Origin of the sequence: Streptococcus sp. 5905 (assembly GCF_013276505.1) — a bacterium.
Taxonomy (GTDB): Bacteria; Bacillota; Bacilli; order Lactobacillales; family Streptococcaceae; genus Streptococcus.
Genome location: NZ_VMLC01000007.1, coordinates 1 through 57671 on the forward strand (window position 1 = coordinate 1; position 57671 = coordinate 57671).

A 57671-nucleotide genomic window follows, 5' to 3' on the forward strand; every position below is an offset into this window, starting at 1 on the left:
GCGCGGGTTTTGGTGCTGGTTTCGGTGCCGGCTTCGGCGCTGGTTTTGGTTCTGGTTTCGGCGCTGGTGTTTTTGGTTTCTCAGCAGGATTTTGCGCTGGTGTTTTCGATTTCTCAGCTTGATTTGGCGCCGAAGTTGTATTCTCTTTTACAACCTTACCATTTTTAGGTGCATCCTTTTCTTGAGCAGAAACATGCTGAGCCGAAAAAGGAAAGGCTTCAGTTGTATCCGCAAATGAAATAAGTCCCAGTGTTGCAGTTGCTAAGCTGGTTACTAAAATTTTTTTTGATTTTTTCATAAAAATCTCCATTATTTTAACGATTTATACCTATAGTATACCATATACTTTATTTTGCTTTCAAATCAAATATTAAATATTCAGAAATAAATCTAAAACTTAATTGAAAAATCCATAGTTATATCACTTTCAACTCATACAAACCTCTGACTGCATTACAGCCATAGATAGTTTCCGCTTGGTTCAAGTCTGCCAAAGTCAAGACTTTTTCCTCTATCTGTCCTGTTTCCAGTAAATACTGACGATAGATTCCTGGCAAGATGCCAAGATTGATAGGCGGTGTGTAGAACTTCCCAGCGATTTTCAGAATCAGATTTCCAATAGAGGTTTCCAGCAATTCTCCTGCTACATTATGGTAAATGATTTCCTGTTTCCCTAGACTTAAGTGTGGTCTGTGAGTTGTTTTAAAGTAGGTAAAGGGTCGCTGTAAATCCGCTTCCTGTAAACAGAGTTTAGCCTGACAGAAACTTGGACTAAGGGGTGTTAAGATTTGGCGACTGAGTTCTAGCTCTCCAGACTTGCTGAGGCTGATTCGCAAACGGTAGTCTTGATTAACATCACAAACTTGACACTCTTCCTCTATCTTTTGTCTAAAGTATTCTGAATCAAAAGGAAAGGCAAAATATCGACTCGCCTTTGTCATTCTTTCTAAATGTTGTTCTTCAAACAACAAGCTCTTCTGGCTGATTCTCCCAGTTGTAATCAATTGGAAACGAGCTTGTTTACGATAGAGTACAGCCGCTTTTTGATGAACCTCACGGTATTCAGATTCCCAGGTGCTATCCCAAGTAATCCCTCCGCCAACCCCATAGATAGCTTTCCTTTGATGCAGTTGGATAGTCCGAATGGCGACATTAAAAATTCGTCGCCCATTTGGAAGCAAGAGACCAATCGTTCCGCAGTAGACTCCACGCGGGTGTGACTCCAAGTCCTTGATGATTTCCATGGTCGCAATTTTGGGTGCACCCGTTATGGAACCACAAGGAAAGAGAGACCGAAAAACGGCAACCAAGTCCACATCCTCTCGCAACTGACTCTTGATGGTCGAAGTCATCTGCCAAACGGTTGAATACTGCTCCACTTGACAAAGACGTTCTACACGCTCACTGCCCACTTCAGAAATACGGTTCATGTCATTGCGCAAGAGATCCACAATCATCATATTTTCAGAGCGATTTTTAGGATCTTGCTCCAACCAAGCTGCCTCTTTCAAATCTTCATCGTCAGTCACTCCCCGCTGGGTTGTTCCCTTCATCGGGCGAGTCGTTAATTCTCGGTCATTTTGCTCAAAAAAGAGCTCTGGACTCATGGAAATCACTGCCATCTCATCGTGTTCAATATAGGCATTGTAGCCCGCCTCCTGTTCTACCACCATGCGATTGTAAATGTCAAAAGGATTGGCACTTAAGTCTTGCTTGAGTTGGACAGTGTAGTTGACCTGATAGGTGTCCCCCTGACGCAAATGATGGTGAATCTGGGCAATCGCCTTTTCATAGTCCTCTGCTGACGTTACTTCCTGCCACTTTGAAGGCAGGTCTACTTCCTCATAAGTCAGAGGAATAGGCGATGTTTCTACCCTATCATGAACTGTAAAGTAAAGCAAGTACTCGCCCAGTAAAGAAACCTTGTGAACTGCTAATTTCTCCTCAAAAGCAGGTGCAGCCTCATAGCTGACATAGCCCACCACATAATAGCCTTGTTCTTGGTAGCTCTCCACCTGTGCCAGCAAGTCTGCCACTTCTGATAAATCTCTCGTTTTTAACTCTTTGATAGGCTGGGTAAAGGTGTATCTCTCGCCCAAAGCTCTAAAATCAATCACTGTTTTTCTATGCATATCTTAAGTATAGCACAAAAAGGCAGATGCAGCTTAAGCTGATCCACCTTTTTAGTCATTTCGACTTTATAACGATGTTTTGGCGAATAAATCTCCAGAGAATCCATCTGATTTTTGAAGGAGCTGTTTGTAAACCTTCCATTTAAGATCTTCAGTATTTTTATAATGATTCTTTATATTTGGATTTTCCATGCTATCTAGGTCTTTTTGAACAGCTTCATCAAATAAGGACTTCAACTCAGCATAAGTAGAGATAGATCTGCCATTGATTTCGATTGTAGTGAAGCCGTTTTGAGCTTTGTCATAGACTTCTTTATACCAATGTTTCTTCCATGCTTCAAGAGTATCAAATTGGCCATTAGAGACTTTCTTGATAATGAAGTCATCACCCAACAACCCTTTGTTTTCCTTGTTGGCTTCCGCCTTATATTTGTTTGAAGCGTAACCAATAAATCCGTTAAGATAACCATAGTATCCCCACATACGGAAAGCATTATGTTTGAATGAAATCGAACCAACTGTACTCTTGCTAGTATTACCACCAAAGATACCCGACATCATATTTACGGTTTGGTAAGCACTGTCAAAACCTTCCGAACGATAACGTCCATTCCCTGGCATACCATGTTTTGTAACGAAGTTATGATCAACCAATTGATCGATGCTCGTAATCGTCAATTTCTTCTCATTATCCGTTAAATCACGTAATTTATCCCATTGATGTGGCTCGCCTTTCAGATTGTTTCGCTCAGCGTTCGTACGCCATTCTCGGTCCATCTTTTTGAACCACTTGCTGTTGTCGTTCAAGTGTTTTCCAATAACTGCATCTGCTTCTAGATGATCCAGCATCATCAGAGCCTCGTTATAGTTCTTCATATAGTGATCAATTTCTTCACGGTTCTTTAACTTGTTTGGATCATAATTGTAGATTTGAGTGCCATCATTCTGACGTTCATAAGCCATGTTCAAACCTAAGGCACCGTATTCACCATTTGGATTTGTCAACGATGGTGACTGGAGCATACCTTGCGCAAAGGACTCTAAGTCCGTCCCTTCACGATGATACCAACCGCCATAGTAAGCCATACGATCATTCACATGAGTCGTTTCATGCGTAAAGGCCGATGTACCAAAATCACTTATCAACTCTGTCATAACAAAGTAGACAGCATCTTGCTGATTTGGAGCGGCAAAGATATAAGCGTAAGCACCATATCCATACTGATAGCCATGATATTTATGAATCCGTCCAAAGAACTCTCGAATCGGAGCATAATCTGGTTTCCCATCCTTGTGACCATATCGGTTTGCCCAACCGATGCCCGGCGCATCATGATTGTCCCAAACAGGTGTTGGAACACTATTTTCACTCTTGAGGAGCTTATTACGTACATTATCAGCAGCTAATTTTGACCAGAAGTCTAAGTAGTTCACCTGCTCTTTTGCTCTCTTATTGATTTCGCTCTTGAAGGCTTCACGAGCCTCCTCAGTATTTTTACCATATTTTTCAAAAGCACTAAAAGAAATGGTATTATAGGTCGAAATCATGAAGAGATGCGAGTTCTTCAAGTTTAATAGAGGCAAAATCATCCGACCATGCACGCCATTATTAATCCCTTCATACAGACGATACTTCTTATGAGCAAAATCGGGGTTCAATGATGGCTGTTCTACCACATAAGCATTCTTTTCAATTGCCTTTTTAAACCAAACATTCATATCGGTTTCATTTGTAAACAATTTCATGTTATATGTTAGAAACTCATGAAGGCTTCCTTTACCTGTAGCACCTGCAATCACTCGACTATACACATCTTGGGATTGGTCGCCCTTAAGATTGTTCTCTTTTGAGCCGATAGTGATCAAGCGATCTAAGACATTCACGTTCTTACCATAAAAATCTGGTTTAAACATCATAATATCTTTGATCGACAATCCATCATATTTAATGCCATAGTATTGGTTCAAATAAGCAAGCCCCATCATAATGTTGGCCTTATTGTCTTCAACTTTCTTAATGAAAGCACGTTGAGCAGCTTCATCATCATTTAGTTGATGATCTTCATTTTCAACAATTTGTTTCACCAAGTTTCCAAGATTTTGTTTTACTTCATCAAAACTTTCTTCTAAGAATAAATCGCGAATGTAACCATTTTTTCGTTCATCCGTGTTTTCTTGCGGTTTGTTCCGCTTATCCATAAGAGCGCGCACTTCAGGAGAAATCAATTCTACACTGGAGAATGTTTCTTTTGCCTTTGCAATCAAACCAGCACGATCTTTCACTAGCATATTTGGCGTATAAACGATATTCTGGTTGGTCACTTCGTACTCTTTGACTTGTTTTACATCAGAGTCAGCTTTGGCAGTAACGGCCAATTCTTCTTTGGTACCATCAGCATAGTGAATCATGATCTGATCAATAGCTGACAAGTCTGTTACAAACTGCCCATTTTTCAAACCAGTAACAGAAAGGACTTCTTTGGTCACCAAGTTTGAGCTAGCATCTAGTTTATTAGCCTGATTGACAATCCACTCCTTATTATAGAATGGTTGTAATTTTTCAATATTGCGATAGGCAAGTTCGCGGTCAGCTCTGTAGTCTTGAATGGCCTTGTACTCGTCTTCACGGTGTGTCAAACGGTTTAATTTATCTACAACAGGCTCATTGATTTCATACTCATGCGCTGTGATTCCCAGAGCAGCAATTTTCTTGTCCGCTTCTTCTTGCGAAATAGGCTTAATACGATGCTGTTGTCTAGAATATCTATATGAAGATTTTCCTTCACTCACACCAGTAACAACAAAGTTTCGATTTAAACGGTCACCTGTCCAATAAGGATCATCATCAATATCAGATGAGCCATAGAAAATCTCACCGTTCTTAACTTTCATCATTGAAACAGTGTCTTCAACGGAGCCCAAGGCATTTGTACTGCCTACAACACCACCCGCGCTAATCGGTTCTCTCACATCGATAGTACCTTTGGCTACAGATTTTTTAATGGTTCCGTCCCGATAAACTGCATGGTTGTCCCCACCATTTTGTGACCAATAGGCGATACCAGCAACTTTCGCTTTATTACCCGTTATTTGTGCATCAACATAGGCCTTCTCAACAGAACCTTTCCAGTTTTCTCCAACAATTCCAGCAAGAAAGGCGCCTTGATTCCCACCAGCATGAAGCTTACCAATGAATGCCACATTTGTTAATCTGCCGTTATTATCAATTTTATTGATCAAACCTGATACGTCATTATTTCCAACAACTGTACCCGTTACTTTCACATTATTGATCGTTGTGTTTTTTACAACAGCAGCCAAGGGAGCAACTCTATTTACCCATGGCATATGGATGTTTACCTTACCAAGGTTAAGGTCATGGATGTAGGCGCCTTCAGTATCGCCTAATAGTGGACGTTCCAAGTTATGAATCGTGTATCGTTGACCGTCTACACTTGATAGCTTGCCTCGGAACTTCGTCGTTACATATGATTTACCAGCTGCAGGAACATTAACCGCATTCAAGTCCGCACCAATTTTAAATTCACCAGATGGATTGGCCTGCATAGCTTTTACAAGTTCATTGAAATCGTAGTAGACATTCTCTTCATGAGTTTTTGGTTTGGAAAAATAATGGACGTATTCTTCACTGAGCTGGTTACCATCTGTATGCTGAACGAGGTCAGGCGCTTTAGCAGTGACCTTATAAAGCATTTTCCCATCGACTGTCACTTCTTCAATTTTGTCAATCGCAAGACGCGTCACCTTATTATCACGTGTAGCAATTTTTAGATAGTAAGGTCTTACATCACTTGGAACAGAGGTTAAGAAGCTACTATCCGTTTCCACGCCATTGTCGTCAACACTTATGAGGCTTGTTTCTTTTATATTTTTAACTTCAACCTTTTTAAAATCAATTCTCAGTGGTTCTTCTTTGAGAATTTCTTCCTCGTTTCCTTCGCCACGATCATAAACCATTTTTGTTTCGAGTTTATAATCCTTGTAATACTGCAAATCTGTTAGAGTTGCAGTCAAGTTATCCGGTGAAACCGTCATGGTTTTGACGACTTCGTCGCCTTTTTTCAGGGTTAAAGTGATCGATTTAATCGCTGCCTTACTTGGATTTTCCAGATTATAGTGAATCTGAGATGAGCGTTTCAAATCCTGAATATCAACCCTTGAAAAAGTCAACACTGGCTTTTCGAAGTTTTTGGTACCTAGTTTAACAATACGGTCTTGGGCTAACTCGATGACCTGTTCAAGAATTTCAGGCGCTTCCTGCGTCTTGATTCCTTTGATGGTCTTGTAGGTTCTGATAACCTTTTTCTGACCGTCTTTTCCTTCTTGGACCGTAACTTTATCGCTCTTTTTCAATTGCGCGTCTTCTTCGACTATCTCTTTAAACGGAATTTTTTCAAGACTTTCTTCTACAAGAGTTCCTTCTATTGGTTTCGTACCACGACTTATTTTTTTAGTGACTGGTTTTTTGATGACAGTGGTTGTTGTATTTAAAACTTGGTCAGTCTCAACACCTTCGACAGTTTTATAAGTCGTTTTGGTAACTTGGATCCCTTTTTCACCGTTTTGAACCACTGTTTCTTCGTCAGTGTATTTTGTAGGATCATCAATGATTTCCGTCTGGTAGTCAATCTCTGCGATTGTGTCTTTAGTAATTGTTCCTTCAGTTACTGTATATTCTGGAAGGTCCTCTTGAACAAGGGGGTGACCTTCCTTACCAGTTTCCTGAGTGCCTTTACTTTCAAGCTTTTCAGTATACGCTGGTAAACTATCTTGGACAAGGGACTCGCCTTCCTTGCCGGGTTCTTGTGTACCTTTGCTCTCAAGTTTCTCAGTATACGCTGGCAAACTATCTTGAATTAGAGATTGACCTTCTTTACCGGGTTCCTGAGTGCCTTTGCTTGCAAGTTTTCCAGTATACGCTGGCAAACTATCTTGAACAAGGGAGTCACCTTCTTGACCAGACTCTTGAGTGCCTTTTACCTCAACCTTTCCAGTATATTCTGCCCGAGGCTCTTGAACTAAGGATTCACCCTCTTTTCCAGCTTCCTGAGTACCTTTGCTCTCAAGTTTTCCAGTATACGTTGGGGAATTGCCTTGAACGAGGGATTCGCCTTCTTGACCGGATTCCTGAGTACCTTTGCTTTCAAGCTTGCCAGTATACGCTGGGGAATTGCCTTGAACGAGGGATTCGCCTTCTTGACCGGATTCCTGAGTACCTTTGCTTTCAAGCTTGCCAGTATACGCTGGGGAATTGTCTTGAACGAGGGATTCGCCTTCTTTACCTACTTCTTGAGTGCCTTTGCTTTCAAGTTTTCCAGTATAGGCTGGCAAACTATCTTGAACAAGGGAGTCACCCTCTTTGCCGGATTCCTGAGTACCCTTACTTTCAAGCTTTTCAGTATACGCTGGCAAACTATCTTGAACGAGGGATTCGCCTTCTTTACCAGACTCCTGAGTACCCTTGCTTTCAAGTTTTCCAGTATACGCTGGCAAACTATCTTGAACAAAGGATTCGCCTTCTTTACCTACTTCTTGAGTGCCTTTGCTCTCAAGTTTCTCAGTATACGCTGGCAAACTATCTTGGACAAGGGATTCGCCTTCTTTACCTACTTCTTGAGTGCCTTTGCTCTCAAGTTTCTCAGTATACGCTGGCAAACTATCTTGGACAAGGGATTGACCCTCTTTGCCTTCTTCTTGAGTACCTTTGCTCTCAAGTTTTTCAGTATAGGCTGGCAAACTATCTTGAACGAGGGATTCGCCTTCTTTACCAGACTCCTGAGTACCCTTGCTTTCAAGTTTTCCAGTATACGCTGGCAAACTATCTTGGACAAGGGACTCGCCTTCTTGGCCTCGTTCCTGGGTACCCTTACTTTCAAGTTTCCCAGTATAGGCTGGCAAACTATCTTGAATTAGGGATTCGCCTTCTTTTCCAGATTCCTGAGTACCTTTGTTTTCGAGTTTTTCAGTATAGGCTGGCAAACTATCTTGAACGAGGGATTCGCCTTCTTTACCAGACTCCTGAGTGCCCTTGCTCTCAAGCTTTTCAGTATACGCTGGCAAACTATCTTGATCGAGGGGCTTCTCTTTTTTAGAAAAACTAGCTACTTTTATGTCAGTTCCTTTAAAATAACCAATATACTCATATCCTTCAATATCGATCACACCTTTCGCTAATTCTTCATTTGAAGAGGCCGAGATCGTTTGATTGTAAGAAAGCAACTCTTTATTCTCAAAGGCAAAAGTAGCAAAAGGAATGAAGTTGCTGACACCAAGAGAACCAATCAAAAGCACTCCAAGAACTTTCCGACGCTGTTTTTTAGACACCAAAAAAACAGCTAAAGATGCTGTTGCAAGACCAAGACCTGCTAAAGCAAATTCTTTACTTCCTGTATAGGGAAGTTGTTGACTGTTAGTTGCCTTCTTGCGATAAACGACATAAATAATATCTTCATCATGAAATTCTGCAGGAACTTCATGATGAATCAAGGCTTTTTCAGATTCGGTTAATTCTTGCTCTGCCAAATATCGATAATGGACTGAATTCACTTCAGCTAATTCATTTGCTTGGACTCTACCAGCTGATAACAAGCTGGCACCAACAAGAAAGGCCCCGATTGCTACAGGACCAACTCCAACAGTCAATTTACGAATAGAATACTTTAGGTTTTTTTGAAACTGTTCTTTTCTTTTTTTCATTCTCATATCTTTCTAATAGAATCTTCTGGATACTGTGCACGCGCACCACCGATGAGTTTTGGACGACTAGCTAGAGCCGTTACATGGGCATGACCAATCTCACGCAAAACTGGTCGAATCGGAACCTGCACATGCTTGACATGCATACCAATTGCGGTATCTCCAATATCCAATCCCGCATGAGCCTTGATAAATTCAACCTCCACTGGATCCTGCATAAACTTGAAGGCCGCCAACTGACCCGAACCTCCTGCATGAAGAGTCGGAAGGACACTGACGATTTCCAGACCAAACTGCTCTGCCACCTGACGTTCAACGACGAGGGCACGATTGACGTGTTCACAGCCTTGAACAGCTAGGTGAATCCCTCTTTCCTCCAGGATATCCAGAATCGTCTTCACAATAATTTCGCCAATTTCTTGGCTGGAATCCTTGCCGATTTGCCCACCTAAAACCTCACTAGACGAGAGTCCAAGGACAAAGAGAGCCCCCTCACGCAATCCAGCCTTATCCAAAACATCCTCAAGCACCTGCTGTGTCTCTGTTCCAATTCTATTTTTATCCATCACTCTTGACCTCATTTTTCTCCTACTATCATATCTTTTTTTACTGATTTTATCAAGGCGAACTAATCACTCAGAGTTGACAATGCAAAAACTTTAAAAATGAATTTCCCTTTAGCAACAAAGTAAAGAGTCTGGGACCAGGATGCTTTTCAAAAAGATAACAACTAAAATGACCTGTCCCCCAAAAAAAGTTAAACAGAAGATTTAGCTTTTTTAGCGGAGCAGGACAAATCTCCAGCGATGCTTATTTTATCTGAGTTTGAACATAGTGGGTAATGACATCTGATGTGTACTGAGCTGTTCCATGTCCAAATTTGTCAATATTTTCCTTAAACTCTGGGTTGTAGACATAGCCTTTACCGATATGGCCGAATACCTCAATAGAGCAATCAAATCCATAAGTACGAATAGCTTGCAAGAGTTTGGCTGCTTCTTCTTGGTTTTCGGCTGCTGTTGCAGCTAGTCCATTTTTAAGGTTTTTAGCTAAAGCTTGAAAAACTTGGTTAAAGGCGGCCGTAGACTCGTCTTCGCGACCTTTTTGACGCTCGAGAGCCTGGTCCATGACTTCTTGTCCATACTTCTCTACCGCTTCTTGGTGGTATTTTTGATTGTCTTGATAGCTAAATCCAGTGAATTTTTCCTCAATCGTCATTTTTCTTTCTCCTTTTTGTTCTTGAATGGTTTTTTGCAAGGTGGAAATCAGGGTATCCAGATGTTGCCTTTCTCGAGTTAGATAGTCCAACTGCCTGGTCAAATGGGGCAATAAATCTGTCCTTTCTTCCTTTAATAGCTCTGCTATTTTTTCTAAAGAAAAACCTAGATATTTGTAATACAGAATAACCTGAAGGCGTTCCAAATCCTCCTGACTGTAGGTTCGATAGCCGTTTTCCGACTTTAAGGGGACCAAGAGTCCTATCTTATCGTAGTGGTGCAGGGTCTTGACAGAGACACCAGAAAGCTGCGCAGCTTCTTTTATACGGTACATGATTTCCTCCTTACAAGAAATAGTATAACCCCTCCCCTTAGGTCAGAGTCAAGCGTTTTTGCGAACATTTTTTTACTTTTTGAGAACGGTGTGAAAACTTGAAAATGGTTTTCTTGACAGACATTAGAAAACATGATAGGATAGTCAAGTCTATCAATCAAACAGAAGGCTCATAGAGAGCAATTGAGAGAAGGCTATTTGACAACTCAAGTAGCCTTTTCTTATTAAAAAAAACGAGATTGGAGTTTCAACTATGTCAGAAAAATCGCAATGGGGCTCGAAACTAGGCTTTATTCTAGCATCTGCTGGTTCAGCCATCGGACTTGGAGCCGTTTGGAAGTTTCCCTACATGACTGCTGCTAATGGCGGTGGAGGCTTTTTACTAGTCTTTCTCATTTCTACCATGTTCATCGGTTTCCCACTCCTGCTTGCTGAGTTTGCCCTCGGCCGTAGTGCTGGCGTTTCCGCTATCAAAACCTTTGGAAAACTAGGCAAGAATAACAAGTACAACTTTATCGGTTGGATTGGTGCCTTTGCCCTCTTTATCCTCTTATCCTTTTACAGTGTTATCGGCGGATGGATTCTGGTTTATCTGGGTATTGAGTTTGGAAAGTTGTTCCAACTTGGTGGAACGGGTGATTATGCTCAGTTATTTACTTCAATCATTTCAAATCCAGCCATTGCCCTAGGAGCTCAAGCAGCCTTTATCTTATTGAATATCTTTATTGTATCACGTGGGGTTCAAAAAGGGATTGAAAGAGCCTCAAAAGTCATGATGCCCCTGCTCTTTGTCATCTTTGTCGTGATTATTGGACGCTCTCTCAGCTTGCCAAATGCCATTGAAGGCGTTCTCTACTTCCTCAAACCAGACTTTTCAAAACTGACAAGTGCTGGTCTCCTCTATGCCCTGGGACAATCTTTCTTTGCCCTCTCACTAGGGGTGACAGCCATGCTGACCTATGCATCCTACTTGGACAAGAAAACCAATCTGGTCCAGTCAGGGATTTCCATCGTAGCCATGAACATCTCGGTATCCATCATGGCGGGACTAGCCATTTTCCCAGCTATGTCAGCCTTCAATATCCAATCCGAAGGGGGACCAAGCCTGCTCTTTATCGTCTTGCCTCAACTCTTTGACAAGATGCCTTTTGGAACTATTTTCTACATCCTTTTCCTCTTGCTCTTCCTATTTGCGACGGTTACTTCCTCTGTCGTGATGCTGGAAATCAATGTGGGCAATATCACCAATCAGGACAACCGCAAGCGTGCTAAATGGAGTGCTATTTTAGGAATCTTGACCTTTGTCTTTGGAATTCCTTCAGCCCTTTCTTACGGTGTTATGGCGGATGTTCACATCTTTGGGAAGACCTTCTTTGATGCTATGGACTTCTTGGTTTCCAATCTCCTCATGCCATTTGGAGCTCTCTGTCTGTCACTTTTTACTGGCTATATCTTTAAAAAGGCCCTTGCCATGGAGGAACTTCATCTTGATGAAAGAGCATGGAAACAAGGACTTTTCCAAGTCTGGCTCTTCCTTCTTCGTTTTATCATTCCTATTATCATCATTGTGGTCTTTATCGCCCAATTTATGTAATCAAAAAGGACTTGAGTAATGAACTCAGGCCCTTTCTTTTTATGGATGACTAACAATCAATTCCAAACCTTGCCCTTCCAAGGTCCAAGCTTCAACATCACTTGGTAGGATAAAGTGGCTACCTTTTTGGATTGGATAATTTTTTCCTTCAACAATCAGTTGACCTTGGCCAGCTAAGATACTAAACAAACTGTAGTCAGCTGTCTTTTCAAAGTCAACTTTCCCAGTAATTTCCCACTTGTAAACTGCGAAGAAGTCATTAGACACAAGAAGAGTTGAACGCAAATCATCAGCTTTGATAGTTACAGGACGGCTATTGGCAGGCTCTCCAATGTTTAAAACATCGATAGATTTTTCAAGGTGAAGTTCACGCAAGTTGCCCTTGTCGTCCTTGCGGTCAAAGTCATAAACACGGTAGGTGGTATCGCTAGACTGCTGGGTTTCAAGAATCAAGATACCCGCCCCGATAGCGTGCATGGTACCACTTGGTACATAGAAGAAGTCTCCAGCCTTAACTGGAACTTTTGTCAGCAAGGCATCCCAGTTTTTATCTTCGATTTGCTGGCGGAGTTCTTCTTTTGATTTGGCATTATGGCCATAGATAATCTCTGAACCTTCGTCTGCTGCGATGATGTACCAGCACTCTGTTTTCCCTAACTCGCCTTCATGTTCTAATCCATAGGCATCGTCTGGGTGAACTTGGACACTGAGCCAATCGTTGGCATCGAGAATCTTGGTCAACAGTGGAAATACAGGTTCTGGACGATTACCAAACAACTCACGATGCTCTGCATATAAAGTAGCTAGGTCTGTTCCCTCAAAGCGCCCATTAGCGACCTTTGAAACCCCATTTGGGTGGGCTGAGATAGCCCAGTATTCGCCAATTTTTTCACTTGGGATGTCGTAGCCAAACTCATCACGTAGCTTGGTTCCACCCCAGATTTTTTCATGCATGACTGATTGTAAAAATAATGGTTCTGACATCTTATTCTCCTGTCTGTTTTTCTCACTTCATTATAGCAAAAAGCCAGGTCTAATTGAACTCTTTTTCACATCTTATAAAGTAGAGAGAAGATTTTATAAAAATAGTGAACAAATGTGCTCTACTTAATACTTGCACCATTGCTGGCAATGACATCCTTGTACCAGTAGAAGGATTTCTTCTTGCTCCGTTTGAGACTTCCTTGACCTGCATTATCACGATCCACATAGATAAAACCATAGCGCTTGTTCATTTCGCCTGTTCCAGCTGAAACCAGATCAATACAACCCCAAGTCGTATAACCAAGCAATTCAACGCCATCTTGGTAAATAGCATCTCGCATAGCCTTGATGTGAGCCTCTAAGTAAGCAATCCGATAGTCATCCGCTACATAGCCATTTTCATCTGGCGTATCCATAGCGCCGAGTCCATTTTCTACGATGAACATGGGTTTTTGATAACGATCCCAGATGGCATTGAGGGGTAATACGAAGTCCCAGTGGGTCTATCTGCCAACCCCATTCTGAGGATTTCAGATAGGGATTTTTGATAGAGGCAAAGACATTTCCAGCAGTCAGGTTTGTCACTTCTGGATCGCCTGAAGCCACTCGGCTCGCATAGTAAGAGAAAGAAACAAAATCAACAGTGTGATTCTTTAACAAGTCCAAATCTTCTGTCGTCATTTCAATTTCTATCCCCTCACGCTCCCACTGCTTCTTGGCATAGTTTGGGTATTCCCCGCGTGCTTGAACATCAATGAAAAAGTAACTCTTACGGTCGTCTTCCATGGCTGCCCAGTAGTCTCTCGGGTGGGCAGTGTTAGGATAGTATTGCCCTGCTGCCAACATACATCCCACCTTGTTTTCTGGATCAATTTCGTGAGCAATTTTAGTCGCCATAGCCGAGGCTACCAGCTCATGGTGGGCTGCTTGGTATTTAACCTGTTCTTGATTTTCTCCTTCTTCAAAACAAATCCCGGCTCCTAAAAAGGGGGCATGCAAAATCATATTGATTTCGTTGAAGGTGAGCCAGTACTTGACCAAGCCCTTGTAACGGGTAAAGAGGGTGCGACAGAGATTTGCGTAAAAGTCCAACATACGACGATTGCGCCAACCACCGTACTCCCTAATTAAGTGCATGGGGCAATCGAAATGCGTGATGGTCACCAGTGGCTCGATCCCATACTTGTGACATTCCTTAAATAAATCCTCATAAAAAGCTAGACCAGCTTCATTTGGCTCTGCTTCGTCACCTTGAGGAAAAATCCGAGTCCAAGCAATGGAAAGTCGATAGGTTTTAAATCCCATTTCTGCAAAAAGCGCAATATCTTCCTTGTAATGATGGTACATATCAATGGCTTCCTTTGCTGGGTAAAAGTAGCCCTCCTCAAACGAAAACATCTTTTTCTGACCTGTAATAATGGCCTCACGGTCTGGACCAATCGGTACCACATCCACATTAGCAAGACCACGACCGTCCTGATTATAAGCACCCTCACATTGATTAGCCGCCGTTGCACCACCCCAGAGAAATCCTTCTGGAAATTGTAGTATTTCTGTCATCACTTTACCTCGCTTGATTTATTACTTCTATTATACTAAAAAGAAGGCAAAAAGTTTTGAACTATCTGGATAATGATAGCACTAAACTTACTCTTATATATACGAAAAAAAGACTGAAACCAGTCTTCTTTTAAATCAAAGCTGTGATAGCCGTCATCAGGCCAAAAATAATACCTGGTGCATTCGCTGCCGCAAGGGGAATATCTCTTTCTTTCTTGAAAAGACCGTAGTAAACCCATAGACTACAGTTGATGGCTGCGACTAAGGGTTGGATGAAGTTTCCTTTTTGACCAGCCAAGTTGTTCATGATTTGTGGGAAGTAAGAGACATACATCATAACAGACATGAAGGTCGCTACCCAACCCAAAATTTTCATTTGTTTTTCAGACATTTTCAAAACCTCTTTCATTTTTATGAATCATATTTTATAATCTTTTTCAAAACAATCAAGACTTTGAAGCTTTTGTTATGAAGATGTAAACTATCACAATCTTGTGATAAGAAAAAGACCGGATTGCTCCGATCTTTTCAAGTTCCAGTCTTAGAATGTTTAAATCTTTAGTTAAAAAATTTGATAATAGAATTACCTACTTCATACGATAAAAATCAATCACTAGACCGGCAGGGCCTTTAACTAACATCGACTCCGTACCCCAATCAGTTACAGCCGGACCGTGTAAAATCTCGACACCAAGCTCTTTTAACCGTTGGTAGTTCTGGTCTACATCCTCAACCTCAATGTGAAGAATGATTCCTGACTGAAAGTTTTCAAAAGAAATCAAATGATTTTCTGACAACATGAGACAGTGACTGCCAATCGTGAACTGAGCAAAACTGTCATCAACATAATCGGACTTTTTATCCAAAATACGCTCCAAGTCAGCACAGACTTGAGGAACATCTGAAACGATGATATCTAATTGATTTAAATTCATTTACTATCCTCCAGAAAAAGACCGGATTACTCCGATCTTTTCAAGTTCGACTCTTGAAAATCAAAGAATAAAATCTACAAAGTTTACATTTGATTTTCGATGAGAGGAATTATTTGATTGCGCGTGATTGCAATCCTTCTTCTTCCAAGAAGAGGCGGAATGGTACGAGTTCTTCTGCTTCGTATTTTTCCTTGAAGGCTTTGATTGCTTCTTCTGAGTGTTGTTTTGGATCCAATTCAAGTACTTCTACTGGAAGTGGACGATGTTGAGAGATGCGAGCATCGATCACAACAGTTTTACCTTCTTTGTTCAATTTAACAGCTTCAGCAACAACTGCATCGATATCTTCGATACGATCAACTGTAAATCCTACAGCACCTTGTGCTTCAGCGATTTTCGCATAGTCAGCATTAGGGAAGTCACAACCAAACAAGTGTTTGTTTGTGTCTTCGTATTTGTCCTTGATGAAGGCATATTTACCATTTGAGAAGACAACGTTGATAACTGGAAGGTCGTATTGAACGTTTGTGATAACGTCTGGGTAGCACATGTTGAATGCACCGTCACCCATGATGTTCCATACTTGGCGATCTGGATTGTCTTTCTTAGCAGCGATACCACCAGGAAGGGCAATACCCATTGTCGCAAAGAGTGGAGATGTACGCCACATGTTCTTAGGTGTCATGTGAAGGTGACGAGTAGATGTTTGAGTAGTGTCACCTACGTCGATTGAGTAGATAGCGTCTTGGTCAGCATGTTTGTTGATTGCATTGTAAACTTGGTACAATTGCAATTCACCCTCAGTTTTACCTTCGAGTTTGTTCATGTAATCACGCCAGTTTTGGTTGTTCTTCACGTTTGCACGCCACCATGGAGTTGATTCAACTGGGTTCACTTTGTCAAGGATAGCTTTCGCTGCTTGACCTGCATCACCAAGGATAGAAGCGTCAAGGGCATGACGTTTACCAAGTTTGTAAGGGTCAATATCGACTTGAATGAATTTCTCAGTGTTCTTGAATGCTTCGTAAACTTCAGCAAATGGGAAGTTTGAACCAAGGAAAAGAACGGTATCTGCTTCAAAGACAACTTCGTTGGCTGGTTTCCAACCAACACGGTAAGCAGAACCTGTCAAACCTTCATAGTTCCATTCAAAGGCTTCAAAGTTTTTACCAGTTGTGATGATTGGTGCTTTGATTTTACGTGACAATTCAGTAATCACTTCACCAGCTTTAACACCACCGTAACCAGCGTAGATAACTGGGCGTTCAGCATTGTTCAAGATTTCAACAGCTTTGTCGATTTCAACTTCGTTCAAGGCAGGAGCGATGAATGAACGTTCGTATGAACCTGAACCGTAGTATGAGTTTTCGTCGATTTCTTGGAAACCGAAGTTTACTGGGATTTCAACAACAGCTGGACCTTTTTTAGAAACTGCAGCACGGCAAGCTTCGTCAATTACTTTTGGCAATTGCTCAGCGTAAGCGACACGTTTGTTGTAGACAGCGATACCGTTGTACATTGGGTTTTGGTTCAATTCTTGGAAGGCATCCATGTTGAGTTCGTTAACTGGGCGTGATCCAAGGATAGCAAGGAATGGAGTGTTATCCATAGCTGCATCGTAAACACCGTTAATCAAGTGAGTCGCACCTGGACCACCTGAACCAACCGCAACCCCGATTGAGCCGCCAAATTTAGCTTGCATAACCGCTGCAAGAGCACCTGTTTCTTCGTGGCGAACTTGCAAGAAGCGGATATCTTTGTCTTCAGCCAAAGCGTCCATCAATGAGCTGAGTGTTCCTGATGGGATACCGTAGATTGTGTCTACGCCCCATGTTTTCAATACGTTGAGCATTGCTGCAGATGCAGTAATTTTCCCTTGAGTCATAATAACTCTCCTTCAAAATAATTTCATACATTTACAAAAAGCGCTTTTATATGTTGTTTGAAAGCGATTCAGTAAATTTACAATCCTAATTTACCACATTTACTTTGAGTATCCTAAGAATGTGCTCAGAAGTTTGCATTCTCTATTACAGCACAGATTGAAAACGCTTCAGAGAACTGTTTTATAATAAAAAAAGCGGTAAGCACCGCTTTTAGTCTATTTTACTAAAGTTTAGCATGAGTGAACTGGTTAAAACAGATACAGAACTAAAGGCCATGGCTAGACCTGCCAATTCTGGATTGAGAACGAGACCAATTCCTGAAAAAACTCCCGCAGCAATCGGAATTCCGATAACATTGTAGATAAAGGCCCAGAAGAGATTGAGCAAGATACGATTGAAGGTTCTCTTACTCATATCAAAGGCTCGAACCACTCCTGTCAAATCATTGTGAGTAAGAACAATCCCTGCCGACTCAATAGCAATATCGGTTCCTGCGCCCATAGCAATCCCAACATCCGCTACACTGAGAGCGGGTGCATCATTGATACCATCTCCGACAAAGGCTACTTTACCAGCCTCTTGCAGTTGATGGATTTCATGAGCTTTTTCTTCTGGCAAGACACCAGCAATAACCTCTTCAATGCCAATCTGATCTGCAATGGCACGAGCCACGCCAGCATTATCCCCTGTCAGCATAACTGTTCGGAGACCACGTTTTTTCAGCTGATTGATAGCGAACTTGGCATTTTCCTTGGGAATATCTTGCAAGGCAAGCAAGCCTTTGATTTCATTATCAACAGCCAAGAACACAACTGTCTTAGCTTCTTTTTCTAGTTCTTCTAGTTTTTCTTGATAAGTGGTAGAAATATCCAAACCATCTAGCATTTTAGCATTTCCAAGCAAGACTTGTTTCCCATTGATTTGCCCTGAAACACCTTTTCCGTGTAGGGCTTGGAAATTTTCTACAGTATGAAGCTCAAGTCCTGCCTCACTCGCCCGCTTGACAATAGCTTGAGCCAATGGGTGTTGAGAGGCTTCTTCCAAAGAGGCAGCTAAGCCGAGCACTTCTGTCTCGTCGCCAATGATATTAGTAACAACTGGTTTTCCTTCCGTCAAAGTTCCTGTTTTATCAAAGACGAGAGTTTGGACTTTCTGGATTTCCTGTAAGACGGTTCCATTCTTGAGGAGAACCCCCATTTTGGCACTCCGTCCTGTCCCCACCATGAGAGCTGTTGGTGTTGCAAGTCCTAGGGCACAAGGGCAGGCGATAATCAAAACTGCCACCCCATAAAGGAGAGAGGTCACAAAACTAGCCTCTAGCAAGACAAACCAAATCCAAAAAGTTAAAATCGCTAAAATGACAACTGCTGGGACAAAAATCCCTGAAATCTTATCCGTCAAATCCTGAATCGGTGCACGGCTGGTCTGAGCTTTCTTCACAAAGTCTACAATCTGTGCCAAGACAGTCTCTGAGCCAACTTTTTCTGCTCTAAAAATAAGAGTGCCGCTGTTATTGATGGTAGAGCCAATGACGGTATCTCCAACCGTTTTGTCTACCGGCAGGCTCTCACCTGTCACCATGGATTCGTCAATACTGGACATACCTTCGACTACAACACCATCAACCGCAATCTTTTCTCCAGGTCGCACTCGAATCAGATCACCTACCTTGACTTGCTCCAAGGGAACTTGAACATAGCGATCATCACGCAAAACTTCTGCTGTTTTAGCTTGCAAATCCAGTAATTTCTCCACAGCTTGGGAAGTATTTTTTCGCATTTTCTCCTCAAAAACAGCTCCCAGAAGAACAAAGAAGAGGATAAATCCAGCACTTTCAAAGTAAACAGGGAGGCCAGCAAAGAGAGCAACTAGACTATAGAGATAGGCTACTAGGGTTCCCAGCGCCACCAAGGTATCCATGTTGGCATTGTGCTTTTTAAAGCTGGCCCAAGCGCTCTGGATATAAGGACCACCTGCCACTAGCATAATAGGCGTTGTGGCTAAAAAGGTGCCCCAATGCATGACTGGATGACTGATAGTCCCTGCCAACATCCCAATCATGAGGAAAACAAGAGGCAGGGTAAAGATGCTAGTAATCCAAAAACGTTGCAAAAGTGACAAAGATTTTCGCGTCTTCTCAACTACGGTATAGCTCCCCTTTTGCATCTTCATACCACATGAAAATTCATGTTGGCCCAATTCTTGAGGTGTAAAACGAATTGTCTTCTCTTCATCCACGCCGATTGGTTCCAAGATACCTTCTTCTTCAAAAAGAATTTCCTTGTAACAGTTTGAAGGTGTGGCACGATGAAAGGTGATCTCAGCTGGAATCCCTTTTTGAAGCTGAATGTGGGCTGGATGATAGCCTTTTTCAGCTCGGATATGGATTTTTTGAATGCCATTTTCTAGGCTTACTTTCACAATTTCAGTCATAGTCTCCTCCTACTCTACAATCATCTTGCCGTGCATCATGTTCATGCCACATGAAAAGCCAAACTCTCCAGCCTGCTCAGGTGTGATTTCCACTACATATTCTTCTCCCATTGGCAAGTCCGCATGCACTCCAAAGTCTGGAAAGACGATCTGATCCAGACAGGGTGAAGGATCTTTGCGATCAAAGATAATACGTGCTGGCACCGATTTCTTGAGAATAATCAACTCAGGCGTATAGCCCCCCATGACTTCCACTCGAATCTCTTGGTAGCCCTTTTTTTGCTGGGCCTTCTGTCCAGATTTTTCAGGCTTTTTGAAAAACCAAAACAAGATAAACGCGATAAGGGCAATACAAACAATGGTTACAATACTATTTAACATGACGTCTCCTTTACATACAATTACATCTGACTTCAGCAACTGCGCTAGCTTTTTTCTCAGAAATCACAGCTTCCAAGTCTTTCAAGTCAGCCAAAGTAAAATCACATTCGGCAATCAAATCAGCCAACAAGTTCTTAATCCTACGAGAACAAACCTTGTCTTTGATATCTTGGACAAGCAAGTTTCGACTTTGATCCAGAGTTAAAAGGGCTGAATAGATGAAGGACTTGCCTTCTTTTTTCCTAGTCAGGCACTCTTTCTCAACCAAACGAGCCAAAAGAGTTTGAATGGTCGACTTGGACCAGTCGAACCGCTCCGCCAGAACCCTGATCAAATCCGTACTGGTCTGCTCTCCTTGCATCCAAATAATCTTCATGACCTGCCATTCTGCATCTGAAATCTGCATAATCACACCTCCTAAATCTACATTTGTCAATTATGACTTTAAGTATACTCTCAAAATCTACATTTGTCAATTATAAATCTTCTTATTTCTTCGAAAAATAGAATTTTAATCATATTAAGGAGAGATTTGCAGTCAAATTTTACTATATAAACTATAAAAATATGCTATACTGAAGAAAAAAGAAAACAACCACTAGGGGTGCGTAAAGCTGAGATTAACGACTGTTAGATCCCTTTGACTCAATCTAGGTAATGCTAGCTGATGGAAGTGGAAATGATAATGTCGACTACCAGTCTTCTATTTCCTTCCTAAAACAGACTAGCTTGTTCTTAAGAATGCAAACTTCAGTTGGTTGGGAGGTTTCAGATGACTTATTTACCCGTTGCTCTAACCATTGCTGGAACTGACCCTAGTGGCGGTGCTGGCATTATGGCTGACTTAAAGTCGTTCCAAGCTAGAGATGTCTATGGAATGGCCGTTGTGACCAGTCTTGTCGCTCAAAATACCAGAGGCGTTCAATTAATCGAGCACGTCTCCAACCAAATGCTGGAAGCTCAATTGGAAAGTGTCTTTTCGGATATCAATCCTCAGGCTGTAAAAACTGGGATGTTGGCAACTACTGAAATCATGGAGATCATCCAACCCTATCTTAAAAAGCTGGACTGTCCCTACGTCCTTGACCCTGTTATGGTCGCAACAAGCGGTGATACCCTGATAGATACTAGTGCGAGAACCTATCTAAAAACAAACCTGCTTCCCCTTGCAACTATTATCACACCTAATCTTCCTGAGGCAGAAGAAATTGTTGGTTTCTCAATTCATAATCCAGAAGATATGCAACGTGCTGGCCGCCTGATTATAAAAGAATTTGGTCCTCAGTCTGTGGTAATCAAAGGTGGCCATCTAGAAGGCGGTGCCAAGGATTTCCTCTTTACTAAGGAGGAGCAATTTGTCTGGGAAAGTCCACGAATTCAAACCTGTCACACCCATGGTACTGGATGTACCTTTGCTGCAGTGATTACGGCTGAACTAGCCAAGGGGAAGACCCTTTATCAAGCAGTCGATAAGGCCAAGGCCTTTATCACAAAAGCTATTCAAGACGCCCCTCAACTCGGTCATGGTTCTGGCCCAGTCAACCATACAAGCTTTAAAGATTTTAAAAAAACTCTCTAGTTCCCGCAATAAGGAAATTAGAGAGTTTTTGATTAGGAAACAATGTCATCTAGCTTTGTTAAAAAGGCTTGCGTTTTTGCTTCAATATCTTCTGCCTGCATCAGATCGCGTACAATAGCTACTCCAGCTATACCCGTGTCGACAAGTTGGTCAATATTCTCTGACGTCAATCCTCCGATAGCAACTACTGGAATGGCGACTGTTTGGCAAATGGTTTTCAAGGTTGAAATCAGGGTGATGGGTGCATTTTCTTTGGTCGTAGTCGGAAAAATGGCTCCTGTTCCCAAGTAATCCGCACCCGATGTTTCTGCTTCGAGGGCTCTTTTAACTGTTTTAGCAGTGACACCGAGGATTTTTTTAGGACCCAAGACTTTGCGGGCAACCGAAACTGGTAGTTCATCGTCGCCTATATGCAACCCAGCAGCATCAACCGCGAGACAAACATCCAAACGATCATCGATAATCAAGGGTACTTGATAGGCATCTGTTATTTCCTTGACTTGTTTTGCCAGTTGATAGTATTGATTGGTAGTGAGATTTTTTTCTCGTAGTTGGATGATGGTAACACCTGAACGGCAGGCCGTCTCGACCTTTTTAAGAAAGCTTTCCAAGGAATCTTGGTAGCGATTGGTTACTAGATATAGTCTGAGTGCTTCTCTATTCATAAAAGTCTCCTTTGATAGCTTCTAGCCAGTTTTCGTCTCTTTTTAGAAGAGAGAGCTGATTGAGAGTTTGAAAGCGGAAATCTTCCAATCCCATTCCTTGGACAACTATTCTCTCAGCAGAAATATTAAGATAAGAAACCGCTAGACAAGAAGCTTCAAAGGTTGTCTTTCCTTGGCTTAGAAAAACGGCTGTCAAGGCTCCAACCAGATCTCCTGTCCCTGTTATCCAGTCCAATTCGTCACAACCATTTCCCAATATTGCAACCTGGTTCTCCGAAACGATGAGATCCTTGGGTCCAGTGACTAGGAACGACATACCAGGATAGGTCTGACACCAGTCTTTCAAGACTTGAAGCAAATCTTCAGTTTCTTGATCTTTAGCACTCGCATTGACCCCGACTCCGTGGTGTTTTAAACCAACAAGACTTCGAATTTCCGACATATTTCCTTTAAGGACTGTGGGCTTGTATTCTAAAAGATCTCTGACTAGTCCCTTACGAATGGGTGACGCTGATACACCAACCGCATCTACTACCATTGGGAGAGAAGCTTGGTTTGCATAAGTAGCTGCCATACGGATTGCTTTCTCCTTCTCTGCTGACAAATGCCCCAAATTGATGAAGAGAGCCTGGCTTTGCTTAGTAAAATCAAGAACCTCACGAGGGTCATCTGCCATGACTGGTTTGCATCCCAGAGCCAAAATGCCATTGGCCAGCATCTCGCAGGAAATCTCATTGGTAATACAGTGAATCAAGGAACTGGTTGCCAGAGGGAAAGGATTTGTCAATTTCTGCATCATTCTATCCTTTCTCCAAAGAAATATCCCTGCACTTTTTTAAAGAATTCCTGCTTGATCAAAAATCGAAAGGCAATAAAGGAAATCGCTGTACCGATCAAGGTTGCTCCGAAAAATCGAGGGGTGTAGATAAACCAGCTAAGCTTCGCCGCAGATCCTGTAAAGAGAACCATGACAGGATAGGAAACAATGGAACCGATAATACCTGTTCCCAAAATCTCTCCTAGAGCAGAATAGTGAAATTTCCGACCATACTTATAAAAGAGACCTGCAAGGAGGGCTCCGAAAGTAGCTCCTGTAAGAGCTAAAGGTGGAATCCCTTGAGTCGTCATACGGATAAAGGCTGTGACTGTAGCCATAGCTAAAGCATAAACAGGTCCCATCAAGATCCCTGCTAGGATATTGACTACACTGGACATAGGTGCCATCCCTTCAATTCGAAAGATGGGTGTAAGAACTACGTCAAGAGCAATCATCATGGATAAAATGGTCAATTTGTGAACTTGTAATTGGTGGTTTCTCATTTTCTATTTCTTCTCTTTTTCTAAGGACTGCAAATCACTCGTCCATGTTTGGTGTTGGTAAGCCATCTCCCAAAACTTGGCTTCCATGTGGACACTTCGGTGGAAGGCCTCTAGCATTTTTTGTTTGTCCGTCTCGTCGCTTTCGCGATAGAGCTGATTGACCAGGGCTTCTTCCTCTTTAATCTGCTGTTCTAACTCATCGGTGATATAGGTTTCAATCCACTGTTGATAAAGAGGATTCGGGGATGGTTTGCGATTAAGTGCCTTGCCCAAATCATGGTATAACCAAGGACAAGGGAGCAAACTAGCAAAAGCAATGCCCAAGTTTGGTTCTGAAAATTGCCGATAAATATGAGAAATGTAATGATAACAGGTTGGAGCAATCGGTTGCTCGTCCATTTCCTGGTCGCTGATTCCTAATTCCTTGAAAAATTGTTGGCGGATAAACAACTCACCCTCCACTAGACTCTGGGCATTTTGTTTCAAGAGTCTTTTCATTTCCTCGTTTGAAGTCTTATCAGCCAAGAGATGATAGGCTTCTGAGAAGGCCTTCAGATAGTAGGCATCCTGAATCAGGTAATAGCGAAAAATAGAAGGTTCTAACGTTCCCTCTTGTAACTGTAGAACAAAGGGATGCTGAAAGGAAGCCTGCCAAGCTTCCTTGGATAATTCCATCGCAATATCTGTAAATTCCATAATAACTCCTTTATAGAAATAGGCTGGTTTGAAGCAATAAAAAGTAAAGTAGGTAAATCAATGTTGTCCTTTGAGGAATATAAAAGGTTCGATAGCTATTCTCCACCTGTGCATGTTCGTCATATCCGTGCGCAGACAAAGCTCTCAGATAAAGATGGCGCCACCTAAAGACCGTCATCAGAACCTTGCTGTAAATCAAGGGCGACCAAACATACAATTTTTGACCACGTAATAAGCAAGCTTCCTTGAGGGACTTGATTTCTTGCTGAATGAGGGGAAAGGAATTGAATACCACAATCAAGGCATAGGCCCAAGAACGCGATAGCCCCTTTTGAGCCAAGTACAAGAAAAGCTCTTTTAAGGAAATACTGGAAACAAAGACAAGACCGATACAAACCGTCACAAAGGCCCTCGTTCCAAGTATGACTGCCTGCGAAGCATCCCCGTGTAACTGTACTGCCCAGTAATTGGCAAAAGAGGGTAAAATGGCGAGCACGAACATCCAAGCCAACAGTTTAAATCGACGGTAGTAGAGCATAAAGAGAATGCAAAATGCGACTACCGAGAGATTCAAAGCAATCGAAGGAATGAAAGATGTTTCCAAGGATAAAATCAGCAAGAAAAGACTGATAATCGGTGTTGGGGTTGCTACTTTGATCATACTACCTCACCTCCCCTGTAATATTCCTACTCAGAGAACCGAGTGGTTTGCTGATTGTCACGTCTTTAATATGACGGAGACCCTCACTAGTCATCTCAATCCAATAATCAACCACAGAGATTAAGGGATCTAAACGATGGCTAATGATCAAAAAACTTCTTCCTTGATTTCTGTCCTCCAGAATCCACTGACAGAAATAATGACAAGCTCTATCATCCAAACCTGCAAAAGGTTCATCTAGCAAAATCACAGAAGCCTTGCTGGTTAAGATGGTCAATAGCTGAAGAATCTTTTGCTGTCCACCACTTAATTGATAAGGACTCTTATCGAGTGCCTGCTCCAAACTAAAAAATTGTAATGCTTGGAGAATCCGCTGATTTCTTTTTGAGTCTGAGCTATCTAATTGCAGTTCCTCTCGCAGACTGACTCGGATAAACTGCTTCTCAGCTTCCTGAACAACACCCGTCAGATCACGATACAAACTCTTTTTCTTTTTGAGAACCGATCCCTTCCAACTAATGCGCCCCTTATACTTTTGAAATTGAAGAATGGAGCGAAAGAGGGTTGATTTCCCGACACCATTGTCACCCAGAATACAGGAAATCCCTTGGTAAAATGTGAAATCCGCAATCGAAAAGAGGGGGCGATTCCCCAGTTCACAAGTCACACGGTCCATATGGAATAGTTCTGGACTAGAAGCAACTTCCTTTGAAGCAACCTGTGTCATCTCAGAGGTTGGGATTTGAAACACTTCCCTTAGTTGTCCGTCTCTCAGCTCCACCATATGGTCAATGTAGGCTCCATAGTCCGTTAAATCATGGTCGCACAGGATGACTATCTTCCCATTAGAGGCCAACTCTTTTAGAATCTCTAGGATCTCCAGTCTACTTTTTCGGTCAATGGAAGCAAAGGGTTCATCCAAGAGATAAACCCTAGGATTCATGGCAAAGAGAACAGCCAAAGCAGCCTTTTGTTTTTCCCCACCTGATAAGTGATGGATGGGACGGTGTAAGATTGTCTCGCAACGACATTGCCGGACCACCTCTGCGATTTTAGCATCAATCTCTTGCACAGGATGCCCGATATTCTCCAAGGTAAAAATCAGCTCCTCAAACAAGTTCTCCATGGTAAATTGATGATTGGGATTTTGAAAGAGAATGCCAATCGTCTGGACACGTTCGACGATAGAAAGCTGACTGACTTGGCTCCCATCTATCAGGACTTGGCCACTATAGGGCAAGGAACTGACTTTAGCAATGATTTGAAAGAGACTGGATTTTCCTGAACCACTGCTCCCAACTAACAAGGTAAAAGCTTGCGCATGAAAAGTAAAATCAATCGGCTCCGAAAAGATTGGGGACTGAATCCCCCGTAGTTCCAGCCCCATCTATGCCTTTCCTCCAGCTGCAAACTGATGATAGAGTTTGACAATGGTACGAACCAAGATGGTACAGAAGAAAAAGACAGAAATAAAACGAACCACAAGCAAGGAAAGGACAAAAGGAAGAGAAAAGGCATAGTAACCTAACTTAATGTATTCATAGACAAAGCTAAAAAGCGTAATCCCAATACTATTGGCAGTTAGAGAGAGCCAACTTTCATAGCGATTCTTGGTTACGAGAAAACCAAATTCACTTCCCAAACCTTGAACCAAGCCAGACAAAAGGGCACCTAAACCGAATTGGCTACCATAAAGGACTTCAGCAAGCGCAGCAAGCACCTCTCCAATTGTTGCACTTCCGACTCTTGGAACAAAGATGGCAGCAATGGGCGCAGCCATGCACCAGAGACCAAAGAGGATTTCATTGGCAAAGGCCTGCAAACCAAGAGGAGCCAAGATCAGGGTGAGGATATCAAATAGATAGCCTAAACCCACAAAAACGCCACCAAAAAAGATAGACAAGAAAGCAAGCAAGATAACATCTTTTAACTGCCATTTTTTCAACATAAAAAACTCCTTTTTTAAAGAAAATTGGGGCATTCAAAGAGAGCTACCAAAAGGCTTGCCGTCAAGCCTATCCTCTTTTGATAAACAAAAAAACTCCAATTACAAACGAGAATTAGAGTTTACCTTACAAGATTAGACAGTTCTTTTCGACATACGAAAAAAACCTTTTCACATTTCCCTTCGCCAGTCTTAACTGTATCAGGTTCAATGGGTATCATCTCAGCCTAAAGCACCCCAAATGTCTTTATTATTTAATTACTGGACCAGTATAACAGAATTTGAAAGCCCTAGCAAGATATTTGACCGGAAAATATATTTATATAGTTTCTGATAACGATTTAATCTTTCTATACACGAAGAAAAACCTCCACGTCAGGTGGAGGCCATCTTCTTTATCAATACAATTTCAAATCACGAGGATCGACTGGGAAGGTCGGATTGTATGGGTTGTGACGGAGTTTGAAGTGTTTGACATCCTCAATAGTCTGAGTTCCAGATAACTGCATGACTGTCTTCAATTCTGCATTCAAGTGCTCAAAGACTTGACGCACACCAACACTACCACCAAGAGCCAAACCATAGATCACAGGGCGACCAATAGCTACCAAGTCTGCTCCTGAAGCCAAGGCTTTAAAGACGTGTTGACCGCGACGAACACCAGAGTCAAAGACAATTGGCACACGTTTATCAACTGCTTCAGCCACTTCTTGAAGTGAGTCAAAGGATGCTGGTCCACCGTCGATTTGGCGGCCACCGTGGTTGGTTACCCAGATACCAGAAGCACCTGCGGCAAGAGAGCGTTCAACGTCCTCACGACACTGTGGCCCTTTCACATAGACAGGAAGACCTGAGTATGTAGCGATAAATTCGACATCGCGTGGAGACAAGCGTTGTTTAGCTGATTTGTAAACAAAGTCCATGGATTTTCCAGCACCTTCTGGCAGGTATTCCTCAACAATCGGCATGCCAACTGGGAAGACAAAACCATTGCGCTTATCAACCTCACGATTCCCCCCTACAGTTGCATCCGCCGTCAAGACAATCGCTTTGTAGCCTTCAGCCTTCACACGGTCCATGATATGGCGGTTAATCCCGTCATCCTTACTAAAGTAAAATTGGAACCAATGAGGTGTCCCTTGAAGAGCTTCCGTAATTTCTGGAAGGTCAACGGTAGAGTAAGAGCTGGTTGTATAAAGAGAGCCAAACTCATGCACACCACGCGCAGTAGCTACTTCCCCCTGCTCATTTGCCAATTTATGAGCCGCAACAGGTGCCATAATAATTGGTGAAGATAATTTTTCACCTGCAAATTCAATCTCTGTACTTGGATTTTCAACATTGCAAAGCGTATGTGGAACGATGAGTTTGTGGTTAAAGGCACGGATGTTCTCGCGTAAAGTGAAAGTATCCTCTGCTCCACTAGCGATATAACCAAAGGCAGCTTTAGGAATGACTTGTTGCGCCATTGGCTCTAAATCATAAGTGTTAATAAAATCTACAGGTCCTTCTGCATTGCTTGTTTTATATGACATAAAGTGTCCTCCTTATTAAGTAAGCGTTTACTTTTTCTTGCATAAACTATCTTACCTCTTTTTCAGAATCCTTTCAAAAAATTTGTCTGGAAATTTCAAATCACAGACATGATAAATATTTTCTATCATTGTGATAAAAAATATTTATTATCCAAATAAGCTTTTTAGTGCTACAATAACTTTATTATTCCTAGATAGGAGGTTCTCTTTTGGATTGGTCCATTGTTGAACAATATCTACCACTATATCAAAAGGCATTCTTTCTGACCCTACACATCGCAGTTTGGGGAATTATGGGATCCTTTCTTGTTGGTCTAATCGTTAGTATCATCCGCCATTATCGCGTTCCTATCTTTTCACAGTTAGCAACAGCCTACATCGAATTGTCACGAAATACGCCCCTTTTGATTCAGCTCTTCTTTCTCTATTTCGGGCTTCCCCGAATAGGAATTGTTCTTTCTTCAGAAGTCTGTGCAACTCTTGGCCTCATCTTTTTAGGAGGCTCCTATATGGCGGAATCCTTCCGAAGCGGACTAGAAGCAGTTAGTCAAACCCAGCATGAGATTGGCTTAGCTATCGGTCTGACACCAGTTCAGGTTTTTCGCTACGTAGTCTTGCCACAAGCTACCGCAGTGGCTCTGCCGTCCTTCAGTGCCAACGTGATTTTCTTGATTAAGGAAACCTCAGTTTTCTCTGCAGTAGCCTTAGCCGATCTCATGTACGTCGCCAAGGACTTGATTGGACTCTATTATGAGACAGACATTGCACTGGCCATGTTGGTAGTTGCTTATCTGATCATGCTGCTACCCATCTCGCTAGTCTTTAGCTGGATAGAAAGGAGGCTCCGCCATGCAGGATTCGGGAATACAAGTACTCTTTCAGGGAAATAATCTCTTGCGGATTTTACAAGGATTGGGAGTCACGATTGGGATTTCCATCCTCTCTGTCCTCTTATCCATGATTTTCGGTACGGTTATGGGAATCATCATGACCTCCCATTCTAGAGTCGTTCATTTTTTAACACGTTTTTATCTAGAATTTATCCGTATCATGCCTCAACTGGTTCTGCTCTTCATTGTTTACTTTGGTTTGGCTCGAAATTTTAATATCAACATTTCTGGAGAGACTTCTGCCGTTATCGTTTTTACACTCTGGGGAACAGCTGAGATGGGGGACTTGGTACGTGGAGCCATCACTTCCCTCCCTAAACATCAGTTTGAAAGTGGACAGGCACTGGGCTTAACTAACTTGCAACTTTACTATCACATTATCATTCCACAGGTCTTGAGAAGACTGCTGCCACAAGCTATCAACCTCGTCACTCGGATGATCAAAACGACTTCCTTAGTTGTCTTGATTGGGGTTGTGGAAGTTACCAAGGTTGGACAACAAATCATCGATAGCAATCGCTTGACCATCCCAACCGCTTCCTTTTGGATTTATGGAACCATTCTGGTCTTGTATTTCGCAGTTTGCTTCCCCATTTCCAAACTATCTACTCACTTAGAAAAATACTGGAGGAACTAAATGTCTGATACTATATTAGAAATCAAGGATCTGAAAAAATCCTTCGGAGATAATCCCATCCTCCAAGGACTTTTCATGGATATCAAAAAGGGGGAAGTTGTCGTCATTCTAGGACCATCTGGTTGCGGGAAAAGTACCCTACTTCGCTGTCTCAATGGCTTAGAAACCATTCAGGGTGGAGATATTCTTCTGGATGGCCAGTCCATTATTGGAAACCAGAAAGACTTTCACTTGGTTCGTCAAAAGATTGGGATGGTCTTTCAAAGTTATGAACTCTTTCCCCATCTAGATGTCCTACAAAACCTCATCCTAGGTCCTATCAAGGCTCAGGGAAGGAACAAGAAAGAAGTAACGGAGGAAGCTTTACAACTACTGGAACGTGTGGGTTTGCTCGATAAAAAAGACAGTTTTGCTCGCCAATTATCTGGTGGACAGAAACAACGAGTGGCGATTGTCCGTGCCCTGCTCATGCATCCAGAAATTATCCTCTTTGACGAAGTGACGGCTTCACTGGATCCAGAAATGGTGCGTGAAGTTCTCGAACTCATCAATGATTTGGCTCAAGAAGGGCGCACTATGATTTTGGTGACCCACGAAATGCAGTTTGCCCAAGCCATTGCAGATCGGATAATCTTCCTAGACCAAGGGAAGATTGCTGAAGAAGGAACGGCTCAAGACTTCTTCACCAATCCAAAAACTAAACGTGCTCAGGAATTTTTAAACGTCTTTGACTTTAGCCAGTTTGGCTCATATCTATAAAGGAGATTTTTATGAAACTACTCAAACCAATTCTAACTGTTTTTGCTCTAGCATTTGCCCTTATCTTTGTCACAGCTTGTAGCTCAGGTGGAAGCTCTGATGCTTCATCAGGAAAAGCAACTGCCAAGGCCCGCACTATCGACGAAATCAAAAAAAGCGGTGAACTTCGAATCGCCGTATTTGGAGATAAAAAACCTTTTGGTTATGTAGACAATGACGGTTCTTACCAAGGTTACGATATCGAATTGGGGAACCAACTAGCTCAAGACCTAGGTGTTAAAGTCAAATACGTTTCCGTTGATGCTGCCAACCGTGCTGAATATTTGATTTCAAACAAGGTGGATATCACACTTGCCAACTTCACAGTTACCGACGAACGTAAGAAACAAGTTGATTTTGCCCTTCCTTACATGAAAGTTTCCCTCGGTGTTGTTTCACCTAAAGATAAGGTAATTAAGGATGTTAAAGAGCTGGAAGGTAAGACCTTGATTGTCACAAAAGGAACCACTGCTGAAACCTACTTTGAGAAAAATCACCCAGAAGTCAAACTTCAAAAATACGACCAATACAGTGATGCTTATCAGGCTCTTCTTGACGGACGTGGAGATGCCTTCTCTACTGACAATACTGAAGTCCTAGCTTGGGCTCTTGAAAATAAAGGGTACGAAGTAGGGATTACTTCTCTCGGTGACCCAGATACCATTGCACCAGCAGTTCAAAAAGGAAACCAAGAATTGCTTGATTTCATCAATAAAGACATTGAAAAATTGGGCAAGGAAAACTTCTTCCACAAGGCCTATGAAAAAACACTTCACCCAACCTACGGTAACGCTGCTAAGGCAGATGACCTTGTTGTTGAAGGCGGAAAAGTTGACTAATACTTTCCGAAAATAAAAAGAAATCAGGTAATCCTAGTGACTACCTGATTTTCTATGTTTTAGGCATTCTGCCAATTTTCTTGGTCTTCTTTGAATCGTTTTAAGAGATCCAATCCCTCTGGTGTGATGTAGCCTTCTTCCTGAGCTAGGTGGATGAGCTCGCTGTAGTTTGAGAGAGTCACCAGTTTCACGCCTGCATTTGCAAAGTTCTTATCTGCTTTTGCTAGTTGATAGCTAAAAATGGCTACTACACCGAGAACATCTGCTCCTTCACGCTTGGCAGCTGCTACCGCTTCGAGAACTGACCCACCCGTTGAAATGAGATCTTCAACAACAACCATCTTTTGCCCCTGGGCTACACGGCCTTCGATTTGGTTTCCGGCTCCATGGTCTTTTGGTTTACTACGAATATAAGCAAATGGTAGGTTCATCTTGTCCGCGATGATAGCTCCATGTGGAATCCCTGCTGTCGCTGTACCAGCAATGACTTCTACCTCTGGAAAGGCTGCTTTGATAGCATCCACAAAACCATTTTCAATCAAAGTTCTAGTTTCCGGGTAAGCTAGGGTCACACGATTATCCGTATAGATCGGTGACTTGATACCAGATGCCCAAGTGAAAGGCTCTTCTGGTTTGAGATAAACCGCTTGAATTTTCAATAGATGGCTAGCAATGTCTCTGGCAAGTGTCATGGTATACTCCTTCTTATCCTTAAATCTATAATCAAATACGCTTTAGACCCAGTCGCGTGTCCATTCTTCCTTGATAGCATGGTAGGCTGCTACAGGGTCTGCTGCCTGTGTGATAGGACGGCCTATTACAATGTAGTCACTACCAATTTGATAGGCTTGACCAGGGGTCACTACGCGTTTTTGATCCCCTGCTTCAGCACCTGCTGGTCGAATACCTGGTGTCAAGCAGATAAAGTCTTCGTTTGTAGCTTCTTTGATAAGTTGGGCTTCTTGGGCTGAGCAAACCACTCCATCCAATCCAGCTTCAGCTGTTTTCTTAGCATAGTGAATCACTGATTCCTGCAGACTAGTTTGGATATTTTGACAGTCTTGCATCTGTTCTTCAGATGTTGAGGTCAATTGGGTCACCGCGATAAGAATCCCTTGATCACCAAGGCCTTCACGCGCGGCCTGCATCATCTCAAGCCCACCTGCAGCCTGAACATTGGTCATATCGACACCCAAACTTGACAAGATTTTCATGGTTGACTTGACCGTATTTGGAATATCATGCAACTTGAGATCCAAAAAAACACTATGTCCCAATGATTTCAAATAACGCACAACTTCGGGACCTACTGCATAGTAGATTTCCATTCCTACCTTGACATAGAGTTTTTCCTCCGCTGGAAAAAGGGCTAAAAATTCTTTGGCTTCCTCGAAACTTGGAAAATCCAGAGCAATGACTGGGCGACTCTCACGCATTCTTTTCTCCTATTCTTTGCTGACAGTCCATTGCTCAAAAAAAGGAACCTGCTAGCAGCTAGGTTCCACGAAAAACGGGTAGTCTCCACCCTTTCACTGTCTAACCTTAGCTGCCTCTCTGGACTGCTTTAAAAGTTTTCTACTATTCTATTATTTATAATGACACTTGTCAAGTAAAAACTGAAGATTCTTATTCTTGTTTCTTTTCTTCAGCTTTTTTTTCTTCCTGTTTTTTCTTCTCTGCTTCTTTAGCTTCTTGTTTAGCCTTTTCCTCAGCTTCTTCCAAACGTTTATCAGCCAGGCTAGTGCTATAAATTCCTGCCTCCATATCGATGAAGCTTGGTTCTGCTAACTGTGGCTTGATTTTGCTGTAATAAGGCAATTTTTTACTCAATTCTGACAAGGGAACTACTATTTCATCTGTATCCAGCATAGTAATTTTTAGAAGATCTGCAGTTGCCTTACTTGGCGCTAATTCGATCTTCTGAATTTGACTCTTTATGTCCTCACTAATGCTAGAAAGACCCGTCATCAAATCCTTCACCTGCTGCTCATCGTTAAAGGTGACTGTTAGGTAAGTCTCAGGCAGGTTCAAAAGGTTGACAGGGCTTGAGTCAATTGTTCCACTAGATAGGATTGGATAGTGGTCTTCACCTGTCACATAGTAGCCAACAATCTCAAACTCTTTGACTTCAATCGTAAAGTTTGTCGGAAATTTGTAGTCAATCTTCGCTGATTCTATCCAATGGTTAGACTTGATCTGCTCAGCGTGCTTCTCCTTGTTCAACAACAAAGACAAGGTATAATCACTATCCTGAATGCCAGAAACCTGTTTAATGTCATCCGCTTGAGTCTGGACATTTCCCTTAACCTCGATATGCTTGATAGTCGAAAGAGGGGTCAAGAGATAGATAGAAAGGAGGAGAACCAGAACACTCGGCACCAAGATACTAACTGCCCGCCAAATATGAACAGGCGCAATTTTAGGCTTGGCAGGTTTTTCTGGTTTTTCTTTTTTCTTCCTCTCTTTTTCCTCTTTGACTTTATGATCATCCTTTTGAGATTGTTCTTCTTTTTCAGATGGTTCCTTGCTTGGGCTTATTGCTTCCTCGTCTGACTCACTCGATGATTTCTTGGCTTCCCCTAACATCTTAGAGTTTTCCTCCATTCGAGCTTGTTTTTCCTTTTCTTTCTCCTCAGCTAGGGCAGCTTCTTCCTCAGCCTTCTTTTTCAAGTATTCCTGGTTTCGTTTCTGCCATTCAGACAATTCTTTCTTGGGGTTTGATTCTTTGTTCTTATCCTTTGACATTGATATTCCTTATGCTAGGTCTTTTCTTAATAGATCGTAAAAATCCGCAAGAGATTTCAATTCAGTTGAAGCTTTCATGCTAGCTTGGTATTGGTCCTTGTGACTAAGCAGGTGGCTGAGTTTCTCCTCCAAGCTTTCCAAGGTCAAGTCACTTTCTTGAAGCTCTTCTGCATAGCCTTTCTTAACAAAGTAGGCTGCATTTTCAATCTGGTCTCCTCGACTTGCTTCACGACCCAATGGTACGATGAGATGAAGTTTCGCCATAGCCAAGAGCTCGAAAATCGTATTGGCACCACCACGCGTCACCACCACATCTGCCATCTCCATCAAAGGTTGATAGAGATCCGTCACATAGTCAATACGAAAGAGATTTTGACTCAACTCATTGAGGCTAGAATCTCCAGTGAGATTGATAATATTGTAGCGTTCGGTCAGTTCTTGCTTATGATCTGTCACCAATTGGTTAAAGACACGAGCTCCTGCAGAACCACCGACAAACAATACCGTTGGCAATTTAGGATCAAAGTGGGTTTGGATATCCACCAATTCATCTGGTTCAGGAGTTTTTTGGTCTGAAACCTTGGTGACTGCTCCCACATGCTCGACCTTAGACAAACTTGAAGCCTGCTCAAAGGTTGAATACATCTTAGTCGCAAATTTATAGGCGATTTTATTGGCCAAGCCCATAGACAGGTCCGATTCATGAATAAAGACAGGCACTCCTGACACACGCGCTGCTATAACCGGCGGTACAGAAACAAATCCTCCCTTAGAAAAAAGAGCCTGTGGACGCAGTCGTAACATGATAAAGAGGGATTGGATGATTCCCCAACCAACTTTAAACACGTCCAGCATGTTTTGCCAAGAGAAATAGCGACGCAACTTCCCAGTCGAAATGGAATGGAAGGTCACATTTAAGCCTGATTTGAGGATTTCTTGGTGTTCGATTCCATGCTTATCCCCGATATAGTGGACTTCCCAGCCGTCTTCGATGAACTTGGGCATTAACAAAAGGTTAAGGGTGACGTGTCCAACTGTTCCCCCACCTGTAAAAACTATTTTTTTCATATTATCCCTTTAACTCCGCTACTGTGTCGATAAAGAGGTCACCACGTACTTCAAAGTTAGCATACATATCCCAGCTAGCATTGGCAGGGCTGAGGAGAACAACATCTCCTTGAGTCGCGAGCTCATAAGCCTTGCGAGTCGCATCAGCAATATCTGTCGCATCTACATAAGCCACACCGGCCTTATCTGCTGCCCGTTTGACACGTTCTGCAGACTGACCGAGGATGACCATCTTCTTGAGCCCTGTAATATCTGGAACCAATTCGTCAAACTCATTGCCGCGGTCCAAACCACCTGCAATCAAGATAACCTTACTATTGTCAAATCCTGACAAGGCTTTTTGAGTAGCCAAGATATTGGTTGATTTGCTATCGTTATAGAATTTGACACCCTGAATTTCATCCACAAACTGGAGACGGTGTTTGACACCACCAAAGGCTGAAAGAGTTTCCTTGATGATTTGGTTGTCGATACCTCGGAGCTTGGCTACAGCAATAGTAGCAAGGGCATTTTCTACATTGTGGCTACCTGGAACACCGATTTCACTCGCTGCCATGACCACTTCCCCACGGAAGTAGAGTTGACCATCTTCCAGATAAGCTCCATCAACCTTTTCAAGTGTTGAAAATGGAACAACAGTGGCTTGTGTTCTAGTAGCCAATTCTTTTGCCAAATCTTGGTTAAAGTTCAAGACAAGGAAATCAGCTGCTGTCATCTTGTTCTGGATATTCCACTTAGCTGCCACATATTCCTCAAAAGAACCATGGTAGTCGATATGAGTGGGCATGAGGTTGGTAATAACCACAATCTCAGGATGAAATTCTTGGACACCCATCAGTTGGAAAGAAGAAAGTTCCATGACAAGCGTGTCTTTATCTGTTGCAGTTTGAGCCACTTGACTGGCAGGATAGCCAATATTGCCTGACAAAAGACCATGTTGGCCAGCAGCAGTCAAAACTTCCCCAATCATAGTCGTTGTGGTTGTTTTCCCATTTGAACCAGTAATACCGATAATTGGCGCATCTGAAATCAAATAAGCCAATTCCACCTCAGTCAAGACTGGAATCCCCTTGGCCAAAGCCTTTTCAATCATGGGATTGCTGTAAGGGATACCTGGATTTTTCACCATCAGAGCGAAATCCTCATCCAACAATTCCAAAGGATGCCCACCAGTGACAACCTTGATCCCCTCTTCTAACAAGCTTTGCGCAGCAGGATTCTCCTCGAAAGGCTTGCCGTCATTTACTGTCACAATGGCACCTAGCTTGTCCAGCAAACGGGCCGCAGACTCACCAGACTTGGCCAAACCTAAAACAAGGACTTTCTTATTTTTAAATTGATCGATTACTTTCATGTCTCAAACTCCATTTCTACTCCTACTATTTTACCATTTTTACGGAAATAAAAAAGCCACAAAGTGTATTTGTGACTCTTTCTTCTAACTTAATGTTCTCTTAACATCGATGAGATAAATCGGTAACTCGAATAACTTGGTCCACTTGTTCCCAGATAAGAGGATTGTGGGTCGCAATAATAATCGTTCGATTCGGATTTTTTAATGATTCTAGGATAGAAAGTAATTCCTCAGAGTTTTTGGGGTCTAGTGAAGCGGTTGGTTCATCTGCGAGGATCAAAACTAACCTGCACTCCAAAAGTTCGACAAAAAATATCTAGCCCTTAGAGTGCAGGTCAACTCTCAGTACTTTATATCCTTACCTGTCTTTCTTCTGACCGCTGGCCTGTGACAAACATGGTAAAGGTGGCTTTGCAGATATTTCTGCCTTCTTGATTGGTGATATCGACATCTACCACACAGGTTGTGCGTCCATGATGGACACATTCTCCTTTAATGGTCAGTACATCATCTAGCTTTCCTGCTTTGAGGTAGTTGATAGAGGACTGGAGCGTCACTCCATCAAGCCCCAGAGAGATAACCACTAGACCACTGATTTGATCACAAAGGGTGAAGAGATAGCCACCATGGGCATTGCCATAATAGTTGAGCGACGAGTCCACTACTTTTGTCGTCACCACAACCTGACCATCTCTCATTTGTTCAATCTCGTAATTTTCAAAGGCAGATATAGCATCAAAATGAAAATCTTTCATCGTTTCCTCCTGATAGTTCAAACGACACTATGATACTACTTTTTATAGGACTGTGCAAGGAGAAAGCTCCTAGTCTGGTAAAATTCCGACCTGTTCTACAAAGCACATAAAGGCTGCCTGTCCTTGTTCCGTCTGCTTGTAAACCCCCGCGTCCTCCAAAACACGTGTAAAGATAGCACCTACAGATTCCTTGACGATTTCAAGGGCTTTTTCTTTATCCGTTAGATCTGGATGTTGGGTTTTGAGTTGGTCGGCCCATTTCTGATGATAGTCGGCAACTGAGACTTCTTCTCCGACAAGGTAGGCTGCTACTTGTTCCACTTCCGCTTTCAATCGTGGCGGCAGGATAGCCAAGCCCATGACCTCAATCAAGCCGATATTTTCCTTTTTGATATGTTGGACATCCTTGTGGGGGTGGTAGATGCCATCAGGATGCTCTAGAGAAGTTTGATTGTCCCGCAAGACCAAGTCCAACTCAAACTGGCCATCGCGTTTACGAGCAATCGGTGTAATGGTATGGTGTGGTGTTCCATTACTTTCTGCCAAGACTTGCACACTTGGATCTGAATACTGGCGCCATTCCTGCAAAATCTTATCAGCCAAGTTGATCAAATCCTCTTTGGAATCCGAAGTCAAACGTAGGACTGACATAGGCCACTTGACAATCCCAGCCTTGACCTGCTCAAAACCAGCAAATCGGAAGGCCTTTTGCAGAGGAGCCAATTCCATAGGAAATACGTGACGGCCTCCTTGATAGTGGTCATGAGTTAGAATAGACCCTCCCACAATCGGCAAGTCGGCATTAGATCCAGCAAAATAGCCTGGAAACTGCTCTACGATAGCCAGCAGACGCTCAAAGCTCTGACGACTAATGGCCATGGGACGATGCTGACCGTCTAAGAAGATACAGTGCTCATTAAAGTAAGCATAGGGCGAATACTGGAAACCCCACTCCTGACCCGCCATTTCAAAACGGATAATTCGGTGATTGCTACGAGCTGGATGGTTAATTCGACCATGGTAGCCTTCGTTCTCTAGACAGAGTTGACACTGGGGGTAATTGCTAGCTTGGACCAACTTGGCTGCCGCAATCTCTTTCGGATCCTTTTCAGGCTTAGAGAGGTTGATAGTAATCTCAAGCTCTCCATAGTCAGACGGAACGCGATAAGCGATATTCTTAGAAATGGCCTTGAGTTTGATGTAGTCGTTTTTCTGGCTAAGTTGGTAGAAGTCCGCAATTGCCTGCTCAGGAGATTGGGCGTAAGTTGCCCAGAAGTCACGATTGACCTGACTTGGACAAGGGGTTACCAAGTCCATCAATTCAGCACCGAGGATTTCACGCGCAGTCTGACTGTCCTCAATCGTCTCTAATCGAACCGCCTCCTCAACCAGCTGGTCCTTGAGGTCAATCAACTCCTCCAGATTCGTCTCAACTTCCAAAACACCTTCGCCCACTCGAGCCAAAACACGATTGGTCAGGTAGATTCGATCCATTTCCTCAAATGAACTTTCTGCAATGACTTCCGTGATAAATGCATCTAGAACTCCCTGACTCATTGATTCTCCTTCTTACTTTCTAAATAGTCTCTGACAGCATCTAAATCCTGAAAAACTTGTTCTGTTTTATTTAAGAAAGACTGTGCTGGCATTTTTAAGTCTGGAATACAAATGACTGGTATCCCAGCTCTATACGCTGCTTCAATCCCTGCTTCACTATCCTCTAGTACTAAGCAATTCTCTGGTAAAACATTCAAATCACTACAGGCCTTTAAAAATATATCAGGGTAAGGTTTGCTTCGCTTTACATCTTTTGCAAAAACTAGATGGTCAAATAGGGACAGTATCCCATTACTATCCAAAATCATTCTAGCTCTAGATTCAACGCTTGAAGTTGCTAGAGCGATTGGAATACCTTCTCTTTGCAAAAAAGCAAGCAAATTTTTAGCACCTTTTTTTAAATTTACACCTTTGGCTAATATTCGAGCTTCCAGTTCATAAACTTTTTCCAAGGTTTGGTCAAAGTTCCAAGGTAAATCATAGGTATCCAAAAATCGTTGAACATTCTCCTCTTCCCTATGTCCACTGTATTCTCTAGAATATGTTTCTTCTGTGAAAGGAATTCCAAAATCTTCAAGCAATTCTTGATAAACTTTTAGAGAAATGATCTCAGTATCAGCTAATAAACCATCTAAATCAAATATTATAGCTTCCATTTACTTCTCTCCTAGTCTAAAACTCGAGTGCCCGATGCAACTTGAGCGATATAGAAACTTGGAGCATATCCAACGACTTCCTCGTAGCGTTTGCCTACAGCTTCTTTAAAGCCCTCAACAGCATCTTTTTGCACCAAGGCAATAGCACAGCCACCAAAACCTGCCCCTGTCATACGAGCACCCAGAACACCTTCTTGAGCCCAAGCTGTGTGAACGAGGATATCCAATTCCAAGCCAGTCACTTCATAATCATGCTCAAGAGAAACGTGAGATGCATTCATCAAGCGACCAAAGGTTTCCAAGTCACCCGCCTGAAGAGCTGCTTGTGCTTTGAGGGTACGTTGATTTTCAAGCACAGCATGGCGAGCACGTTTTAAACGATTTTCGTCTTTAATCAGGTAGCTGTATTGGTCGAAGACCCACTCGTCCAATTCACCCAAGGTCTGAATATCCAAGGCAACTTGCAATTCTTCCACAGATTTCTCACACTCAGCACGGCGTTCATTGTATTTAGAATCTGCCAATTCACGACGTTTGTTGGTGTTCATGATGACAACAACATTGTCCTTCAAATCAAGTGGCACCAAGTCATACTCCAAGGTATTGGTATCTAGGTAAATGGCACGTTGGTCAGCTCCCATACCGATAGCGAACTGGTCCATAATACCAGAATTCACTCCGATAAAGTTATTTTCTGTTTGTTTCCCGATTTTAACCAAATCCAGACGGTCTAGTTTTAAACCAAAGAGATGCTCTGCAACAACCCCTGTCAAGAGTTCCAAAGATGCTGATGATGACAAGCCAGCTCCATTTGGGATATTCCCATAAACATAAAAATCAAACCCTTTGTCAATCACATGTCCAGCTTCTTGCAAGAAATAAAGAACCCCTTTTGGATAGTTGGTCCAGCTATGCTCTTTTTCAAATTTGAGGTCAGCAAGAGGCACTTCGATGATACCCTTGTCCTCAAAGTTGGCTGAGTAGAAACGCAAGACTTGGTCGTCACGCTTGCGAGCTGCACCGTATGTCCCCAAGGAAATAGCAGCTGGAAAAACGTGCCCACCGTTGTAGTCTGTGTGTTCGCCAATCAGATTGATACGACCTGGTGAAAAGAAAGTTTGGTCTGCTTCTTGACCAAAAACGGCAAGAAAGTCTTTGCGAAGGGCTTCAGTAGTAAGATCTTGTGTCATATAAATTCTCCTTTGACTGTCGTTAAGTCATCTTAACGTGTAATCGTTTTCTTCTATTGTATCCAAGGCTTTTGCTAAGGTCAATCCTTTTTACTAAAGTTTTACTAAACAATCGGTAAAAAGAAGAAAAATATGATATACTAACCTAAAAGAAGGAGGATTTATGGCTACCTTAAAAGACATTGCACAGCTAGCCTCTGTCTCTATCGCGACCGTATCTCGTGTCCTCAATCGCGACCAGAGCCTATCTGTCACAGAAGAAACCCGACACCGTATTTTAACCGTCGCTGAAGAGCTGGGCTATACTAAGCACCTCAAGACAGGCGAATCCCACAAACCCAAGCAGAAGATTGCCATTATCCAATGGGTCAGTGAACAAGGGGAGTTGGACGACCTCTACTACTATCAGATTCGTCTCGGTATTGAAAAAAGAGCCCAAGAGTTGGACTATGATATCTTGCGCTATTTTAACGACCATCCTTTTACACTGAGCGAGGAAGTGATTGGCATTCTCTGCATCGGAAAATTTAGCCGAGCTCAGATCTCTGCCTTTGAAGAATACCAAAAGCCTTTAGTCTTTATAGACAGCGATACCCTCTCACTAGGTCACACCTGTATTATCACGGACTTTTACACTGCTGTAAAACAAGTTGTAGACCATTTCCTCAGTCAGGGGCTGGATCGGATTGGCATTCTGACAGGTCTTGAGGAAACAACCGACCAGGAAGAAATAATCCAGGATAAGCGGCTAGAAAATTTCAAAGACTATACCCAAGCAAATGGTATCTACCATGAAGAACTGGTCTTTCAGGGGAGTTTTACGGCCCAGTCTGGTTATGACTTGATGAAGGAGGGCATTCACAAGCTAGGTGATAAACTCCCACCAGCCTTTTTCGCAGCCAGCGATAGTTTAGCCATCGGTGCCCTTCGTGCTCTTCAAGAAGCTGGAATCAGCCTACCAGACCGCGTCAGCCTCATTTCTTTCAACGACACTAGCCTGACCAAGCAGGTCTATCCTCCTCTTTCTAGCATTACCGTCTATACCGAAGAAATGGGCCGAGCAGGTATGGATATTCTTAACAAGGAAGTCCTCCACGGTCGGAAAATTCCTAGCCTGACCATGCTAGGAACCAGACTGACTTTGAGAGAGAGTACGCTGCCATAACTCAACAAATATACCAACGCAAAAAATCCTAATAGAAATTCTCAAATCTCCATTAGTATTTTCTTTGTTAATCCATCACAATCATAGACTTAATGGTTTTGCGATCATCCATATCTTTATAGGCTTGGTCAATCTCTTCTAATTTATAACTTGAAGTAAAGACACGGCCTGGGTTGATATCGCCATCAAGGACTGCCTTCAGTAAGAACTGTTTGTTGTAAGTCGTTACAGAGGCTGCTCCGCCTGCTACCGTAATATTTTGAGCAAAAGTTGAACCAAGAGCTCGATTGCTATAGTGAGGAACTCCAACAAAGCCCAAACGACCACCATTGTGAAGGACACCAAGAGCCTGATCAACCGCTGCCTCAGTACCGACACACTCAAGAGCTGCATCTGCTCCTCCACCAAGAATTTCTCGAACCTTGGCAATTCCTTCTTCGCCACGTTCAGCCACAACAGCTGTCGCCCCTGACTCCAAAGCCATTTGTTGACGGTCTTCGTGACGACTCATGAGAACAATTTGAGATGTACCACGCATTTTAGCGGCGATAACAGCACATTGCCCAACAGCCCCGTCACCGATAACGACAACCTTATCCCCTTTTTGAACATTAGCAACACGCGCAGCATGATAGCCAGTTGGCATCACATCAGCCAGTGTCAAGAGGGATTTGAGCATGCCTTCTGTATAGTCTGACGGTTGTCCTGGAATTTTTACAAGCGCCCAGTTGGCATAATCGAAGCGCATATATTCTGCTTGCACCCCATCTGACCAGTTATTGCCAATATGACGATCACAGGTGCCATCATATCCTGCTCGACAGGCATCACATTCCCCGCATCCATGAGTAAATGGAGCAATAACAAAATCGCCAGGTTTAACGGTCGTCACTGCATCACCAATTGCCTCAACGATACCAATCGCTTCGTGCCCGCTATTCTGATGGCCTGTTTCAATATCTGGATTGCGATAGCTCCACAGATCAGAGCCACAAACACAGGTTCGAACAATCCGAATAATGGCATCATCTGCCTCAATGATTTGCGGATGCTCCACTTCAATAAGACCAACCTGACCAGCTTTTGTATAAACTGTTTTCTTCATAGAACCACTCCTTTTCTATTGGTTTCTTACTTTCATTATACACTTTTTGTCAAGCTTTCACTCGTATCAATCATTATTAACGGCGATAAGGCACTAGTTTAGTCTAATATAGTCTTTTCTTCTTGAGATTTAAGTTTTATAAGGAGAGATTTTTCGATTACGTTTTTAATAGTTTCCAGCCAATAGAAAAAGTGAATAAAGAAATATTCCTTTATCCACCTTTTTGTGGTTTAGTTGTTATTCGCTACGAAGCGATTCGACTGGGTCTTTCTTAGCAGCGATGCGTGAAGGGATTAGACCGGCTAACATGGTAAGGACAATCGAAATACCGATAAGGATTAGAGCTACTTCTATTGGTAATTGCGCTACATTTCCTACATTTGTCATTTTCGCAACAATCGCATTGATTGGGAATGTCGCAAGAAAGGTAATCGTGATACCGAGCACCCCAGAGATCAATCCTTCAATGGCTGTTTCAGCAGTGAAGATACGACGAATATCTTTCTTCGAAGCCCCCATTGCACGTAGGATTCCGATTTCTTTTGTACGTTCGAGAACTGAAATGTACGTGATAATCGAAATCATTATAGAAGATACAATGAGTGAGATGGCCACAAAGCCAACGAGTACTGTTGTCACTACGCCAACCAATGTCGTAATTGAAGACATGATAGTTTGGATATCATCTGAATAAGCGAGTACCTTATCGTCTTCTCCAGCTTCTTTTTTCGCTGTGTTATAGGCGTTTATGAACTCTTTTAAGTCTTGTTTTTGTTGGAACGAAGAGGTGTAGAGCTCAATGGCAGCTGGTTTGGATTTGTTGATGACGCCCATTTTTGCGAGGTTTTCCTCGTAAGTTGAAGCCGAATTGTCGTTATATTGTTGGACATACTGCGCTTGTTCTTCAGGCGTCATTTTGGCCAACTGAATTTTTTCTTCTTCGGTTAAATTCTCCGAACTGAATGGTTTAGGATCTTTGGCAAATTCTTTACCCGTAAATACATTTAGATTTTGATTGGCTTCCTGTTCCTTAACGATATCACTATTTTGAATGTATTCGGAAGTGTAATCAATAAGGGCGCTTGTGTAGGCGATTCCTCCTAAAGGAGCATTCACGCCTGAACTTGTGCCATCTTTTTGGCGAAGAACACCCACAATTTTAAGTTGGAGCCCATTCTCGATTTGAGTTTTCATATAAGAAGCATTATCAATCTTATTGAGCCATAAGTTATTTTCTTTCACAAAACGGTTTGTATTAACAACTGCTTTGAAAGTTTTCCCGATAAAATCACTATATTGATACGTTTGAGAAGAGAGTTCGTCGAGCTTCTTCGTATCGTTCAATTCACTGGGATCTTTGAAACGCAAACTATAGAGCAACAAATCGCTAATTTGATTGTTTTCATCTACGATAAGGACGAGCTCGGACTTATCTTGTGGGAAGCGTCCTTCCAACACGTCGTACTTGCTTTCTAGCATTGAAGAATCACTAGAAAGTTCACTCCAGTAGTTGAGGTTTTGTAAGTATCCCTTCATCGTTTGGTTCGCTGTTTCTACTTCATCAGCTAAGGTTGAAGGCAGAATACTTTTGGGTCCGTTGGAAGTATCACTTGCATAGATAAACGGTTGTAAATTGTATCGGTAACGAATGTCTTTTGTGAGAGATTCGACCTTCGAAGCGTGTTCCTCCAAGTAAGTCTTGAAGGAAGCTAGGTCGTTCTTTCCGATTTGTTTTTTCAATAAATTCGTTAAAACCGTATTGATACCGAGCTCATGATTATCCTTGTAAGGCTTCTCGCTCAAATCTGGAGAGGTCGCCAACAAGTTGCTCTGGTTCTGCTCGCTAATCGTCAGTGGAAGAGAGACGAGGGTATCTTCCTGCACCTTTTTAACGTAGTCACTCACACCATTGGAAAGGGCTAAGATAAGAGCAATCCCGATAATCCCGATGGAACCCGCAAAAGCTGTTAGTAAGGTACGACCTTTCTTTGTCAATAGGTTATTAAAGGAAAGTACAAGGGCGGTTATAAAGCTCATCTTCGTCTTCGTGAACTGGATGTCGACTTGCTTTGTCTCCTCTGTTGGTTCGCATGGGTTTGAGTCGCTCAAGATGTTTCCATCTAATACTTGTACGATACGTGTGGAGTACTTCTGCGCCAGCTCTGGGTTATGCGTCACCATGATAACCAAACGTTCCTTGGCAATGTCTTTTAATAAATCCATGATTTGAACAGAAGTCTCAGAATCGAGCGCTCCTGTCGGTTCGTCGGCTAAAACGACTTTTGGATCATTAACAAGAGCACGCGCAATCGCGATTCGTTGCATTTGTCCCCCAGACATTTGACTTGGTTTCTTATATAAATGGTCTTTTAGGCCTACGCGTTCGAGCACTTCGATAGCACGTTTCTTACGTTCTGCTTTTGAAACACCCGAAAGAGTCATTGCAATTTCTACGTTAGAGAGTGCAGTTTGGTGCCCAATGAGATTATAAGACTGAAAGACGAAACCGATGGTGTGGTTTCTGTAGCTATCCCAATCGCGGTCTTTAAATTGCTTTGTTGATTTTCCTTGGATGAGTAAATCACCAGATGTGTATTGGTCGAGTCCCCCGATGATATTTAATAGGGTGGTTTTCCCAGAACCCGATTGCCCGAGAATGGAGACAAACTCATTCTCACGGAAGCGAATCGATATATCCTTTAGCGCGTGGAACTCTTTATCGCCCGTATGATAGACTTTTGAAATGTGTTGTAGCTGTAACATCGCCTATCTCCTTTCAGTGATATATGTAGTCTATCACAATTTCATAATGGAGTAAATATGTTACATTTACAATTCATCAAAAATAATCAACAAATGGAAAATCGACTTCTTATGAATGATGATGTCCATGACTTTGACCTACTTCCAACTCCTCAATTTTTCGCTTATGGGTTTGGTGACTTGCTAGGTTTGCATCAACTTCAATGGTAACATTTTGAAAACCATAATCTTTGAGTAAATTACGAATGGATTCTTTACAATACTCCATATGTTCAATCTCTTCTAGGCAAACATGAACAATGGCGTCATTTTCCAGACCATCCATAGACCAAATACTGAGTTGATTAACACTTTTAACATTAGCTAGCGCTGCTAACTCTTTCTCTAGCTCGGCAGTCTCGACCCCTTCAGGCACAGCATCTAAGAAAATCTTAAGTGTTGACCAAAAGCGAGGAATGACTTTCCAGAGGATAAAACTAGAAATCAAGAGTGATAAGAGCGGATCAAGAAAGTACCAATCTGTCACATACAAAACACCAGCAACCAGAATGACCGCTAGCCAACCCAGAATATCTTCTAAAAAATGCAAGGTCAGGATAACTTCGTTCTTTGTCCGACCCTTACGAACGATTAGACTAGCCAAGAGATTGATAAGAATCGCAAGAATCCCCAACCACAGCATCCCTTGGTAGTTGACAGGCTGAGGGGATAGGAGACGAGGAATATTCTCCAAGAGCACCATGAAAGACCCTGTCAAAAGGATCAAAGCAGTCAGCATGGCGCCTAGCAGACTGAAGCGTTTATAACCAAGTGTATAACGTTTGTCTTCCTGACGATTGGAAATAGTTTCCAAGCAAGCTGATAAGCCTATGGCAAGAGCATCGCCCAAATCATGAACCGCATCCGCTAATACAGCACTTGAATTGAAGATGCCCCCAAAAATAAATTCGACAATAGAAAATGATAGATTCAAGAAAAAGGCTAGCCAGATAGATGTTTTAGAACTCATTTTTCTCCCTCCTTTGGTATAATAGGTATATATACTTCTTTCATTTGTATTATCTAATAAAATCCAAAGAAAGGATAGAAGCAAACTGTCAGCCTTATTCAGTTCTGAACAGTTTGTCTCAAGTGTCTATATGCAAAAAAGAGACCGTCGAGTCAGCAAGACGAAAAAAGCCATTTATCAAGCTTTTCTACAAGTTTTGAACGACAAGGGCTATGATGCTACTACTGTCCAAGATATCATTGACTTGGCAGATGTTGGGCGTTCCACTTTTTACTGTCACTACGAGAGTAAGGAACTGCTTTTAGATGAGCTCTGCCGCTACCTCTTTCATCATCTCTTTGAAAGGGAAGGACACTTTACTACCGAGGACTACCTCGCACATATTTTTTTGCATTTTCAAAAAAATCAAGACCATGTCACCAGTCTTCTTTTTTCCAAAAACGACTACTTTCTCCGCCAACTACACAAGGAACTCGAACACCATGTTTACCCCATGGTAGCGGAGGATTTGCAAGAGGCCTATCCAAACATTCCGGCCTCCTACCTTCAGCATTTTGTTGTGACGAACTTTATCGAAACACTGACCTGGTGGCTAAAAAAAGGAAAATCTTATACTGAAGACCAAGTAGTGAGATTTTACTTAGATGTGATTGAGATGACTTCTACAAAATCACTCGAAATTTAATCCTGTCACGAAGAAAGGAATCAACCATGTTAACTTCTATTATCCTAGGAATTCTGACGATTGTATTGGCTCTTATTTTCTCCCTCCTTCATCTCGCGGCAGCTTTCGCAGCCATGAAAGAAAAAAATTACTGTCAAGGGAACATGTGTATCTTGGTGGGAAGTTGTCTTACTTCACTAGCTCTTGCTATCTTTTTCTTTGTTCCGCTTGCAACTGTCGTCTTATGGATAGTGGGCTCTAGCATCATCTGCTACGGTGCTTACTGGAATGGGAGACAGCAAGAAAACCAACATATATCGCACCACATTATAAGGGGCACACTAGCGGCTTTGATTGCTCTCTTGTTTATCTTACTCTAACATTAAAAATCCCATCTCGTCTATAATTCGAGATGGGATTTTGTCTGCTGAAGAAAATTGCTAGTGGCTACCACTGGCTTTCCTCTCCATTTATTTCTTCAACAATCCTTGTTCTTGTAGAAATTCCTTGGCTACTTGTTCTGCAGACTTGCCTTCGACACCCACTTGATAGTTGAGCTGGCTCATCTGGCTTTCAGTAATTTTACCAGCCAATTTATTGAGAATAGATTCCAATTCTGGATGTTTCTTGAGAAGAGCTTCTTTCATGAGTGGCGCTCCTTGATAAGGTGGGAAAAGTTGCTTGTCATCTTCCAAGACCTGTAAATCATAACGCGCCAACTCTGCATCGGTCGAATAGGCATCTGTGATTTGAATATCGCCTGACTGAATTGCCTGATAGCGAAGGGCCGGCTCCATGGTTGCTACATTAAGATTGAGTCCATACATTGATTGCAAGCCCTTATTTCCATCCTCACGATCATTAAACTCGAGAGTAAAGCCTGCCTTCAACTGTCCTTCTACTTTTTTCAAGTCCGAAATGGTCTTCAAGCCATATTCTTGAGCAATCTTTTTCGGAACAGCTACAGCGTAGGTATTTTGATAAGACATAGGTTTGAGATAGGCCAGATGATCCTGTTTGGCAATGCCATCACGCGCCACTTGATAAACCTGATCTGGCTCGTGACTCACTTTCGGTGATGGCTGAAGCAAACTTTCAGTCACCGTACCAGTAAATTCAGGATAGATATCAATATCCCCTTTTTTCAGAGCTTCATAGAGGAAACTTGTTTTCCCAAAATTCGGTTTAACAGTCGCAGTCATACTGGTATTTGCTTCAATCAGCAACTTATACATATTGGCCAAAATTTCGGGTTCTGGTCCCAATTTCCCAGCAATAACCAAATTTTCTTTCTCTTTTTGAGCTAGTAAGGCTGGACTATAAGACAGACCGAGCAATATGGTCACCAAGGCAAAACCAGAGAAAATCGTTCTCAATTTTGCTTTTTCCATCACTTTTAGTAGGAAGTTAAAGGCAATGGCGAGCACTGCAGAAGAAAGTGCCCCAATCAAAATCAGACTGGTATTATTGCGGTCAATTCCCAAAAGGATAAAGGAACCCAGTCCCCCTGCACCAATCAAGGCAGCCAAGGTTGCCGTACCGATAATCAAAACCGCTGCCGTCCGAATACCAGACATTATGACAGGCATGGCAAGTGGAATTTCAAACTTCTTGAGACGCTCCCACCTGGTCATCCCAAAGGCAATCCCAGCCTCTTGCAGACTTGGATCAATTCCCTTTAGCCCCGTGATGGTATTTTGCAAAATCGGGAAAATCGCATAAATCACTAGTGCTGTCAAAGCAGGCAAAGTTCCAATTCCCATCAAGGGGATAAAGAGCCCCAACAAGGCCAAAGACGGGATGGTCTGGAAAATCCCTGCAATCTGCAAAAACCAGTCCGCCATCTTTTCATGATAACGAAGAAATACCGCTAAGGGGACTGCAATAAAAATAGCTAGTAACAAGGTCAAAAGTGACAACTGCAAATGTTGAGATAGAGCTGTTACCCAGTCACCAAAACGATCCTGAAAAGTTGATATCAAATTAGTCATGAACACTACCTCCAAACAAGTCAGCTACAAAGTCTGTTGCAGGAGCTTTTAAAATCGTCTCAGGGTTCGCCACCTGACGAATCTCTCCATCCTGCAAAACAGCAATACGGTCCGCCAATTTCAAAGCTTCATCCGTATCATGGGTCACAAAAATAGTTGTCATCTCAAACTCTTTATGCAATTCTTTCGTCAGAACCTGCAACTGTTTTCTCGAAATAGCATCCAAGGCTGAAAAAGGTTCATCCATAAGCAAAATCTTAGGCTGACCAATCATGGCACGAACAATACCAACCCGCTGCTGTTCTCCGCCAGATAGTTCACTAGGTAAGCGATGCCCATACTCGGCTACTGGTAAACCAACCTTAGCCAAAAGCTCTTCAGTTTTCTGAGCAATCTCTTCCTTAGTCCACCCCTTCATCTCCGGAATGAGGGCAATATTTTCCGCAACCGTTAAATTGGGAAACAGTGCAATGGCCTGTAAAACATAACCAGTAGAAAGACGAAGTTCACGCTCATCATAGTCTTTGATGCGCTTGCCATCCATGTAAATATTTCCATCAGTCGGTTCCAAAAGACGATTAATCATCTTAATCATGGTCGTCTTACCTGACCCAGAAGGTCCAACTAAAACCATGAACTCCCCATTCTCAATCCGTAAATTGACATCTCTCAAGACATCTTTTTCTGTGTAACGTAGCGCTACATTTTTATATTCAATCATTATTTGTCCTCAATTTAAAACTTCCCTCGGTTGGTCAAGTCTTCTACCTTAGGCATAACTTCCTTATTATCCCAATGCTCCACAATTTTCCCATTTTCTAGACGGAAGATATCATACTGGGCATAGGCAACGCCATCAATCTGAGTCTGGCCATAGCTGACCACATAGTTTCCTTGTCCCAAAAGCTGGAAAACAAAGTCGAAAGTAACACCATGTTCAGCCACATAGTTTTTATAAGCCTGACTTCCTTGTCCAATCTCATGATTATGCTGAATCAAATCTTCTGCCACAAATTCACTCCACTGCTCTAGCTCCCCATTTTGGAAGATTTCTGTCAGGAAACGACGAACGATTTTTTTATTTTCTGCTGTCTTATCCAAATCATTGATCTCAAAATCTCCAAAAATCTGGTCTAATTGGTCATTTTCAGGTGTTCGATAGTAGTCAATAACATCCCAATGCTCCACGATGCGTCCATTCTCATCCGCACGGAAAGTATCTGTCGTCACCCATTGAGCTTCCCCACCATTGAGATATTGATGAACATGGACGAAGACTAGATTGCCGTCTTCAATAGTGCGAACAATCTTCATCTCACGCTCGGGATGGCGCTCAAAGAAATTTGCAAAGAAAGCCGCAAACCCTTCTTTCCCATCCGGCACACCTGTCGAGTGTTGGATATAAGTATCCCCTACAGACTGAGCTTGAGCCTCGGCAACGCGCCCATCTTGAATGGCATGAATGTATAGGTTGTGAGCATTTTCAACTTGTTTTGACATATTTTATTCCTCATTTGCTTTCTCTTTCAGATTGTCCAAAATGCGTTCCTGATAACTTTCAAACTGGCGAATTTCTTCCTCAGTGAATCCTTTATAAAAAATAGCATCCAGTCTTTGACTAACACGATGGCCAACTTCTTTCTGAGACCAACCCTGCTCTGTCAACTTGACATATTTCTTTCTCTTATCTATTCCACATGGGCTAATGATGACCAGGTTTTGCTCCTCAAGTTTCTTAATCATAGTTGTCAGCGTATTGTTGGCGAGACCAGTCGCAAGCGCAATATCTGTCGCTGTAGCGCAACCTGTCTCACTATTCCATAAAACCGCTAAAATCTTGCCCTGTTCACTCCGATAAAGAGCCTCAGGATCCTGACTCAGTAACTTTTGAAAAATCCGCCTATTTAACAAACGAATATGATGGGCTACTAAATGACTATCCTTCATGATCCCTCCATTTTATTTCTATATCGAATTGTTTTTATTGTAACACCTCTCGTTCCATCTGTCAACTATTTCGATTTAGAAATAATTTTCGCCAACAAAAAAGACCTCCTACCTAGAGTAGAAGATCTCCGTTCTTGAGTAACTTAATCTGTCATTTCGGACACCAAGGTTCGATGTTCCAGTGGTAGACTGCACATAACCAGCAAGAAGATGAATCCTGACTGAACCCAGAAGAGAGCCAAGTCAAAAATTCCATGTACAGCGACTACTGTAAGGAAGGAGAGATAAAGACCGATAATTGGTCGTTTACCAGACTCCTGACTCATATCCATCATCATGTGAACCGGGATAACCGAAGAAATGGATAGGAGAATGGTTCCAATCAAACCATAACTTAAAATAGTATCGATATAAAGACTATGCGCGTGCTCGTGGTAAGGTGCATGGATTCTCGGATAGGAATTCATATAGGTCAGCGGACCCTCACCCCAGATCGGATTTTGCTTAAACAAAGTCATACCCGCATTCCAGATTGAAACACGCTCCTCCATTGAAGAATCTAGCGTTCCCATACGGACACCCAAATCGCTTGAGAAGAGGAAACAAAGGCCAATCCCGAAAACACCAATACTGAGCCAGAAGGCGCGCCAGTTTTTAATGGTTGTAAAGAGATAAATGATGGCACCCGCGATAATGGCAGGAAAGGCTGTTCTATTTTGTGTAAAATTCAAACCAAATAGATTTACAAAACCTGCTAGCACACAAAAGATTTTTAACCATCTTAACTTCGTCGTTGTAAAGAGGTAAAAGGCTATCATGATACAGAAGCAACAGATAATTCCATAGTAGTTCGGATTAAAGAAAGTTACCTCTGCACGGTTCTGGTGCCATACTTGCATATTGGGCGAAAGAAAGGCATAGTTAAATTTCTTTACAATCTGGAAATGCTCCAAAGTAGCAAAAACAGCAGAGAGCACACTACCAAACAAGATTGTCTGCAGTATCAGTCGAAAGAAAGCATGTGTCAGACGTTTCTGGTAAAAACTAAAGAAAATGAGGAAGAGAAACATCAGTAAAGATGCAACCAATCCAAGCCAGTTCTTGGCGACGATAGAGATGATACTACTGTAGGCAATAAAAAAGAGAAGTACAGGATGTTTGGCCAATCCCTTGATAATTCCCTTCATCTCCCCAGTAACAAGTAAACCTATCAAATATAAAGCAAAGAGTGCTAAGAACAAATAAAAAGGTAAAAAGATACTCATGATCATCAGATACAAAAAGAAATCTTTTTTCGAAAGCCCTCTTATCTTATCCAGTAATCCAATTGATTTCAAAACGGATCCTTTCTGTTCTGGATTTCTCCAGAAGATAAATGCTAAACTATCTTTTAATTTTACCATTTTTTCCGTCATTTGGGAACAATGAACACGTTTTCGCCACAAAAAAACTCTTTCATTAATATAGCACTAGAACTGAATTTTTCTGCCGTTTTCCACTACCTGATAGGTCTGACTTTGCAGATCAATTTCTGCTACTGCTGTTACAGACTTGTCTTTATTTTGACGTTTGATTACAATGCTGTGAGCTGTTGGTGTTTCTATCTCAATAGTCCCTTCTAGGTCAAAGGCCTCTGATTTATTACGGAAAGAAAATAGATTGAGAAGGGCCTTCACCACAGGACGTTGAACTTCTTCTGCTATTTCCTCATTGCTATAGTAATGACGATTAATATTTCGACCTTCTTTGGTTTCTTCTAATAATTTCAAGTCATTCTTACCTGCTAATAGACCCACATAGTAAACCTGAGGAATGCCTGGAGCAAAAGCTTGAATCAAACGAGCGAGGAAGTACTTGACATCATCATCTCCAAGCGCAGAATAATAGGTTGAATTGATTTGGTAGATATCTAGATTGTTATACTCTGCACTAGAGTACTTACGTTTGACATTCGCTCCAACCTTATAGAGCTCATTTGAAGCATAGTCAATTTCTTCATCTGTCAGGATATCCTTGACATCCACCACTCCAATCCCATCATGAGTATCTAGTGTCGTAAATTGCTTCATCGGGCTCATCTTTAACCACTTAGCCAAACGCTCTGTTCTGGAACTGTAAAGAGTATAAAGAGTCACCATTGGAAGGGCAAAATCATAAACATAGTAATCATGGTCCGCTATTTTAAACTGAATCGAATAGTGTTCATGAATCTCAGGTAAGAGCTCTGTCCCATACTCAGCAGCGATATCTCGGACTTTGTCCAATAAATTCCAAATATCTGGTTCCACAAAGAAATCATTGGTATCCAATTTCTTCACTGCATAAGCAAAGGCATCTAGACGAATCAAATCACACCCATTACTTGCCAGGTGCTGAATGGTCTTACGGATGAATTCCATTGTTACTTCCTTGGTCACATCAAGATCAATCTGCTCCTCACCAAAGGTATTCCACAAATGTTCTACTGAACCATCTGCAAAAACGATCTCCTGCTTTGGCGCACGATCCTTGCGCTTGTAAATTAAATCTACATCAGCTTGTGTCGGACGATTTTCTGGCCAAAACTTATCCCAGTTTAGAAAGAGATCTTTGAATTCACTAGCTTCATGTTTTTCTTGATAGTCCTTATAATATTTAGATTGACGAGAAATATGGTTAATCATAAAGTCGAACATAAGATAATATTTCTCACCTAAACGCTTAACATCCTCCCAATCACCAAACGCTGGATCCACTTCATCGTAGTCAACTGGCGCAAATCCACGATCACCTGTTGACGGGAAAAATGGCAGAAGGTGAACTCCCCCAATAGCATCGCCAAAATGTTCTTCCAAATTCTCATACAAGTCTCTAAGGTTATTTCCAAGACTATCTGAGTAAGTAATCAACATAGTTTTATTTTGAATGGTCATAGATGTTCTCCTTTTTCTGATGAAAGCCAAGTCTCATATGACCTGGCTTCGTAAATGAAAGATATTTTTAGATTTTTGTTCACATCGAACTTGTACTAATATAGACTGCAAGCTACAAAGTACTACTTTTTTCTACATAGAATTGTCAACAAGCTGAACTGTTCCTCTATGTATGGAATTATAAATTCCCTAAGCACTTTCTTACTTCACTGCCCCGTTACTCATTCCTGAAATGATATGTTTTTGGAAGATGAGGTAGACAATGGTTATCGTTACAATTCCCACAATATAAGATGCAAAACTTGGACCATAGTCATTGAAGTACTGACCTTGGTAGTTGTATTGGAAGAGAGGTAAGGTCCACATCTTAGAATCCTTGTTCAGAATCAACAGTGGCAACATAAAGTCATTCCAGAACCAGAGAGCATTGATAATCAAAGTTGTCGCATGCATGGGCTTCAACATTGGAAAGATGATTCGACGATAAGTTGTAAAACGATCAGCCCCATCAATTTCCGCAGCTTCATCCAAACTATCTGGTACACTGATTTTTATATAACCAACATACAAGAAGAGAGTCTGTGGAATAGCATAAGTTAGGTAGAGTATTACTAGCCCCCACATATTTGCTAGACCGAGTTTACTCATCATAACTGTGATGGGAATCATAATCACCTGAAATGGAACAAATATCCCTAAAATCAAGAGCGAATACATAATTGCAAAGGCTTTTTTCTTGGACATATTTCGAGCAATGGAATAAGCTGCAGCTGGTATAAAGAAAGCTACTACAATCAATGATAACACCGTAATAACTGCTGAATTCCAGAAATAGCCTCCAATCCCATCCGAAATCAAGCGTTCATAATTACTTAATGTAAAAGGATTAGGCAAACTAAAGAAATGATTCATGATATCCTTAGTTGTTTTGAAAGAACTAAATACCGTTACCAACAAAGGAACAAGTATAAGAATACCACCGACTATCAAGAGGACATATTTCCAAAACTGATTCAATTTTTCTTCTTTTTTCATGTGTAGGACTCCTCTATTAGATTTCAAATTTCTTTGATAGCTTGATTTGGATAAGAGAAACAATTCCAATAATTAAGAATAAAATCAAGGCAATTGCATTCGCATATCCATATTGATTACTCTTGAAAGCATAGTTGTATACTAAAAGTCCAAGAGACGTTGTAGCATTATTTGGACCACCACTCGTCAACGCAAAAATTTGGTCAAAGGCTGTCAAACCAGACTTAAGAGCCAAGATAAAAACCATTGAGATCGTTGGCAGTAAATAGGGCAATTCAATCTTCCAAAAAGTTTGTTTACTGGTTGCACCATCAATTGATGCTGCCTCTAAAATATCATTTGGAATACTCTGAAGACCAGCAAGAAAGAGAATAATTGGCATTGCTACTCCTTGCCATAGAAGAACAAAAATAGTTGCTACTACCGCTCCGACAGGTGTCCCTAATAGACTCTCTTGTAAAAAACCAATCCCTAAAATTCTTCCAATCGTTGGAAGACCATAGTTGAAGAATTGTTTAAAAATCAAGGAAACTGTCAAACCAGACAAAACAGCCGGGAAAAAGAACCATGCTCTAAAAAAAGTTTGCCCTTTCATCTTAGAATTTAAGGCTCGTGCCACAACCATCCCAATCGTAATCTCTCCAATAATCAATGCCAGAGTTAAAATCAAAGTAAAGGCTATGGCTGTGAAGAATTTCCCATCAATCATCAGCAATTTGTAGTTATTCAAACCAACAAATTTATAATTATAGGTCAATCCAGTCCAGTTAGTCAAACTATAGAAAGCACCTTGTACCATTGGAAAGTAAAAGAAGATAGCTTGTAAAGCAAGCGGGATGAGTAAAAATGTCCAACCCCAGTATTTATTTAAAAATTTTCGAATAGCCATATCATCTTAACTCCTATTCTAGTCCAAATCTGCCTTCATTGGATTAAAGAAAGCATTGAGATTGTTTGCCATATTTTTCAGATTTTTATCCATCAGATAACCTGCACTTAGATTAAAAAAGTCTTCTTCAGAGTTCCAGCGTTGGCCCAACCAAACATAATGTTTGTCCGTAAATGCCAGTTTAGAAATATCTGCAAGCGCTGAATCTTCTTTTTCCTGTATGCCTTTCACCGCAACTGGTGATCCATCTACATCATAGTATGACTGCATAGCTTTTGGACTAGTCATATAGCTGATAAATTCTTCGGTTTCTTTCGGATGTTTGGTAGTAGCTGAAATTGATAATGCCATGTCCCCTGCACCAACAGTAACTTCTTTTCCTACTTCTTCTCCTGGGAAGGCAAACATCCCCACCTCAAATTTTGGATCCTGTTGATTAATTGCCGCTAATGCCCATGATCCTTGTGGCATCATCAAGGCTTTTTCACTCGAAAATGCTACCACCGCATCATTATAAGAGGCACCACGCCAACCATCTTGAGCATTATCCGCCAACAAATCGAGTCGTTCTGCATCTGCTTTTAAAATAGCATCATCTACAGAGATAGCGTTTGGTTTTGAAAAGCGAAGGTAGTTATTAGCCGCATCTCCACTACCTGTAATAGTAATGAGAGAAAGTTGGTGGTAACCATTTAATGTCCAGCCTTCATTGCCTGCAACTGCAAATGGAGAATTTCCACTATCTTTTATCTTTTTAACAATCTCTTGAAATTCTTTAAAAGTCTTCGGTTCCTCAAGTCCTAATTCTTTAAATTTTGTTTTATTGTAATAGATTCCATAAAGGTTGGCCGTTAAAGGCACGCTATAAACTTTGTCATTAATCGCATACTTTTCGGCATAGTCGTTCTTGATGTTCTCAAGATAAGATTTCCCTGTCATATCTGCAAAATAACCTGCTTTTGCCCACTCCTGAAAATCCATATTTTGAGGGTAGATATTGACAATATCTGGCACGTCCCCTGATAAAACACGCGTTTTTAGGACAATACCTGCTGCGGGCACTGTTGTTAACTTCACATCAATATTAGGGTGTTCCTTTTCAAAATCATCCACTATTCTTTGCAAAGT

The 57671-nt window shown here is 41.9% G+C and carries 49 protein-coding genes, 3 pseudogenes and 2 riboswitches (1 of these 54 running past the window's edge); of the genes and pseudogenes, 9 read left to right on the forward strand and 43 right to left on the reverse strand.

Features of this window, described 5'->3' with window-relative positions; translation table 11 throughout:
• The 5 genes and pseudogenes from HT680_RS08505 to HT680_RS08525 all read right to left on the reverse strand — a co-directional run.
• Window positions 1-298, reverse strand: a pseudogene (locus tag HT680_RS08505) (endo-beta-N-acetylglucosaminidase); the annotation flags it as partial.
• A gap of 118 nt (window positions 299-416) precedes the next feature.
• Complete coding sequence (pabB, locus tag HT680_RS08510) at window positions 417-2132, reverse strand: aminodeoxychorismate synthase component I (protein WP_173259687.1); 1716 nt, start codon at window positions 2130-2132, stop codon at window positions 417-419.
• A gap of 66 nt (window positions 2133-2198) precedes the next feature.
• On the reverse strand, window positions 2199-8855 hold the full coding sequence (locus HT680_RS08515) for a ZmpA/ZmpB/ZmpC family metallo-endopeptidase (protein ID WP_173259689.1): 6657 nt from the start codon (window positions 8853-8855) through the stop codon (window positions 2199-2201).
• On the reverse strand, window positions 8852-9415 hold the full coding sequence (locus HT680_RS08520) for a TIGR01440 family protein (RefSeq protein ID WP_173259692.1): 564 nt from the start codon (window positions 9413-9415) through the stop codon (window positions 8852-8854). The genes HT680_RS08515 and HT680_RS08520 overlap by 4 nt, the downstream gene beginning before the upstream one ends.
• Window positions 9416-9659: 244 nt before the next feature.
• Window positions 9660-10400, reverse strand: coding sequence for a MerR family transcriptional regulator (locus tag HT680_RS08525; protein ID WP_173259694.1), 741 nt, complete (start codon window positions 10398-10400; stop codon window positions 9660-9662).
• Between the two features lie 253 nt (window positions 10401-10653).
• Between HT680_RS08525 and HT680_RS08530 the strand changes: the two genes are divergently transcribed.
• Window positions 10654-11994, forward strand: a complete 1341-nt coding sequence (locus tag HT680_RS08530) for a sodium-dependent transporter (protein ID WP_173259696.1) — start codon at window positions 10654-10656, stop codon at window positions 11992-11994.
• 39 nt (window positions 11995-12033) lie between these two features.
• On the opposite strand, the gene manA is transcribed toward HT680_RS08530, so the two are convergent.
• From manA to HT680_RS08570, 8 genes and pseudogenes are all read right to left on the reverse strand, one after another.
• Complete coding sequence (gene manA, locus HT680_RS08535) at window positions 12034-12978, reverse strand: mannose-6-phosphate isomerase, class I (RefSeq protein WP_173259698.1); 945 nt, start codon at window positions 12976-12978, stop codon at window positions 12034-12036.
• 119 nt (window positions 12979-13097) lie between these two features.
• A pseudogene (locus tag HT680_RS08540) lies at window positions 13098-14538 on the reverse strand (6-phospho-beta-glucosidase).
• Window positions 14539-14668: 130 nt separating this feature from the next.
• On the reverse strand, window positions 14669-14929 hold the full coding sequence (locus HT680_RS08545) for a SemiSWEET family transporter (protein WP_173259700.1): 261 nt from the start codon (window positions 14927-14929) through the stop codon (window positions 14669-14671).
• Between the two features lie 196 nt (window positions 14930-15125).
• The gene (locus HT680_RS08550) at window positions 15126-15473 is read right to left on the reverse strand and encodes a VOC family protein (RefSeq protein WP_173259702.1); all 348 of its coding nucleotides are present in this window, start codon (window positions 15471-15473) and stop codon (window positions 15126-15128) included.
• Window positions 15474-15582: 109 nt separating this feature from the next.
• Window positions 15583-17358, reverse strand: a complete 1776-nt coding sequence (gene spxB / locus HT680_RS08555) for a pyruvate oxidase (protein ID WP_007520383.1) — start codon at window positions 17356-17358, stop codon at window positions 15583-15585.
• A 211-nt stretch (window positions 17359-17569) separates the two neighbouring features.
• Window positions 17570-19792, reverse strand: coding sequence for a heavy metal translocating P-type ATPase (locus HT680_RS08560; RefSeq protein ID WP_173259704.1), 2223 nt, complete (start codon window positions 19790-19792; stop codon window positions 17570-17572).
• 9 nt (window positions 19793-19801) lie between these two features.
• Window positions 19802-20173, reverse strand: a complete 372-nt coding sequence (locus tag HT680_RS08565; protein WP_173259706.1) for a cupredoxin domain-containing protein — start codon at window positions 20171-20173, stop codon at window positions 19802-19804.
• A 10-nt stretch (window positions 20174-20183) separates the two neighbouring features.
• On the reverse strand, window positions 20184-20579 hold the full coding sequence (locus HT680_RS08570; protein WP_173259708.1) for a CopY/TcrY family copper transport repressor: 396 nt from the start codon (window positions 20577-20579) through the stop codon (window positions 20184-20186).
• A gap of 184 nt (window positions 20580-20763) precedes the next feature.
• Window positions 20764-20862, forward strand: a riboswitch (TPP riboswitch).
• A gap of 83 nt (window positions 20863-20945) precedes the next feature.
• On the opposite strand from HT680_RS08570, the gene thiD reads away from it, so the two are divergent.
• On the forward strand, window positions 20946-21752 hold the full coding sequence (gene thiD, locus HT680_RS08575) for a bifunctional hydroxymethylpyrimidine kinase/phosphomethylpyrimidine kinase (RefSeq protein WP_173259710.1): 807 nt from the start codon (window positions 20946-20948) through the stop codon (window positions 21750-21752).
• Between the two features lie 32 nt (window positions 21753-21784).
• Here the strand turns inward: thiD and thiE are convergent, their stop codons facing one another.
• From thiE to lctO, 8 genes are all read right to left on the reverse strand, one after another.
• Window positions 21785-22417, reverse strand: coding sequence for a thiamine phosphate synthase (gene thiE, locus HT680_RS08580; protein ID WP_173259712.1), 633 nt, complete (start codon window positions 22415-22417; stop codon window positions 21785-21787).
• Window positions 22410-23213: a hydroxyethylthiazole kinase gene (locus tag HT680_RS08585; RefSeq protein WP_173259783.1), complete on the reverse strand. Its 804-nt coding sequence runs from the start codon at window positions 23211-23213 to the stop codon at window positions 22410-22412. The genes thiE and HT680_RS08585 overlap by 8 nt, the downstream gene beginning before the upstream one ends.
• Window positions 23213-23737 (reverse strand): energy coupling factor transporter S component ThiW, encoded by a 525-nt coding sequence (gene thiW, locus HT680_RS08590; RefSeq protein WP_173259714.1) that lies wholly within the window; start codon window positions 23735-23737, stop codon window positions 23213-23215. Before thiW ends, HT680_RS08585 begins: the two co-directional genes overlap by 1 nt.
• A gap of 3 nt (window positions 23738-23740) precedes the next feature.
• Window positions 23741-24433, reverse strand: coding sequence for a thiaminase II (gene tenA, locus HT680_RS08595; RefSeq protein ID WP_173259717.1), 693 nt, complete (start codon window positions 24431-24433; stop codon window positions 23741-23743).
• A gap of 10 nt (window positions 24434-24443) precedes the next feature.
• Window positions 24444-25094 carry an energy-coupling factor transporter transmembrane component T gene (locus HT680_RS08600; RefSeq protein ID WP_173259719.1) on the reverse strand — a complete coding sequence of 217 codons (651 nt, stop codon included), beginning with the start codon at window positions 25092-25094 and terminating at the stop codon, window positions 24444-24446.
• A 1-nt stretch (window position 25095) separates the two neighbouring features.
• A complete protein-coding gene (locus HT680_RS08605; RefSeq protein ID WP_173259721.1) occupies window positions 25096-26481 on the reverse strand; it encodes an ABC transporter ATP-binding protein in 1386 nt (461 codons plus the stop codon).
• Window positions 26482-27042 carry an ECF transporter S component gene (locus HT680_RS08610; RefSeq protein ID WP_173259723.1) on the reverse strand — a complete coding sequence of 187 codons (561 nt, stop codon included), beginning with the start codon at window positions 27040-27042 and terminating at the stop codon, window positions 26482-26484. It abuts the gene before it with no gap.
• 158 nt (window positions 27043-27200) lie between these two features.
• Window positions 27201-27289, reverse strand: a riboswitch (TPP riboswitch).
• Window positions 27290-27437: 148 nt separating this feature from the next.
• A complete protein-coding gene (gene lctO, locus HT680_RS08615) occupies window positions 27438-28574 on the reverse strand; it encodes an L-lactate oxidase (protein ID WP_173259725.1) in 1137 nt (378 codons plus the stop codon).
• A 209-nt stretch (window positions 28575-28783) separates the two neighbouring features.
• On the opposite strand from lctO, the gene HT680_RS08620 reads away from it, so the two are divergent.
• From HT680_RS08620 to HT680_RS08635, 4 genes are read left to right on the forward strand one after another with little or no spacing between them, the layout of a single operon-like run.
• Window positions 28784-29464: an amino acid ABC transporter permease gene (locus HT680_RS08620; protein WP_173259727.1), complete on the forward strand. Its 681-nt coding sequence runs from the start codon at window positions 28784-28786 to the stop codon at window positions 29462-29464.
• Window positions 29424-30101 carry an amino acid ABC transporter permease gene (locus HT680_RS08625; protein WP_173259729.1) on the forward strand — a complete coding sequence of 226 codons (678 nt, stop codon included), beginning with the start codon at window positions 29424-29426 and terminating at the stop codon, window positions 30099-30101. The genes HT680_RS08620 and HT680_RS08625 overlap by 41 nt, the downstream gene beginning before the upstream one ends.
• Entirely contained in the window at window positions 30102-30860 is a 759-nt protein-coding gene (locus HT680_RS08630) for an amino acid ABC transporter ATP-binding protein (protein WP_173259731.1), read from the forward strand.
• An 11-nt stretch (window positions 30861-30871) separates the two neighbouring features.
• A complete protein-coding gene (locus HT680_RS08635; RefSeq protein ID WP_173259733.1) occupies window positions 30872-31738 on the forward strand; it encodes a cysteine ABC transporter substrate-binding protein in 867 nt (288 codons plus the stop codon).
• A gap of 59 nt (window positions 31739-31797) precedes the next feature.
• Here HT680_RS08635 and pyrE read toward each other — a convergent pair whose 3' ends face one another.
• The 10 genes and pseudogenes from pyrE to HT680_RS08685 form a co-directional block, all read right to left on the reverse strand.
• Entirely contained in the window at window positions 31798-32430 is a 633-nt protein-coding gene (gene pyrE, locus HT680_RS08640) for an orotate phosphoribosyltransferase (protein WP_125416226.1), read from the reverse strand.
• A gap of 42 nt (window positions 32431-32472) precedes the next feature.
• The gene (gene pyrF, locus HT680_RS08645; RefSeq protein ID WP_038804435.1) at window positions 32473-33174 is read right to left on the reverse strand and encodes an orotidine-5'-phosphate decarboxylase; all 702 of its coding nucleotides are present in this window, start codon (window positions 33172-33174) and stop codon (window positions 32473-32475) included.
• Between the two features lie 190 nt (window positions 33175-33364).
• A complete protein-coding gene (locus tag HT680_RS08650) occupies window positions 33365-34483 on the reverse strand; it encodes an FtsQ-type POTRA domain-containing protein (RefSeq protein ID WP_173259735.1) in 1119 nt (372 codons plus the stop codon).
• A gap of 9 nt (window positions 34484-34492) precedes the next feature.
• The gene (locus HT680_RS08655) at window positions 34493-35551 is read right to left on the reverse strand and encodes a UDP-N-acetylglucosamine--N-acetylmuramyl-(pentapeptide) pyrophosphoryl-undecaprenol N-acetylglucosamine transferase (protein WP_173259737.1); all 1059 of its coding nucleotides are present in this window, start codon (window positions 35549-35551) and stop codon (window positions 34493-34495) included.
• Between the two features lies 1 nt (window position 35552).
• Window positions 35553-36905, reverse strand: coding sequence for a UDP-N-acetylmuramoyl-L-alanine--D-glutamate ligase (gene murD / locus HT680_RS08660; protein ID WP_173259739.1), 1353 nt, complete (start codon window positions 36903-36905; stop codon window positions 35553-35555).
• Between the two features lie 100 nt (window positions 36906-37005).
• A pseudogene (locus HT680_RS08665) lies at window positions 37006-37185 on the reverse strand (AAA family ATPase); the annotation flags it as partial.
• A 70-nt stretch (window positions 37186-37255) separates the two neighbouring features.
• On the reverse strand, window positions 37256-37660 hold the full coding sequence (locus HT680_RS08670) for a PaaI family thioesterase (RefSeq protein ID WP_173259743.1): 405 nt from the start codon (window positions 37658-37660) through the stop codon (window positions 37256-37258).
• A gap of 69 nt (window positions 37661-37729) precedes the next feature.
• Complete coding sequence (locus HT680_RS08675) at window positions 37730-39217, reverse strand: UDP-glucose--hexose-1-phosphate uridylyltransferase (protein ID WP_173259745.1); 1488 nt, start codon at window positions 39215-39217, stop codon at window positions 37730-37732.
• Window positions 39214-39873, reverse strand: a complete 660-nt coding sequence (locus HT680_RS08680; protein ID WP_173259747.1) for an HAD family phosphatase — start codon at window positions 39871-39873, stop codon at window positions 39214-39216. The genes HT680_RS08675 and HT680_RS08680 overlap by 4 nt, the downstream gene beginning before the upstream one ends.
• A gap of 11 nt (window positions 39874-39884) precedes the next feature.
• Window positions 39885-41063 (reverse strand): galactokinase, encoded by a 1179-nt coding sequence (locus tag HT680_RS08685; RefSeq protein ID WP_173259749.1) that lies wholly within the window; start codon window positions 41061-41063, stop codon window positions 39885-39887.
• A 163-nt stretch (window positions 41064-41226) separates the two neighbouring features.
• On the opposite strand from HT680_RS08685, the gene galR reads away from it, so the two are divergent.
• The gene (gene galR, locus HT680_RS08690; protein WP_173259751.1) at window positions 41227-42228 is read left to right on the forward strand and encodes a DNA-binding transcriptional regulator GalR; all 1002 of its coding nucleotides are present in this window, start codon (window positions 41227-41229) and stop codon (window positions 42226-42228) included.
• A gap of 67 nt (window positions 42229-42295) precedes the next feature.
• Here the strand turns inward: galR and HT680_RS08695 are convergent, their stop codons facing one another.
• The 3 genes from HT680_RS08695 to HT680_RS08705 all read right to left on the reverse strand — a co-directional run bounded on the left by HT680_RS08695 (window position 42296) and on the right by HT680_RS08705 (window position 47105).
• Window positions 42296-43333, reverse strand: a complete 1038-nt coding sequence (locus tag HT680_RS08695; RefSeq protein ID WP_173259753.1) for an alcohol dehydrogenase catalytic domain-containing protein — start codon at window positions 43331-43333, stop codon at window positions 42296-42298.
• 237 nt (window positions 43334-43570) lie between these two features.
• On the reverse strand, window positions 43571-46096 hold the full coding sequence (locus HT680_RS08700; protein ID WP_173259755.1) for an ATP-binding cassette domain-containing protein: 2526 nt from the start codon (window positions 46094-46096) through the stop codon (window positions 43571-43573).
• Window positions 46097-46205: 109 nt separating this feature from the next.
• Window positions 46206-47105: a cation diffusion facilitator family transporter gene (locus HT680_RS08705; RefSeq protein ID WP_173259757.1), complete on the reverse strand. Its 900-nt coding sequence runs from the start codon at window positions 47103-47105 to the stop codon at window positions 46206-46208.
• Between the two features lie 130 nt (window positions 47106-47235).
• On the opposite strand from HT680_RS08705, the gene HT680_RS08710 reads away from it, so the two are divergent.
• Complete coding sequence (locus tag HT680_RS08710) at window positions 47236-47790, forward strand: TetR/AcrR family transcriptional regulator (protein WP_173259759.1); 555 nt, start codon at window positions 47236-47238, stop codon at window positions 47788-47790.
• 26 nt (window positions 47791-47816) lie between these two features.
• Window positions 47817-48149: a glucuronide permease gene (locus tag HT680_RS08715; RefSeq protein ID WP_173259761.1), complete on the forward strand. Its 333-nt coding sequence runs from the start codon at window positions 47817-47819 to the stop codon at window positions 48147-48149.
• A gap of 90 nt (window positions 48150-48239) precedes the next feature.
• On the opposite strand, the gene HT680_RS08720 is transcribed toward HT680_RS08715, so the two are convergent.
• The 9 genes from HT680_RS08720 to HT680_RS08760 form a co-directional block, all read right to left on the reverse strand.
• The gene (locus HT680_RS08720) at window positions 48240-49760 is read right to left on the reverse strand and encodes an ABC transporter permease/substrate-binding protein (RefSeq protein ID WP_173259763.1); all 1521 of its coding nucleotides are present in this window, start codon (window positions 49758-49760) and stop codon (window positions 48240-48242) included.
• On the reverse strand, window positions 49753-50481 hold the full coding sequence (locus HT680_RS08725; protein ID WP_173259765.1) for an ABC transporter ATP-binding protein: 729 nt from the start codon (window positions 50479-50481) through the stop codon (window positions 49753-49755). Before HT680_RS08725 ends, HT680_RS08720 begins: the two co-directional genes overlap by 8 nt.
• Window positions 50482-50495: 14 nt before the next feature.
• The gene (locus tag HT680_RS08730) at window positions 50496-51260 is read right to left on the reverse strand and encodes a nuclear transport factor 2 family protein (RefSeq protein ID WP_173259767.1); all 765 of its coding nucleotides are present in this window, start codon (window positions 51258-51260) and stop codon (window positions 50496-50498) included.
• Window positions 51261-51263: 3 nt separating this feature from the next.
• Entirely contained in the window at window positions 51264-51707 is a 444-nt protein-coding gene (locus HT680_RS08735; RefSeq protein ID WP_173259769.1) for a MarR family transcriptional regulator, read from the reverse strand.
• A 143-nt stretch (window positions 51708-51850) separates the two neighbouring features.
• Window positions 51851-53044, reverse strand: coding sequence for an O-antigen ligase (locus tag HT680_RS08740; RefSeq protein WP_173259785.1), 1194 nt, complete (start codon window positions 53042-53044; stop codon window positions 51851-51853).
• 132 nt (window positions 53045-53176) lie between these two features.
• Window positions 53177-54619 carry a sucrose phosphorylase gene (gene gtfA / locus HT680_RS08745; protein WP_173259771.1) on the reverse strand — a complete coding sequence of 481 codons (1443 nt, stop codon included), beginning with the start codon at window positions 54617-54619 and terminating at the stop codon, window positions 53177-53179.
• A 201-nt stretch (window positions 54620-54820) separates the two neighbouring features.
• A complete protein-coding gene (locus HT680_RS08750; RefSeq protein WP_000711271.1) occupies window positions 54821-55654 on the reverse strand; it encodes a carbohydrate ABC transporter permease in 834 nt (277 codons plus the stop codon).
• A gap of 16 nt (window positions 55655-55670) precedes the next feature.
• Window positions 55671-56543 carry a sugar ABC transporter permease gene (locus HT680_RS08755; protein ID WP_084975704.1) on the reverse strand — a complete coding sequence of 291 codons (873 nt, stop codon included), beginning with the start codon at window positions 56541-56543 and terminating at the stop codon, window positions 55671-55673.
• A gap of 18 nt (window positions 56544-56561) precedes the next feature.
• Window positions 56562-57671, reverse strand: partial view of an extracellular solute-binding protein gene (locus HT680_RS08760; protein ID WP_173259773.1) — the 3' portion only. It continues 141 nt past the right edge of the window; 1110 of the gene's 1251 nt are visible here — the last part of the coding sequence; its start codon lies beyond the right edge, outside the window; it ends in the stop codon at window positions 56562-56564.

Bases quoted from the DNA above. Each gene is read 5' to 3' on its own strand.
- HT680_RS08520 (WP_173259692.1), bottom strand. From the start codon at position 9,415: ATGGATAAAAATAGAATTGGAACAGAGACACAGCAGGTGCTTGAGGAT.
- HT680_RS08565 (WP_173259706.1), bottom strand. From the start codon at position 20,173: ATGTTAAATAGTATTGTAACCATTGTTTGTATTGCCCTTATCGCGTTT.
- HT680_RS08750 (WP_000711271.1), bottom strand. From the start codon at position 55,654: ATGAAAAAAGAAGAAAAATTGAATCAGTTTTGGAAATATGTCCTCTTG.
- thiW (WP_173259714.1), bottom strand. From the start codon at position 23,737: ATGAGAAACCACCAATTACAAGTTCACAAATTGACCATTTTATCCATG.
- thiD (WP_173259710.1), top strand. From the start codon at position 20,946: ATGACTTATTTACCCGTTGCTCTAACCATTGCTGGAACTGACCCTAGT.
- HT680_RS08550 (WP_173259702.1), bottom strand. From the start codon at position 15,473: ATGAATTTAAATCAATTAGATATCATCGTTTCAGATGTTCCTCAAGTC.
- HT680_RS08705 (WP_173259757.1), bottom strand. From the start codon at position 47,105: ATGAGTTCTAAAACATCTATCTGGCTAGCCTTTTTCTTGAATCTATCA.
- HT680_RS08670 (WP_173259743.1), bottom strand. From the start codon at position 37,660: ATGAAAGATTTTCATTTTGATGCTATATCTGCCTTTGAAAATTACGAG.
- pyrF (WP_038804435.1), bottom strand. From the start codon at position 33,174: ATGCGTGAGAGTCGCCCAGTCATTGCTCTGGATTTTCCAAGTTTCGAG.
- HT680_RS08730 (WP_173259767.1), bottom strand. From the start codon at position 51,260: ATGTCAAAACAAGTTGAAAATGCTCACAACCTATACATTCATGCCATT.
- HT680_RS08585 (WP_173259783.1), bottom strand. From the start codon at position 23,213: ATGCAGAAATTGACAAATCCTTTCCCTCTGGCAACCAGTTCCTTGATT.
- lctO (WP_173259725.1), bottom strand. From the start codon at position 28,574: ATGTCATATAAAACAAGCAATGCAGAAGGACCTGTAGATTTTATTAAC.
- pabB (WP_173259687.1), bottom strand. From the start codon at position 2,132: ATGCATAGAAAAACAGTGATTGATTTTAGAGCTTTGGGCGAGAGATAC.
- HT680_RS08710 (WP_173259759.1), top strand. From the start codon at position 47,236: ATGCAAAAAAGAGACCGTCGAGTCAGCAAGACGAAAAAAGCCATTTAT.
- HT680_RS08525 (WP_173259694.1), bottom strand. From the start codon at position 10,400: ATGTACCGTATAAAAGAAGCTGCGCAGCTTTCTGGTGTCTCTGTCAAG.
- HT680_RS08725 (WP_173259765.1), bottom strand. From the start codon at position 50,481: ATGATTGAATATAAAAATGTAGCGCTACGTTACACAGAAAAAGATGTC.
- HT680_RS08755 (WP_084975704.1), bottom strand. From the start codon at position 56,543: ATGGCTATTCGAAAATTTTTAAATAAATACTGGGGTTGGACATTTTTA.
- HT680_RS08610 (WP_173259723.1), bottom strand. From the start codon at position 27,042: ATGTTGAAAAAATGGCAGTTAAAAGATGTTATCTTGCTTGCTTTCTTG.
- HT680_RS08630 (WP_173259731.1), top strand. From the start codon at position 30,102: ATGTCTGATACTATATTAGAAATCAAGGATCTGAAAAAATCCTTCGGA.
- tenA (WP_173259717.1), bottom strand. From the start codon at position 24,433: ATGGAATTTACAGATATTGCGATGGAATTATCCAAGGAAGCTTGGCAG.
- HT680_RS08715 (WP_173259761.1), top strand. From the start codon at position 47,817: ATGTTAACTTCTATTATCCTAGGAATTCTGACGATTGTATTGGCTCTT.
- HT680_RS08545 (WP_173259700.1), bottom strand. From the start codon at position 14,929: ATGTCTGAAAAACAAATGAAAATTTTGGGTTGGGTAGCGACCTTCATG.
- HT680_RS08605 (WP_173259721.1), bottom strand. From the start codon at position 26,481: ATGGGGCTGGAACTACGGGGGATTCAGTCCCCAATCTTTTCGGAGCCG.
- thiE (WP_173259712.1), bottom strand. From the start codon at position 22,417: ATGAATAGAGAAGCACTCAGACTATATCTAGTAACCAATCGCTACCAA.
- HT680_RS08560 (WP_173259704.1), bottom strand. From the start codon at position 19,792: ATGACTGAAATTGTGAAAGTAAGCCTAGAAAATGGCATTCAAAAAATC.
- HT680_RS08695 (WP_173259753.1), bottom strand. From the start codon at position 43,333: ATGAAGAAAACAGTTTATACAAAAGCTGGTCAGGTTGGTCTTATTGAA.
- HT680_RS08650 (WP_173259735.1), bottom strand. From the start codon at position 34,483: ATGTCAAAGGATAAGAACAAAGAATCAAACCCCAAGAAAGAATTGTCT.
- HT680_RS08635 (WP_173259733.1), top strand. From the start codon at position 30,872: ATGAAACTACTCAAACCAATTCTAACTGTTTTTGCTCTAGCATTTGCC.
- HT680_RS08680 (WP_173259747.1), bottom strand. From the start codon at position 39,873: ATGGAAGCTATAATATTTGATTTAGATGGTTTATTAGCTGATACTGAG.
- HT680_RS08735 (WP_173259769.1), bottom strand. From the start codon at position 51,707: ATGAAGGATAGTCATTTAGTAGCCCATCATATTCGTTTGTTAAATAGG.
- manA (WP_173259698.1), bottom strand. From the start codon at position 12,978: ATGTCAGAACCATTATTTTTACAATCAGTCATGCATGAAAAAATCTGG.
- spxB (WP_007520383.1), bottom strand. From the start codon at position 17,358: ATGACTCAAGGGAAAATTACTGCATCTGCAGCAATGCTCAACGTATTG.
- HT680_RS08700 (WP_173259755.1), bottom strand. From the start codon at position 46,096: ATGTTACAGCTACAACACATTTCAAAAGTCTATCATACGGGCGATAAA.
- HT680_RS08685 (WP_173259749.1), bottom strand. From the start codon at position 41,063: ATGACACAAGATCTTACTACTGAAGCCCTTCGCAAAGACTTTCTTGCC.
- HT680_RS08675 (WP_173259745.1), bottom strand. From the start codon at position 39,217: ATGAGTCAGGGAGTTCTAGATGCATTTATCACGGAAGTCATTGCAGAA.
- HT680_RS08625 (WP_173259729.1), top strand. From the start codon at position 29,424: ATGCAGGATTCGGGAATACAAGTACTCTTTCAGGGAAATAATCTCTTG.
- galR (WP_173259751.1), top strand. From the start codon at position 41,227: ATGGCTACCTTAAAAGACATTGCACAGCTAGCCTCTGTCTCTATCGCG.
- gtfA (WP_173259771.1), bottom strand. From the start codon at position 54,619: ATGACCATTCAAAATAAAACTATGTTGATTACTTACTCAGATAGTCTT.
- HT680_RS08515 (WP_173259689.1), bottom strand. From the start codon at position 8,855: ATGAGAATGAAAAAAAGAAAAGAACAGTTTCAAAAAAACCTAAAGTAT.
- murD (WP_173259739.1), bottom strand. From the start codon at position 36,905: ATGAAAGTAATCGATCAATTTAAAAATAAGAAAGTCCTTGTTTTAGGT.
- HT680_RS08530 (WP_173259696.1), top strand. From the start codon at position 10,654: ATGTCAGAAAAATCGCAATGGGGCTCGAAACTAGGCTTTATTCTAGCA.
- HT680_RS08655 (WP_173259737.1), bottom strand. From the start codon at position 35,551: ATGAAAAAAATAGTTTTTACAGGTGGGGGAACAGTTGGACACGTCACC.
- HT680_RS08600 (WP_173259719.1), bottom strand. From the start codon at position 25,094: ATGATCAAAGTAGCAACCCCAACACCGATTATCAGTCTTTTCTTGCTG.
- HT680_RS08570 (WP_173259708.1), bottom strand. From the start codon at position 20,579: ATGCAGATTTCAGATGCAGAATGGCAGGTCATGAAGATTATTTGGATG.
- HT680_RS08720 (WP_173259763.1), bottom strand. From the start codon at position 49,760: ATGACTAATTTGATATCAACTTTTCAGGATCGTTTTGGTGACTGGGTA.
- pyrE (WP_125416226.1), bottom strand. From the start codon at position 32,430: ATGACACTTGCCAGAGACATTGCTAGCCATCTATTGAAAATTCAAGCG.